67 protein-coding genes and 1 pseudogene (1 of these 68 running past the window's edge) are annotated in these 57,671 nt (G+C 35.8%); all 68 read left to right on the top strand.

Annotated elements, in window-relative coordinates:
- Positions 1–258: integrase core domain-containing protein (locus L877_RS0104950; protein WP_026835153.1), on the top strand; the 258-nt coding region annotated here is incomplete at its 5' end.
- A 312-nt stretch (positions 259–570) separates the two neighbouring features.
- On the top strand, positions 571–1,737 hold the full coding sequence (locus L877_RS0104955; RefSeq protein ID WP_026835154.1) for an iron-containing alcohol dehydrogenase: 1,167 nt from the start codon (positions 571–573) through the stop codon (positions 1,735–1,737).
- A 16-nt stretch (positions 1,738–1,753) separates the two neighbouring features.
- Positions 1,754–2,344, top strand: coding sequence for a hypothetical protein (locus L877_RS0104960; RefSeq protein ID WP_026835155.1), 591 nt, complete (start codon positions 1,754–1,756; stop codon positions 2,342–2,344).
- Positions 2,345–2,419: 75 nt separating this feature from the next.
- Positions 2,420–3,673, top strand: a complete 1,254-nt coding sequence (locus L877_RS14535) for a hypothetical protein (RefSeq protein ID WP_341349133.1) — start codon at positions 2,420–2,422, stop codon at positions 3,671–3,673.
- A 279-nt stretch (positions 3,674–3,952) separates the two neighbouring features.
- Complete coding sequence (locus L877_RS12215; protein ID WP_084554777.1) at positions 3,953–4,561, top strand: GNAT family N-acetyltransferase; 609 nt, start codon at positions 3,953–3,955, stop codon at positions 4,559–4,561.
- 7 nt (positions 4,562–4,568) lie between these two features.
- The gene (locus L877_RS13420; protein WP_051437688.1) at positions 4,569–6,266 is read left to right on the top strand and encodes an EAL domain-containing protein; all 1,698 of its coding nucleotides are present in this window, start codon (positions 4,569–4,571) and stop codon (positions 6,264–6,266) included.
- 20 nt (positions 6,267–6,286) lie between these two features.
- Positions 6,287–6,439 (top strand): hypothetical protein, encoded by a 153-nt coding sequence (locus L877_RS14070; RefSeq protein ID WP_156922986.1) that lies wholly within the window; start codon positions 6,287–6,289, stop codon positions 6,437–6,439.
- A 199-nt stretch (positions 6,440–6,638) separates the two neighbouring features.
- Positions 6,639–7,070 carry a GNAT family N-acetyltransferase gene (locus L877_RS13425; protein WP_051437689.1) on the top strand — a complete coding sequence of 144 codons (432 nt, stop codon included), beginning with the start codon at positions 6,639–6,641 and terminating at the stop codon, positions 7,068–7,070.
- A 217-nt stretch (positions 7,071–7,287) separates the two neighbouring features.
- The gene (locus L877_RS0104985) at positions 7,288–7,926 is read left to right on the top strand and encodes a GNAT family N-acetyltransferase (protein WP_026835156.1); all 639 of its coding nucleotides are present in this window, start codon (positions 7,288–7,290) and stop codon (positions 7,924–7,926) included.
- Entirely contained in the window at positions 7,856–8,506 is a 651-nt protein-coding gene (locus L877_RS0104990; protein ID WP_341349134.1) for a P-loop nucleotide/nucleoside kinase family protein, read from the top strand. Before L877_RS0104985 ends, L877_RS0104990 begins: the two co-directional genes overlap by 71 nt.
- A complete protein-coding gene (locus L877_RS12230; protein WP_051437690.1) occupies positions 8,482–8,766 on the top strand; it encodes a protein kinase family protein in 285 nt (94 codons plus the stop codon). The genes L877_RS0104990 and L877_RS12230 overlap by 25 nt, the downstream gene beginning before the upstream one ends.
- An 86-nt stretch (positions 8,767–8,852) precedes the next feature.
- A complete protein-coding gene (locus tag L877_RS14250; protein ID WP_207637230.1) occupies positions 8,853–8,990 on the top strand; it encodes a hypothetical protein in 138 nt (45 codons plus the stop codon).
- Positions 8,991–9,140: 150 nt separating this feature from the next.
- Positions 9,141–9,902, top strand: coding sequence for an EFR1 family ferrodoxin (locus L877_RS0105005; RefSeq protein WP_026835158.1), 762 nt, complete (start codon positions 9,141–9,143; stop codon positions 9,900–9,902).
- Positions 9,903–9,912: 10 nt separating this feature from the next.
- Entirely contained in the window at positions 9,913–10,383 is a 471-nt protein-coding gene (locus L877_RS0105010) for a hypothetical protein (RefSeq protein ID WP_026835159.1), read from the top strand.
- A 133-nt stretch (positions 10,384–10,516) separates the two neighbouring features.
- Positions 10,517–11,035, top strand: coding sequence for a hypothetical protein (locus L877_RS0105020; protein WP_026835160.1), 519 nt, complete (start codon positions 10,517–10,519; stop codon positions 11,033–11,035).
- Positions 11,036–11,238: 203 nt separating this feature from the next.
- On the top strand, positions 11,239–11,820 hold the full coding sequence (locus L877_RS0105025) for a DUF6434 domain-containing protein (RefSeq protein ID WP_026835161.1): 582 nt from the start codon (positions 11,239–11,241) through the stop codon (positions 11,818–11,820).
- Positions 11,821–11,867: 47 nt separating this feature from the next.
- Positions 11,868–12,089: a YdbC family protein gene (locus tag L877_RS0105030; RefSeq protein ID WP_034785125.1), complete on the top strand. Its 222-nt coding sequence runs from the start codon at positions 11,868–11,870 to the stop codon at positions 12,087–12,089.
- Positions 12,090–12,224: 135 nt separating this feature from the next.
- On the top strand, positions 12,225–13,145 hold the full coding sequence (locus tag L877_RS0105035; RefSeq protein ID WP_026835163.1) for an aldo/keto reductase: 921 nt from the start codon (positions 12,225–12,227) through the stop codon (positions 13,143–13,145).
- A 16-nt stretch (positions 13,146–13,161) separates the two neighbouring features.
- Positions 13,162–13,755 carry a Crp/Fnr family transcriptional regulator gene (locus tag L877_RS13430; protein ID WP_051437691.1) on the top strand — a complete coding sequence of 198 codons (594 nt, stop codon included), beginning with the start codon at positions 13,162–13,164 and terminating at the stop codon, positions 13,753–13,755.
- 11 nt (positions 13,756–13,766) lie between these two features.
- Complete coding sequence (locus L877_RS14540; protein WP_156922987.1) at positions 13,767–13,898, top strand: GNAT family N-acetyltransferase; 132 nt, start codon at positions 13,767–13,769, stop codon at positions 13,896–13,898.
- Positions 13,865–14,020, top strand: coding sequence for a GNAT family protein (locus L877_RS14255; protein WP_207637231.1), 156 nt, complete (start codon positions 13,865–13,867; stop codon positions 14,018–14,020). The genes L877_RS14540 and L877_RS14255 overlap by 34 nt, the downstream gene beginning before the upstream one ends.
- 131 nt (positions 14,021–14,151) lie before the next feature.
- Positions 14,152–14,802 carry a class I SAM-dependent methyltransferase gene (locus L877_RS0105050; protein ID WP_034785126.1) on the top strand — a complete coding sequence of 217 codons (651 nt, stop codon included), beginning with the start codon at positions 14,152–14,154 and terminating at the stop codon, positions 14,800–14,802.
- A 249-nt stretch (positions 14,803–15,051) separates the two neighbouring features.
- The gene (locus tag L877_RS12240) at positions 15,052–15,669 is read left to right on the top strand and encodes a class I SAM-dependent methyltransferase (RefSeq protein ID WP_051437692.1); all 618 of its coding nucleotides are present in this window, start codon (positions 15,052–15,054) and stop codon (positions 15,667–15,669) included.
- A 29-nt stretch (positions 15,670–15,698) separates the two neighbouring features.
- Positions 15,699–16,370 (top strand): CatA-like O-acetyltransferase, family 3, encoded by a 672-nt coding sequence (locus L877_RS0105060; protein ID WP_026835165.1) that lies wholly within the window; start codon positions 15,699–15,701, stop codon positions 16,368–16,370.
- Between the two features lie 92 nt (positions 16,371–16,462).
- Positions 16,463–16,939 carry a pyridoxamine 5'-phosphate oxidase family protein gene (locus L877_RS0105065; protein WP_026835166.1) on the top strand — a complete coding sequence of 159 codons (477 nt, stop codon included), beginning with the start codon at positions 16,463–16,465 and terminating at the stop codon, positions 16,937–16,939.
- 58 nt (positions 16,940–16,997) lie between these two features.
- Positions 16,998–17,564, top strand: coding sequence for a GrpB family protein (locus tag L877_RS0105070; RefSeq protein WP_026835167.1), 567 nt, complete (start codon positions 16,998–17,000; stop codon positions 17,562–17,564).
- Positions 17,565–17,568: 4 nt separating this feature from the next.
- Positions 17,569–17,646 (top strand): annotated as a pseudogene (locus L877_RS14375) (adenylate kinase); the annotation flags it as partial.
- Positions 17,647–17,733: 87 nt separating this feature from the next.
- Positions 17,734–18,417, top strand: coding sequence for a hypothetical protein (locus tag L877_RS0105075; RefSeq protein ID WP_156922988.1), 684 nt, complete (start codon positions 17,734–17,736; stop codon positions 18,415–18,417).
- 415 nt (positions 18,418–18,832) lie between these two features.
- Positions 18,833–19,987, top strand: a complete 1,155-nt coding sequence (locus tag L877_RS0105085; RefSeq protein ID WP_026835169.1) for a leucine-rich repeat domain-containing protein — start codon at positions 18,833–18,835, stop codon at positions 19,985–19,987.
- A 195-nt stretch (positions 19,988–20,182) separates the two neighbouring features.
- Positions 20,183–20,440, top strand: a complete 258-nt coding sequence (locus tag L877_RS0105090) for a type II toxin-antitoxin system Phd/YefM family antitoxin (protein ID WP_026835170.1) — start codon at positions 20,183–20,185, stop codon at positions 20,438–20,440.
- Complete coding sequence (locus L877_RS0105095; RefSeq protein WP_026835171.1) at positions 20,433–20,756, top strand: type II toxin-antitoxin system RelE/ParE family toxin; 324 nt, start codon at positions 20,433–20,435, stop codon at positions 20,754–20,756. Before L877_RS0105090 ends, L877_RS0105095 begins: the two co-directional genes overlap by 8 nt.
- Before the next feature lie 146 nt (positions 20,757–20,902).
- Positions 20,903–21,373 carry a hypothetical protein gene (locus L877_RS0105100; protein WP_026835172.1) on the top strand — a complete coding sequence of 157 codons (471 nt, stop codon included), beginning with the start codon at positions 20,903–20,905 and terminating at the stop codon, positions 21,371–21,373.
- 174 nt (positions 21,374–21,547) lie between these two features.
- Positions 21,548–22,066, top strand: coding sequence for a GNAT family N-acetyltransferase (locus L877_RS0105105; RefSeq protein WP_026835173.1), 519 nt, complete (start codon positions 21,548–21,550; stop codon positions 22,064–22,066).
- Between the two features lie 130 nt (positions 22,067–22,196).
- Positions 22,197–22,613, top strand: a complete 417-nt coding sequence (locus tag L877_RS0105110; protein WP_026835174.1) for a YjdF family protein — start codon at positions 22,197–22,199, stop codon at positions 22,611–22,613.
- Positions 22,614–22,783: 170 nt separating this feature from the next.
- Positions 22,784–23,533, top strand: a complete 750-nt coding sequence (locus L877_RS0105115; protein ID WP_026835175.1) for a PIN domain-containing protein — start codon at positions 22,784–22,786, stop codon at positions 23,531–23,533.
- A gap of 201 nt (positions 23,534–23,734) precedes the next feature.
- On the top strand, positions 23,735–24,931 hold the full coding sequence (locus L877_RS0105120) for an ATP-binding protein (protein ID WP_026835176.1): 1,197 nt from the start codon (positions 23,735–23,737) through the stop codon (positions 24,929–24,931).
- Between the two features lie 96 nt (positions 24,932–25,027).
- Entirely contained in the window at positions 25,028–25,867 is an 840-nt protein-coding gene (locus L877_RS0105125; RefSeq protein ID WP_242837120.1) for an alpha/beta fold hydrolase, read from the top strand.
- A 31-nt stretch (positions 25,868–25,898) separates the two neighbouring features.
- A complete protein-coding gene (locus L877_RS14380; protein ID WP_026835178.1) occupies positions 25,899–26,180 on the top strand; it encodes a class I SAM-dependent methyltransferase in 282 nt (93 codons plus the stop codon).
- Between the two features lie 20 nt (positions 26,181–26,200).
- Positions 26,201–26,338 carry a hypothetical protein gene (locus tag L877_RS14385; protein WP_242837121.1) on the top strand — a complete coding sequence of 46 codons (138 nt, stop codon included), beginning with the start codon at positions 26,201–26,203 and terminating at the stop codon, positions 26,336–26,338.
- A gap of 64 nt (positions 26,339–26,402) precedes the next feature.
- Positions 26,403–26,636, top strand: a complete 234-nt coding sequence (locus L877_RS0105140) for a hypothetical protein (protein WP_026835179.1) — start codon at positions 26,403–26,405, stop codon at positions 26,634–26,636.
- 140 nt (positions 26,637–26,776) lie between these two features.
- On the top strand, positions 26,777–27,712 hold the full coding sequence (locus tag L877_RS0105145; RefSeq protein WP_026835180.1) for a DUF6788 family protein: 936 nt from the start codon (positions 26,777–26,779) through the stop codon (positions 27,710–27,712).
- Positions 27,713–27,784: 72 nt separating this feature from the next.
- Positions 27,785–28,255: a hypothetical protein gene (locus tag L877_RS0105150; RefSeq protein ID WP_026835181.1), complete on the top strand. Its 471-nt coding sequence runs from the start codon at positions 27,785–27,787 to the stop codon at positions 28,253–28,255.
- Between the two features lie 6 nt (positions 28,256–28,261).
- The gene (locus L877_RS0105155; RefSeq protein ID WP_026835182.1) at positions 28,262–28,708 is read left to right on the top strand and encodes a GNAT family N-acetyltransferase; all 447 of its coding nucleotides are present in this window, start codon (positions 28,262–28,264) and stop codon (positions 28,706–28,708) included.
- Between the two features lie 156 nt (positions 28,709–28,864).
- On the top strand, positions 28,865–29,095 hold the full coding sequence (locus tag L877_RS0105160) for a hypothetical protein (RefSeq protein WP_207637232.1): 231 nt from the start codon (positions 28,865–28,867) through the stop codon (positions 29,093–29,095).
- A 198-nt stretch (positions 29,096–29,293) separates the two neighbouring features.
- Positions 29,294–30,214 carry a hypothetical protein gene (locus L877_RS0105170; RefSeq protein ID WP_207637233.1) on the top strand — a complete coding sequence of 307 codons (921 nt, stop codon included), beginning with the start codon at positions 29,294–29,296 and terminating at the stop codon, positions 30,212–30,214.
- A 106-nt stretch (positions 30,215–30,320) separates the two neighbouring features.
- Positions 30,321–30,923, top strand: coding sequence for a DUF6088 family protein (locus tag L877_RS0105175; protein ID WP_026835185.1), 603 nt, complete (start codon positions 30,321–30,323; stop codon positions 30,921–30,923).
- A gap of 242 nt (positions 30,924–31,165) precedes the next feature.
- Positions 31,166–32,101: a DUF1848 domain-containing protein gene (locus tag L877_RS0105180; protein WP_026835186.1), complete on the top strand. Its 936-nt coding sequence runs from the start codon at positions 31,166–31,168 to the stop codon at positions 32,099–32,101.
- Positions 32,098–32,220 carry a hypothetical protein gene (locus L877_RS14480; RefSeq protein WP_278244181.1) on the top strand — a complete coding sequence of 41 codons (123 nt, stop codon included), beginning with the start codon at positions 32,098–32,100 and terminating at the stop codon, positions 32,218–32,220. Before L877_RS0105180 ends, L877_RS14480 begins: the two co-directional genes overlap by 4 nt.
- A 78-nt stretch (positions 32,221–32,298) precedes the next feature.
- Positions 32,299–32,634, top strand: coding sequence for a RhuM family protein (gene rhuM / locus L877_RS12245; protein ID WP_084554780.1), 336 nt, complete (start codon positions 32,299–32,301; stop codon positions 32,632–32,634).
- Positions 32,532–32,885 (top strand): RhuM family protein, encoded by a 354-nt coding sequence (rhuM, locus tag L877_RS14570; protein WP_084554781.1) that lies wholly within the window; start codon positions 32,532–32,534, stop codon positions 32,883–32,885. Before rhuM (L877_RS12245) ends, rhuM (L877_RS14570) begins: the two co-directional genes overlap by 103 nt.
- Positions 32,886–33,106: 221 nt before the next feature.
- Positions 33,107–34,087 carry a helix-turn-helix transcriptional regulator gene (locus L877_RS0105200; protein ID WP_026835187.1) on the top strand — a complete coding sequence of 327 codons (981 nt, stop codon included), beginning with the start codon at positions 33,107–33,109 and terminating at the stop codon, positions 34,085–34,087.
- A gap of 80 nt (positions 34,088–34,167) precedes the next feature.
- On the top strand, positions 34,168–35,073 hold the full coding sequence (gene rhuM / locus L877_RS0105205; RefSeq protein ID WP_084554782.1) for a RhuM family protein: 906 nt from the start codon (positions 34,168–34,170) through the stop codon (positions 35,071–35,073).
- A complete protein-coding gene (locus L877_RS12250; RefSeq protein ID WP_034785130.1) occupies positions 35,051–35,299 on the top strand; it encodes a hypothetical protein in 249 nt (82 codons plus the stop codon). Before rhuM (L877_RS0105205) ends, L877_RS12250 begins: the two co-directional genes overlap by 23 nt.
- A 361-nt stretch (positions 35,300–35,660) precedes the next feature.
- Entirely contained in the window at positions 35,661–36,641 is a 981-nt protein-coding gene (locus tag L877_RS0105220; RefSeq protein WP_026835189.1) for a helix-turn-helix transcriptional regulator, read from the top strand.
- A gap of 26 nt (positions 36,642–36,667) precedes the next feature.
- Positions 36,668–38,428 (top strand): phosphoadenosine phosphosulfate reductase domain-containing protein, encoded by a 1,761-nt coding sequence (locus L877_RS0105225; protein ID WP_026835190.1) that lies wholly within the window; start codon positions 36,668–36,670, stop codon positions 38,426–38,428.
- A 1-nt stretch (position 38,429) separates the two neighbouring features.
- Positions 38,430–39,311 carry a DUF4007 family protein gene (locus tag L877_RS0105230; protein WP_026835191.1) on the top strand — a complete coding sequence of 294 codons (882 nt, stop codon included), beginning with the start codon at positions 38,430–38,432 and terminating at the stop codon, positions 39,309–39,311.
- Positions 39,312–39,326: 15 nt separating this feature from the next.
- The gene (locus tag L877_RS0105235; protein ID WP_026835192.1) at positions 39,327–42,881 is read left to right on the top strand and encodes a hypothetical protein; all 3,555 of its coding nucleotides are present in this window, start codon (positions 39,327–39,329) and stop codon (positions 42,879–42,881) included.
- Positions 42,882–42,886: 5 nt separating this feature from the next.
- The gene (locus L877_RS0105240; protein ID WP_026835193.1) at positions 42,887–44,023 is read left to right on the top strand and encodes an aminotransferase class V-fold PLP-dependent enzyme; all 1,137 of its coding nucleotides are present in this window, start codon (positions 42,887–42,889) and stop codon (positions 44,021–44,023) included.
- Positions 44,024–44,140: 117 nt separating this feature from the next.
- Complete coding sequence (locus tag L877_RS0105245) at positions 44,141–46,300, top strand: DEAD/DEAH box helicase family protein (RefSeq protein ID WP_026835194.1); 2,160 nt, start codon at positions 44,141–44,143, stop codon at positions 46,298–46,300.
- Entirely contained in the window at positions 46,290–46,463 is a 174-nt protein-coding gene (locus L877_RS14080) for a hypothetical protein (RefSeq protein WP_156922989.1), read from the top strand. The genes L877_RS0105245 and L877_RS14080 overlap by 11 nt, the downstream gene beginning before the upstream one ends.
- Entirely contained in the window at positions 46,453–48,543 is a 2,091-nt protein-coding gene (locus L877_RS0105255; RefSeq protein WP_026835195.1) for an AAA family ATPase, read from the top strand. Before L877_RS14080 ends, L877_RS0105255 begins: the two co-directional genes overlap by 11 nt.
- A gap of 10 nt (positions 48,544–48,553) precedes the next feature.
- Positions 48,554–49,084, top strand: coding sequence for a hypothetical protein (locus L877_RS0105260; RefSeq protein ID WP_026835196.1), 531 nt, complete (start codon positions 48,554–48,556; stop codon positions 49,082–49,084).
- 58 nt (positions 49,085–49,142) lie between these two features.
- On the top strand, positions 49,143–51,299 hold the full coding sequence (locus tag L877_RS0105265) for a DUF262 domain-containing protein (RefSeq protein WP_026835197.1): 2,157 nt from the start codon (positions 49,143–49,145) through the stop codon (positions 51,297–51,299).
- A 106-nt stretch (positions 51,300–51,405) separates the two neighbouring features.
- A complete protein-coding gene (locus L877_RS0105270; RefSeq protein ID WP_026835198.1) occupies positions 51,406–51,864 on the top strand; it encodes a YaiI/YqxD family protein in 459 nt (152 codons plus the stop codon).
- Positions 51,865–51,932: 68 nt separating this feature from the next.
- Positions 51,933–52,298, top strand: a complete 366-nt coding sequence (locus L877_RS0105275) for a dynamin family protein (RefSeq protein ID WP_026835199.1) — start codon at positions 51,933–51,935, stop codon at positions 52,296–52,298.
- 69 nt (positions 52,299–52,367) lie between these two features.
- Positions 52,368–52,556: a transposase gene (locus L877_RS12255; protein ID WP_242837122.1), complete on the top strand. Its 189-nt coding sequence runs from the start codon at positions 52,368–52,370 to the stop codon at positions 52,554–52,556.
- A gap of 231 nt (positions 52,557–52,787) precedes the next feature.
- Positions 52,788–53,822, top strand: coding sequence for an MBL fold metallo-hydrolase (locus tag L877_RS0105285; protein ID WP_026835200.1), 1,035 nt, complete (start codon positions 52,788–52,790; stop codon positions 53,820–53,822).
- Positions 53,812–57,671, top strand: the 5' portion of a protein-coding gene (locus tag L877_RS0105290; RefSeq protein ID WP_026835201.1) for a hypothetical protein. Its footprint extends 13 nt past the window's final position; the window shows 3,860 of its 3,873 coding nt (coding positions 1–3,860); the start codon lies at positions 53,812–53,814; its stop codon lies off the right edge, out of view. Before L877_RS0105285 ends, L877_RS0105290 begins: the two co-directional genes overlap by 11 nt.

The raw sequence follows: 57,671 nt of genomic DNA on the forward strand, positions 1-57,671 counted from the left end.
GTAGTTCAAAGTATGAATAGTGACGGTGGTCGCTGTCATGATAATGCTCGATGCGAGAGTATGTGGGCAAGGTTCAAAACGGAGCTTCTCTACGATAGATATGATACCAAATCTATGACTGTCAAAGAGTTAAAAACAGTTATCTGGAGGTACTTCATGTCCTATTGGAACAACCGAAGGATCTGCTCTGCTAACGGAGGACTCCCTCCTGCAGCTAAACGCAGGAAATACTATGATTCACAGCCCGTTGCGGCATAGTGATAAATTTTCCCAAAGAAATCTGCCAACCAATATTGACAATTTCATTTTGTTTAATGAAAAACTATCAGTACCTCAGGTAATATGTGTTGGTTTAATTGTTATCGGAATAGTAGGACTAAAATTATTAGCAAAGGAGTAAGCTTCTGGACATTTGCCCAGAAGCTCTTAATGTCTATTCAGTTTATGTGCAAAAACAGAAAAAACAAATCGCAATCTCGGTTGAATGAATACTTTAATAGTGATAAAATATAAAACATATGAAGATTTTATAGATGCAATATACTAAAAGAAAGTAAGGAGGAGGATATAATGTTAGGAAATTTTAGTTACAAGAATGCTACAAAGCTTTATTTTGGAGATGATTCCTTAAAGTTTTTAAATGATGAACTTCCAAAGTATGGAAAAAATGTTCAGCTCATTTACGGAGGCGGTTCTGTAAAGAAGAACGGTATCTATGATGCTGTTGTTGAGATTCTTAAGGCAAATGAAAAGAATATTATTGAATATGCCGGCGTGATGCCTAACCCTACAGTAGATAAGCTTCGTGAGGGTGTTAAGATTGCAAAGGAGAATAATGTTGACCTTCTTTTGGCTATTGGTGGAGGTTCATGCTGCGATTATGCTAAGGCGGTGTCGGTATCGGTTCACTGCGATGAGGACCCTTGGGAGAAGTATTATATTCGTTTTGAGGAGCCGACCTGTGAGATAGTTCCGGTGGGATGCATACTTACTATGGCAGGTACAGGCTCTGAAATGAATGCTGGTTCTGTAATTACCAATCACGAGACTCATCAGAAGATTGGACATGTATTTGGAGAAAATGTTATGCCAAAGTTTTCAATCCTGAATCCTAAATTTACTATGAGTCTTCCAAAGAGACAAATGGTTGCAGGTATTTATGACATTTTCAATCACATCTGTGAACAATATTTTTCGGGGGATGATGACAACACAAGTGATTACATTGCTGAAGCTTTGATGAAGTCTGTAATTCATTCATCACTTATCGCTGTCGAGAATCCGGAAGACTATGAGGCAAGATCCAATATCATGTGGACTGCAACATGGGCGCTTAATACGCTTATCTCCAGAGGAAAGAGCACTGACTGGATGGTGCACATGCTTGGACAGTCTGCAGGTGGATATACAGATGCAACACACGGAATGACGCTCTCAGCAGTTTCGCTGCCATATTACAGATATATTATGCCATACGGGCTTCAGAAGTTTAAGAGGTTTGCAACAGAGGTATGGGGAATTAATGCAGAAGGTAAATCGGATGAGGATGTGGCAAATGCTGGTCTTGCGGCAATGGAGGATTGGATGAAAAAACTCGGTGTTGCTATGAGTTTATCTGAGCTTGGCGCTACTGAGGATATGATTGAAGGTATTGCTGACGGAACATTTATCCTTGAAGGTGGTTATAAGGTTCTTACCAGAGATGAAGTTGTAAAGATTCTTAAGGAGAGTCTGTAAAGGAGGTAAAAAGCTGATGTCACAATTAAATCAGGAATCCCATGGTGCCGGGACAATGAACGAGCAACAGCTTGATCAGATAAGCCGCGCCTTATATAGCTACTGCAAAGTAATGAGTGAGCCTAAGATGGGACCGGCTCCCGCTGTGATTACTGTTCTTGTGGGGGTGATACCAGCTCTTCTCCTTACAGCTCTAGGGGAGAGCCTCTTGACGGCTGTGGTCGTAGGCGCCCCATTAATTGCTTTGTTTACTTTTCTTTTCTGGCTCGCCTACAGATATCGAGTGGGAGCCTCAAAAAAGCTCAACTCCTTTCTTGAAGAAGATGGCGGACGGATGATGTTCAGCGAGTTTGCCTCGGCACAGCGCTGTATGGGCGACCAATTTAGGCTTGGCAGACATTATCTGTTTATCAAAAGAGGAGCTGTGATCAGGATTAACAGCATTACCGATATAGTAAGGGTAGCTTGTCGTTCGGGTGTGGGGGTGAGCATTAAAGTAGAAGATGAGAGCGGAAAAATGACATTGCCGCTTTGCAGAGTGCATAGGTTTAATGACAGGGCAGAGATTGATGAGATACGTAGTGCAATTATGCAAAGGCAGGTATGAAATACAGGGAATAAGTGAGCGCAGTTTCTTGTCCTAACTGTCAAGAAGCAAAAGACGTTTTTGGGGAGAATAAGGATGACGAAAAAAAGAATTAAAACGATAATTGCATTCTCATTGCTTGTTATAGTCGTGACTGTTGGATTTTCTTTGTCGATACTGGACAGCAGGAAAGATGTTTGTCCTGATGAGAATACAAATATTCGACTTTACGGTGAATCGCACGGGGTAAAGGAATTTTACGATATCGAATTTGGATTATGGAAAGAGTATTACGATGAAGGTTATCGGGCACTTTTTGTTGAACTTCCGTATTTTACGGCAGAATTCCTTAATCTGTGGATGCAGGAAGACTCGGATGAGATCATAGATCAACTGTTTGAAGAAATTCAGGGAACTCAGAGCGGTAACGAGTATTATTATGAGTTTTTTCATGAGATAAAGGAGCAATGTCCGCAGACAGTGTTCTATGGAACGGATGTGGGTCATCAGTACGATACTACCGGGGCAAGATATCTGGAGTACCTTGATGTTAACGGCCTTGCGGAATCCGAGAATTATCGTCTTGCGAAGAGATGTATAGATCAGGGAATAGCATATCGGTCGGATGACTCTAACCATGATGGCATATCTGTCATAAGAGAATCATATATGGTATCCAACTTTACAGATGCATACTCCAGATGCGGAACCGATAAGATAATGGGTATTTATGGTTCCTATCATACCGATCTTGATAATCCCAATCTGATGGCAGGAAGACTGAAATCTTATTATGGAGATATATTAAGCAGTGTCAGGATTAGCACTTTGGTGTTTAGGGAGAACAGACCATACAGGCTCGGTTTTTGCATCACGGGATTTGTATTTCTGTTGATGCTATTTATCCCTAATATATACTGGGGAGTGAAAGCTAAACCGGAAGGATATGATGAGGCTGCCAAAAAAGAAAACAAGCTCTTGCTTTTATTTGAAAGGGCAGGGGAAGTGTCGGTAAGCTACTCGCTCCTGATATTCCCGGCACTTAACCCTTATATAAAACTGCTTCCTCAGAGAGTGTTCTATGAGGATAAGATCATTATGTGTTTCACCGCTTTTGTGCTTATGATTCTTTATGAGTGCTATTGGATCAAATATTTCAGAAGTGAGCGGACATTAAAGAATCAGTACAGTTCTTTTGCCGGATTCCCGGTGGCAGGAGCTACCCTTCCGGTAATTGCGGTTCTTTTCCTGGGACTGTATTCCATGAACCTTGTTGTGATTGTTTCCGGGGTTATCCTGGGAATCGGGCATATCGGAATACATTTGATGCACTATAAAGAAATCACGTGATAGTAAGAGAGGATTGTTGTAGATATGGACAAAAGTAGGCTGAGCAGGAAAAGGCTAGGAAAGAGAAAGCTAGGAAATCCAAAAAGAAGAATGCTAAGAAGAAAAAAACCAAGAAATTTTTAAAGCGAAAGCGTAAGAAAAAAAGAAGGTAAAAAGAATAATATATCTTTTTCTTGAATTTGTTATATGGTAAAATGAATATGATACATAGTTAAATTTCAGTTTTATGTACGATGGGGATTTGCTGAAGAAATAAGGCCTTAACTGAGGAGAAAAACAATGGTATATTACGAAGACGATAAACTGATCATCCGCGATATGGAAAGTGCGGATGCCCAAGTTTTTACAGATGAATTTACAGCCCAAGGTTGGCATCCGGATATTGCAGGATATTTGTCAAGATTGAAGGATCGTTCTGAGAATAAATGCATAGCTTTAACAGCAGTATATGAAAGATGTCCTGCTGGCTATGTGTATGTGTATATGTGTGCAAATGAGGGTTCGTTTAAGGATAAAGGCTGGCCTATCATTGTTGATTTTAATGTGCTGAAGAAGTATCAAAGAAGAGGTATTGGAAATCGATTGATGGATGCGGCTGAACAGGTTGCAAGCCAGTATGCGGACAATGTATGCCTTGGCGTTGGATTGTGTGACAGTTATGGTGCAGCACAGAGGATGTATGTCAAGCGTGGATACATTCCGGATGGCTCAGGAGTGTGGTATCAAGACAAGCAATGCGTTCAATATGAAACCCACAGAGGATTTGTGGAACCGGAAGATAAGGATGACTTCTTTGTGAATGGACAGGCTTCAAATCAGGTTCTGTGGGAGGATATTTTGTGTTTTAACTGGGAATGTATTATTGCCACAGCGCAGAGAGGAGAGTGACCTTGAAATGAATACTTACAAAAGAGGTTTGTTCCTGAAAGAGTTTGCTGAGATGATCGATTCAATGGTTGATTATGAGCACTTTTCAAGAGAAAGATTAGTAGACAATCTGTGCCGTATGGCTCGTTCGTTTCGCCTTACCAAAGTTGTTACGGAGTTTTATAAAAGCATTACAGATGAAAAAGACGGCAAAGGTGAAGTACTTTGTGATTTTGATGAGGGTCCGGCTGAAGTAGTAGTGATGAAAAAAGAAATCATAACTAAAATCGGCGCTATTGTGCGTATTACAGCCTATTCTTTGAAAGATATGGAAGACCTTGATGAAGAGGAAGAGCGATATCTTGCCATCGTTTTACGTTCATTAATGAGTTATGTCGGCCGTAACCGGCTGCAGACTGCTGTAGAAATCCTGGCATACCATGACGGAAATGGTTATCCTAATTTCGCGTATTATTTCCGTCATCTTGAAAAAATGAACAGACAGGGTGGCTTATATGGTTATACTGCTATTATGTACAACCTTAAACAGTTTTCTCTGATCAATCGCGACATAGGTTTAGAGCATGGTGACGTGGTGATGAGAGCTCATTTTGAGACTGTAAAAGCTTTGGTTGCGGATAGGGGCGCAGTATGCCGCGTCGGTGGTGATAATTTCGCAGCAATCTTTCCGACTGAACTTTTAGAGAGTGTTATTTCTTTTTTGGAGAATGCATCCATAGGATATGATCCTCAGATTTCAAGCACTGTAGAGGTATCTGCATACGTGGGAGTTTTTGTCATTCCGAAAGAATTCAGATTTGAGAGGCCGGGAAATATCGTTGAGATGATTATGCCTGCGTGCCAGGCCGCAAAAGCATCCGATAAGGGTGATGTGTATTATGCAAGCCTTAAGAATCTTGAGATGAAAGAGAATGTCTCGAGAGTACGCAGGCATTTTGAAGAGGCATTGGAAAAAGGCGAATTTAAGGCATACTATCAGCCCAAGGTAAATGTTGAAACCGGAAAAATCATCGGGGCAGAGGCTCTTTGCAGGTGGATCTGGGATGGAAAAACTATTCAGCCGATGGAATTCATTCCCATACTGGAGAGAAATACAGATATCTGCAGGCTTGATTTTTACATGCTTGATCTTGCATGCAAGGATATAAGAAGATGGCTGGATGAAGGGAAAAATGCGGTTAGAGTTTCAGTAAACTTTTCGAGAAAGCATTTGGTTAATCCGAAACTTCTTGATGATATTATAATTGTTCTGCAAAGAAATAATGTTCCGTATGAATATATCGAGATTGAGCTGACAGAGACTACATATGAAGGTGATTACCAAAAACTGAAAAATCTTGTTGAAGATTTCAGGAAGAATGGGATACATACCTCTATTGATGATTTTGGTGTCGGTTATTCTTCCTTAAACATCATAAGGGAGCTTCCGTGGAATGTAATGAAAATAGACAGAAGCCTTCTACCCATGAGCCATGCTGAAAAATATAACCCGGCAACGGTTGTCTACAAACACATAACAGCCATGGCTTCCGAGATGGGAATCGAGTGCCTTACGGAAGGCGTTGAGACTGTCGAGCAGCTTAATATTCTCAGAGAAAATTCCTGTATGTATGCTCAGGGCTACTATTTTGATAAACCGCTTCCGTTAGATGAATTTGAGAAAAGAATGGAGATCGGATTATACAGTGTAAAGGATGAAGAGTAAAATCCCATGGTGCCGGGACAATGAACGAGCAACAGCTTGATCAGATAAGTCGCGCCTTATATAGCTACTGCAATGTAATGAGTGAGCCTAAGATGGGACCGGCTCCCGCTGTGATTACTGTTCTTGTGGGGATGATACCAGCTCTTCTCCTTACAGCTCACCCCCTTTCTTGAAGAAGATGGCGGACGGATGATGTTCAGCGACTTTGCCTCGGCACAGCGCTGTATGGGCGACCAATTTAGGCTTTGCAGAGTGCATAGGTTTAATGACAGGGCAGAGATTGATGAGATACGTAGTGCAATTATGCAAAGGTAGGTATGAAATACAGGGAATAAGTGAGCATAATTGCTATTGTTACTTATGAGGATATTTATGAGAGTTGAATTATACGAGGATGGGAATTGGTTACTGTCGGGAGAGGCATTTTCAATCTATTCTTCCTGTATGTACCAGCCTACATATGGGGATTACAAGACACAAATGGAAGACTATTTATCTGATTCATCGATTAAAGTATTTGTATATGAAGATTTAGGCAGGAAAACAGGCATGATAGTCCTAAAACTTTTAGCAGATGCTGCAGAGATTATTGGAATAGCTGTATCTGCTAATTTCCGTTGTAAGGGAATTGGAAAACAACTGATACAACATGTAATGGAATCGGAAAATCTAAAAAGTATCATTGCTCAAACGGATGGGGATTCGATTGATTTCTATCGTAAATGTGGATTTTCAGAGAAAAAAAGTATTATTGAATATCCTGATGGGGAAGTAGTTCGATATAATTGCGTTCTGGTTAAATAGATACATTATACGAAGGATATGGCAACAACCGCATAATAAATTCAGGTTTGTTGATGTATTATCTTCTAGCATAATGTAGTTAAGAAACACAGCAGTATGCTAAATAAATCTTTTACTTGGGTTTAAGGTGTGCTACAATAAAAATGGTAGTAATTTATTGGTGATAACAAATCGCGGTTTGTAGGGATAATATGACTTTAGAATTGGGGTGTTGGTAATGAATAAAGTTGAATATAAAAAATATGACAGCTCGTACGAAGAAGAGGTATTAAAGGTTTTCGTTGAGTCTTTTGTTAATTATCCTCTTTTTTGGGGAGTTTTCGAAGACCGCTTTAAGTCTGATGAAAAACTTCGCAGTTTCCATGAGCGTCTTATGAAGGGAATATTTAAAGCAACTATTCGTAAAGATGAATGCTATATAGGTTGCTTGGACAGAAAGGTTGTGTCTATTGTAATAATTGAGAAGCCATCAGATAAACCCGTTGGCTTTTGGGATTATGCCGTAAGCGGAATGGCAGGTATTATAGCGCGAGTTGGTATTAAGGATACCCTTGAATTTATGGATATGTCAGATAAAACTGAAATAGTTGTAAAAAAAATTTCGGATCCCCGCTGGCATTTGTATTTCCTGTCAGTTGCCCCTGAATACCAGAATCAGGGTATCGGATCTAGTGCGATACAGGATTTTCTTATACCTATGGTAAAAGAAAATGGTGGAAACTTAATTACCGTAACTACCAATGCTAAGAAAAATGTGGAATTTTATACTAAAAACGGATTCTCACTTGTTAAAGAAGAAACCCTTGAATGTAAGGGAAAATCTGTTGGAAACTGGACTTTCAGAATGGATATATAAAGATGAAACACATTATTGCTGTTCATCATCAGACGGAGGTATTATGATAATAATTCTTACAGGTGCATCCCATACGGGAAAGACACTACTTTCTCAGCGGATGATGGAAAAATATAAAATCCCATATATTTCGATAGATCATCTAAAGATGGGGCTGATTAGAAGCGGGAATACATCGCTGACACCGAACGATGATGAGGAGATGACGATATATATCTGGCCAATAGTCAGGGAGATGATTAAGACTGCCATAGAGAATAAGCAAAGTTTAATAGTTGAAGGCTGCTATATTCCATATGAATGGCGCAAGGATTTCAGCGAAGAGTATCTGAAAAATATAAGATTTATCTGCCTGGTAATGACGGATAAATATATTGACGCACATTTTGATGAGATAAGAAATCATGCTTCGGATATTGAGGAAAGACTCGATGATTCGGACTTAACCATTGACTGGATTAAGGCAGAAAATAAAAGGTTTGCGGACGGCTTCAAAGCGGTGGGTGAGGAGACTAATTTGATTGATACCAACTACGAGCAGACATTGGAGAAAGTATGTTTTTTGAAGACTGTGTGCTGAAGATATTGGATAGCAGACTTTATGATGATGAACCAAGTATCCGGGTGATGAACTGGCTTGAGGGGAAAATCCCTGCTCCTAAGGCTTTAGCTTTTGAAAAGAATGAGAATTATCAGTATCTTTTGATGAGCAGAATACCCGGAGAAATGTCATGCAGTGAGTTCTATCTGGAACATCCGAAGAAGTTGGTAAATATACTGGCAGAGGCTCTGAAAATGCTTTGGAGCGTAGATATTTCTGATTGCCCTAAATATTTATAGAGGATGGAAAAATTAGCGGATTCATAGATGTAGGAGGAACCGGTGTTGGGGATAAATGGAATGATATCGCATTATGTTATCGTAGTTTGAAGCATAACTTTGATGGAACATATGGTGGAAAGGTCTATCCTGACTTTGATCCCGATATGCTTTTTGAAGCACTCGGCATAGAACCGAATTGGGAGAAGATAAACTATTTTATTCTGTTGGATGAGCTTTTCTAAGTTTTATCGGATAATGTTTGAGTCTTAACCGTATTGCCTAAAATGAGATGATATTAGGCGGAAAAATTGCCTAATAGGTAAGAAAAGATGCATTTGTTTGATTTTGTATACAGAAATCTCGGTAGACATTTGCTTACGGGGGTGTAAAAAATGGTTGGTATTTATTTTAGTGGGACGGGCAATTCAAAATATGCGGCGGAGTTATTCTGTAAAGAGTATGACAAAGAATCCGTTGCATATTCTATAGAGGATAGAGAAGCATTAGCTGCAGTAGCAGATGCGGATCTTATCATATTTGCATATCCGGTTCAGTTTAGTACAGTTCCGAAGATCATGCGAGATTATATTTCAGATCACAATGAGCTGTGGAAGAACAAGAAGGTTTTCGTAATCGCAACGATGGGGCTTTTCAGCGGTGATGGCTCAGGGATGCTCGGACGTCTTTTGCAATGCTATGGCGCTGAAGTAATAGGTGGACTCCATCTTAAGATGCCGGACAGTATAGCAGATGAGAAGGCATTAAAGCGTCCACTTGAAAAGAACAGAGAACTTGTAAAACAGGCGGATCAGAAGATAAAAGAATCTGTAAAGCGGTTAAAAGCCGGCGATCCAACACAGGAAGGTATAGGTGCTTTGTACAGGTTGGCCGGTTTCTTGGGACAGAGAGCATATTTTGGCCATAAGACTAGGGGATATTCTTCAAAGCTTAAGGTTGATACTGATAAATGTATTGGATGCGGACTATGTGAAAAGCTGTGCCCGATGAAGAACATTGCCATCAAGGATCAAAAAGCAGTATCAAGTGACCGATGTACTATGTGTTATCGCTGTGTCAATAAATGTCCTGGACAGGCACTTACTCTTCTTGGAAAAAGGGTTGTAGAACAGTGTGGGATTGAGAAGTATATATAAGGAGAGTTCAATGAGAAAAATAATTGGTACTGTTTTTATAATATTTTTGATTATGATTGTTCTATCCCATGTAGTAATATGTTTTGTCAACAATCATATTGCAAAGGGGATGGAGCGTCAATTGCTTGAATGCCCGATTCCGCCCAATAGTGAGATGCTTGATTCTGCTTCTATTGCGGGGAAAATGCAAGGTAACGGAAATGGTATGCAATGGTTCGGAATTATACTTATCAAGAGTGAAATGAACGAGGATGAGTTGTCAAAATGGTATAATAGCCGTGTGAATACAGAAGGAGCAGATGAAGAAATCTATGTCATAAAACAGGAAGCGCCTGAAATATTCGAGTACGGAAATTATCGCTTTAAGAATTATTCTGGTGAAGACCATTGCTATCAGATTCAGTTCTTCAAAAATATTCCTGTTGGATTTGAAACATCAATATGGGAAGTGTTTTTAAACAATGACCTGCGTGGGCATTGATAAATGTGTGTTTGAGGAGGAAAACTATGATGCATGTATTTGATAGTTTTGATGATAAGGATTTGATTTCGGAATTATTGAATGGTATGTATGCTGAACTTCCGGAAAAGAAACTAAAGTGAAAGGAAATATTATGAAAAAAGAAGGAATAATCAGAATTATTGTAATTACTATTATATTTATAATTTTTTCTTATTTTTCGGTTGGATATACATATGATATTTTTAATTCTGGAGTGGAACAACTTAGAGAATTACATACCGATGCAGATAGTATTAATAATATAAATATTGATGGAACTGATTTCACACCGGTATTTAGGTTAATGGGATTTGGTGTGAATGGTTTTTTAGATATAATAGAAATTATGATTTATTGTATATTTGCTTTTATTATAATGATGGTTAGTTTAATCCTATCTATTTTGCTTAGATTTATTGGGCTGAAAAAGGCAAAAATTGTATCTGAAAAAGAGAAAATTGCAACCAAGTGGATTTTCCTTGGTTTTATAATTGTATCTATCCTAACGGGACTTATACTTACAAGATTTACCGTTATAATACCTCTTTTGGTCTATACCTCTATATGGGTGGCTATAAGTTGGTTTATGTATGTGAGACAATTAATGAAATTTACAAATATACCTGAATGATGTAAAAGTATATGATTGCGTATTTCATGGTGATTTAATAATGCAAAGTTAAAATTGCAAGTTTTATAAATATTGAAATGGACGAGTATAAGAAAAATCAAGGATAGATTGGTAGTTTGTTCTTTTTTGTGAAAGAACTCGATAAATTCAAGTTTGTCGGGATGAACGATAGAACATAATACCAGAAAATATTGGAGGACAGTATGCCTGAAAGACCTACACTAACATTGGGATTAAAGAGACAAGATTTTCTTGAATATTATTACCTAAAGGAAGAACTTGTAAAGTTCTGCCACGATAACGGGTTGCCTGCTTCCGGTGGAAAACAAGAGCTTACTGAAAGGATTGCATACTATCTTGATACGGGAAAAATCAAGAATTCATCGGGGACAGCATCTACTAAAAGAAAGGCAAAGATAACCACTATAACAGAGGCCAGTAAAATTGAAGAGAACATTATTTGTTCGGAGGTTCATAGAGCCTTTTTTAAGAGCAAAATAGGGGAGTCATTTTCTTTCAATGTCACATTTCAAAAATGGCTCAAAGCGAATTCCGGGAAAACATATGGTGATGCCATTGATGCTTATTATGAGATCAAAAGAACAGCAAAGCAGGGGCAGACCGTTATTGGAAAACAGTTTGAGTATAATACCTATATCAGGGATTTCTTTGCAGATAACAAAGGCGCTTCGCTGGATGATGCTATAAGATGCTGGAAGTATAAGAAAAGCCTCAAAGGTCAAAACAAATATGAGAGATCTGATCTTAAAGCGTTGGAACAGTAAACCGGAATATAACGTAACTTAAAAAATCGAAATTTGTGGAGGACGATATGAAACTCAAATTCGAAATATATAAACACATTGGAGATATATCACAGTCAAACAACGGATGGACAAAAGAACTGAACTATGTCAGTTGGGATGATAGAGAACCTGTCTATGACATTCGCACCTTGTCATCTGATCATACTGAATATGGAAAAGGTGTGACAATTACCCAAGGTGAAATGAAAAGGCTCCAGGAATTGATTAAAGATAGGGTAGTATTTTAAGCAAATTCCAGTTTGTCGAGATAAACGATAGAACATAATACCGTAAGAAAAAAACTTCATGAATTAACATACATCAATGCAAGAGTTATCGATAAATGATATCTTGTCTTCATAAGAAATGAAGGAGGTATATTGATGATGAAAGATGTGATGATAGGTACATGGGCATGGGGCCCGGGAAATAATGGCTCCAAAATGGTATTCGGACAGAATTATGATGAAAAAATTTTGAAGGATACCTTCGAGGAATCTGTAAGACTCGGGTTTACCAAATGGGATACGGCCGCCGTGTATGGTATGGGCTCCTGTGAAAAGCTTCTTGGGAAGTTCATAAAAGGGGGTGATGATATATTTCTCTCAACAAAGTATTTTCCTAACAAGAAGTTTAGAACAGGTGATCTGGAGAAATCCTTCGAGGAAAGTATGACGAGGCTCGGTCTTAACTTTGCTGATCTTTACTGGATACATAAACCGATTAATCTTAAAGAAAATCTGAAGGATGCCATACCTCTTCTGAAGGATGGACGCATCAAGTCTATCGGAATATCCAACGTATCCTTGCAGGATATAAAGATGGCAGAAGATGTTCTATCTAAAGAAGGTTTTAAACTCGGGGCTGTTCAGAATCATTTCAGTCTGCTTAGGAACGACCAGCAGCCGATCATCGATTACTGCAATAGTAAAGGTATAACATATTATGCATATATGGTTCTTGAACAGGGTGCGCTTGCGGGAAGATATAATGCCAATCATCATTTCCCTACATTTTCAATGAGGAATCTGGCTTTTCCGAAGAGAAAGTTTAAGAAAATAGAAGAGCTTCTGGGATTAATGAATCAGATAGCTTTGAAGTATGGTATAGATAAGTCGCAGGTCCCGATTTTGTGGGCTATTGCTAAAGGCGCTGTTCCGATAGTCGGTATAACAAAGAAAAAATATGCAGAGCTTCTTGCCAATGCATTAAGAGTTAGTCTTGAGCCTGCTGAAATCGATAAGCTTACTTCGGCAGCTGCAGAAACGGGAATAAGGCAGCAAGGGGTATGGGAACCACAATAATTAAGGAAGGTTTACAATGGATAAAGATTACATAGTTGAACAATTGATGAAGCTTTCCGTTGAGTATAACATACCGGCAGAAAAGGAAGTCCTCGGTGAACTGATCGCTATGTCCAGTTTTAGAGTTATCAACAAAGGAGCTTTAATTGCGTCTGTCGGTGATGATACCGAGTATGGTGGCTTAATGCTTAGCGGTCTGGCACGTTCATATTATATTGATAGCGACGGAAATGATATAACCAGAGGGTTTGCTATAGAAGGATCGCTCTTAATGGATGAAGGGTTCTTTGGATACGAAGAGCGTATGTGCATGTGGGAGGCTTTGGAAGACTCCACCGTTATGCTCTGTGCGACATCCAAAGTGAGGGAACTGATTCATAGTAATGCAGCATTCAAGGATTTATGGATACTTATTCTTGAGAGCTCAGTGCGTTATAAATTATATAGGGAGAACGGCTTTTTGGTCGAGAATGCTACTGAGAGATATATCCATTTCAAAAAGTTATTTCCAAATGTATATAGCCGTGCTCCGCAAAAACATATTGCGACATATCTGGGCATTACCCCTGAATCTCTAAGCAGAATCAAAAGTGCTATGAAGGATGACTAGATAAAGGTACAATGTATGTTCTTGAAGAAGATGGAATCAAAGGGGTATGTGTTGTCATCGATGCGGGTTATAATGTTCTTGAAATCAAAAATATAGCAATTTTGCCGCAGTGCCATGGAAAAGGATATGGAAGGCTCTTGTAGAAAAGGCTGAAGAATGGGCTAACGAGAATGACATAGCTCTTATGAGACTGAATTCGGGAGCATCCAGAAGCGGTGCTCATGAGTTCTACAGACATCTCGGTTATGCATCCGAGAAGAACTAGCTGAGATTTGTAAAAAGATTATAATGAATATGCAGATGCACCATCTGATAACTGATTGGATGGTACATTTTAAACGAATATATACCAGTTTTATAGACGATGACAAATCGCAGTTTATGGAGGTATGAAAGATGCTTGAAAAAATGGGTGAATTTTTTGATGCCAGATTAAGTGGGTACGAAGAACATCAATTAACCTGTATTGATTCCGCAAAGGAATTCTATCCGTATACAGCAAGCTGCCTGCCACAAATTGCCGGCACACGCCTTCTTGATTTGGGCTGCGGTACAGGGTTGGAACTTGGTTACTATTTTGAACTGGTGCCTTCGGCAGAGGTTACGGGCATCGACCTTGCACCGGGTATGCTTGAGGCACTGCGCAACAAATTTCCTGATAAGAATATGACTTTGATTTTGGGCTCGTATTTTGATGTGCCGTTTGGCGAGAATTCTTTTGATGCAGCGGTGTCTGTGGAATCTCTTCACCATTTTATAGGGGAGGAGAAAATACGACTGTATGAGAAACTCCTAAAAGCGCTGAAACCCGGAGGAAGCTTCATCCTTACGGATTATTTTGCAAAGTCCGATGAAGAAGAGTGTTTTCGCCGTGCAGAGCTGCTTCGCTTGAAAAAAGAACAAAACATAGCGGACGATACTTTTTATCATTACGATACTCCATTAACAGTTGAACACGAAATAGAAGCCTTAAATAAAGCGGGTTTTTCATCTGTTTCAGTTTTAAACAGCTGGGGACCGACTTCTGTGCTGAAAGCAATCGAATAAATTCAGGTTTGTCGATGCATTATCTTCCAGCATAATGTAGTTAAGAAACACAGCAGTATGCTAAATAAATCTTTTACTTGGGTTTAAGGTGTGCTACAATAAAAATGGTAGTAATTTATTGGTGATAACAAATCGGGATTTGGTGAAGAAAAGTGAATTTTTTGACGTATGGTGATAAAAAAAGCAGTCGATACTATTCTGTTATAGAAAAGCAGATATACGATGAGACATTAATAGGAGAATGATGTTATGAGTAAATTTGCAGAATACATAGGAAGCCAGTTTGGAAATCCACATGGCTTTGTCGGAAGAATCTGTTGTGTCATTATGAATGTAATAAACAAATCAATGTATAAAAAGACAGTTGATTTAATTGACGCTAAATCTGATGACAAAGTTATGGATATTGGGTACGGGAATGGTTATCTCTTGAAGTACTTATACAAAAAAACAAAATCTGACTTGTATGGAATTGATATTTCTTCGGATATGCTAAAACGGGCTACAGAGAGAAATAAAACGGCAGCGAAGCAGGGGAAATTGCATTTGCAGATAGGAGATTGTTGTGATTTACCTTACGATGATGATTTCTTTTTTGCAGTTTCATCAATAAATACTGTATATTTTTGGAGAGATGCTGTAAAAGGTCTTTCAGAGATTTACAGAGTATTAAAGGCAGGAGGTTCATTTTACAATGTTGTTTATACGAAAGAATTTCTTGATGATTTAGCATATACAAAAAAAGGTTTCAAGAAGTTTGAGCCTGAACAATTGGTAGCCATTGGGAAACAAGCTGGTTTTGATAATATTCAGGTTAAGGATATTGCAAAAGGAAAAAGTTTTGTAGTGATATATTCAAAGAATTAAACAAAATCAGATTTGTAGAGGTAATAAAAATGAACTATAAGATAATTGATAAAGAAAAATATTATAGAAAAGGAGTGTTTCGCCACTTCTCGGAAGATTGTAAATGCTCTACATCAATGACGGCAAGAATAGACGTTACTAAACTTGTTGCATGTTCTAAGAAAAATGGCACAAAGTTTTACATCAACTTTTTGTATATTCTTTCAAAAGTTTTGAACTCACGTGAAGATTACAGAATGGGATATCTTTGGCAGACGGATGAACTGATTTGTTATGACGTGATAAATCCTACGCAGTATGTTTTTCATGAAGATACGGAAACCTGTACTCCGGTATATACAGAGTATTTTGAGGAATATAAAAAGTTTTACACTGGTGCTTTAAATGATGTTGAGGAAGCGAAGAAGACTCGTGAATATGGTTTAGATATGGCAAATCATCCAAACTGGTTTGATGCATCTTATATATCATGGCTTTCATATGACTCGCTTAATATTGAATTGCCTGATGGACATTTATTCTTTTCTCCTATTATCAATTGGGGGAAATACAGAGAGGAAAACGGTAGACTCGTTATGCCTGTAACTGTTCGACTTAATCACGCAATTGCAGATGGATATTTGGTTGCTAATGTATTTCGTCTTTTGGAGAAGGAAATCAATTCTTTTGTTGAAAAAATAATTAAAGAAAACTTAGTATGATAACTTCTAGGATATGTGAATCGATGTGGATTTCATATTATGGAGTTTTACAATAATTACATTTTGGATAACGAAAGATTTCGGAGGTAAATATGTTTAGAGAAATGGCAAGGAAAAAACAGCTGATATCTGAAGAGGAATGTATAGAATTATTGAAAAAAGAACCAAGAGGTGTATTGTCAGTACTTGGAGATGATGATTATCCATATGGAATGCCTCTAAATCACTATTATTGCGAAGAAGATGGGAAGATATATTTCCATGGTGGTAAATCTGGTCATAAGATTGATTCAATAAAAAAACATAATAAGGCATCTTTCTGTGTATACGATCAGGGCTTTCGTAATGATGGAGAATGGGCATTGAATATTCGTAGTGTAATAGTATTTGGCAAAATAGAAATCATAGAAGATATGGAAAAAATTCTTCATATATCACGATTGCTAAGTTATAAGTTTACAAAGGATGAAAAATATATAGAACATGAAATTGTTAATGCAGGTCCAAGAACATTTATGTTTGCGCTTGTACCTGAATATATGACCGGTAAAAAAGTGAAAGAAGCTTAGATAGGATTATTACAGTTTTATAGACGATGACAAATCGGGATTTATGGAGGCCTTTGGCATGGGAAAAGATTTATCTAAAATGACATTGGAAGAGTTATGGGCATTGTTTCCCATCTTTCTTGTGCCGCACGATGATCGGTGGAAAGATAGCTTCAATGAGATCAGGCAAACGCTGACCGGTCTTTTAGCTGCTCAGCCTGTTGTGCGGATCAGTCATATCGGAAGCACCGCCATTCAAGGAATATGGGCTAAAAATATTGTTGATGTGATGATTGAGATTCCTCAAAGCGCTGACATGAAAGATATAGCACAACTATTGGAACAGAGCGGTTTTACCGTCATGTACGCCGAGGCAAACCGGATTTCACTTAATAAGGGATATACTGAAAACGGATTTGCGGATAAAGTATATCATATCCATCTGCGGTACGTCGGGGACAATGATGAACTGTACTTCCGTGATTATTTGAACGAGCATCCTGCCGTGGCAAAAGAATATGAAACCTTGAAGCTCCGGCTTTGGAAACAATATGAGCATGACCGGGATGCATATACAGATGCGAAGACGGATTTCATCTCCAAATGGACGGCAGAAGCACGAAAGGAATATGGAGACCGATACTGACATATATCCGTATCTGTCGATTGCTCACCTGAAAATGGGTCTGATCCGCAGCGGTAATACAGAATTGACGCCGGAGGATGATTGATGCAAACAATAAAAGGGCTTCTGGACCGACAATCGGTATTTGGAGGTAAACCATTATGACCACAGCAGAAAGGACGAGATGAAAATGGACTTAATCTGGAATGAGATTGTAACAGAAGAAGATATTTCAAACCTTAACAATTTATACGGATATTTTGAAGATTCTGTCATTGTCAGCATGAATTATATAAGTGGTAATAGTATCAATGATGAATTTGTTGGGGATTTTCATGGCAACAATGATCTTAGAATTATGTTTCAGAGATTAGACAGTAATCCATTTTCAATTGAATTGTGGTTTGCGCATACAAAACAAATTAAATTTTTGTTTGTCAATCCTTCCGATAAATGCCAGATGGATATTATGAAGGCTAAAGTTTGTAGAAATAATAATTCTATTTTCTGGACCATGTGGGATGAGTTCAATCCATATAATGAAGAACATCAAAAATTGAACGATGTTGTATTTGTTGAGTCTGAATGCCTGAAGTGGAGAGTAATAAAGGCTAATATGATAAAAACATTGATTTATTTTCCGCCGGAGTATAAAAATCTGGCACTAAAAATAAGAGAAAATTATATTGAACATCATCACGGCGAAGTTGATCTCGTTTCTGAAACAGATCAGAATAATATTGAATATGCCAGAAAAGAGAAATATGACGAGGCTATATTTATAGAGAATATTGATTCGGTTGTTATTCATGACATCAAATCGGGTTACACGAATAGATGTTCAATTTCGGATGTATGTTATCACGGAAGATAATTTAATATGAATTATGGTGTTATCGAGCAAGAAACATTTTACAGGGAGCAAGATATAGGGCAAGATACAGGGCAAGATAGGGAACAAGATCAAATAGGTTCAAAATCGTTAGTTCAAGTAATACAATAGGGAGCTTTGCAAGCAGAGGGATTGTTGCGAATGCAGCATCATCAGGAACTAATATATTTAAATGGTATGTAGTTAACTGTAAACGTTCTAAAAAGAGCTTTATTATGAGTCAGGCGCTTTTCTGGTCTGTGGCAGAAGGATATAACTCTGAATAACCAATTTTCTGCCTATAAATTGACACTTTTTAATGATATCCTTGATAAGTCGAAGGAAAATGGGGTATCATTTAAAGAGAAAAAATTGAAGCCAATCTTTTCCTTTACGAAAGAAAAGGAGGAAAATAATAATGAAGAAAAAAGCAATAATTACGACATTACTATTATTATCATTAACACTTGGGTTGGGAACACAGAGTTATTCAAAGAAAGTTACCAATACAACAGAAAGAGTTAAGATAGGAGACAATGTTTATAGATATAGAATAGAATATGATGATAAATCGTATTTGACAGTAGTAACCGGTAAAGGAGCGGTAACAGAAGACATCGAACCATGGGGAGATTTAATAATTGAAACGGGAGTTACCGAAATCCCTGACAATGCAGTTTCAAGATCTGGAATAGAAAAAATAACACTTCCAAGCACTTTGAAAAAGATAGGGAAAAATGCATTTAAATCATGTTATAATCTAAAGAAGATTGAGATTCCATCAAGTGTAAGTGAGATAAATGGTCCGATATTTGATAATTGCTGTGATTTAAAGAAAATAGTGAATAAGTCTTCAGTGACAATTAAAGCTCCTAGGAAAAAGGGAGTAAATTATATGGGATATACCTACTATGTTGATGGAAAGCCAGCAAAAGAGGTTAAACCAGGAAAAACCATGATTGGTAAGCCTAAAGCTTTCAAACTCAAATTGAATTTGGATGGAGGTAAGATTAAAGGAAAGAAGACAAAAACATATAAGTTTGGAACCAATATAACGCTTCCAAAAGTAAAGAAAAAAGGGTATGAATTTATTGGCTGGAGTGAGAAGAAGAATCATTCTAATGGAGTGAGCAAACTCTGGAGAGACGGAAACTACTATGGAGGAACTCAAAAGAGATATGCTCAATTTGCCAAGGTTAAGATTACAGGAGGTAAGAAATCAATCAAGGTTAAGTGTACTAATTATAGTGCAAGAAACTTTATTGTATACTATGCAACCAAGAAAGATAGGTCTGATGAAGTTTCATATAGCATACAGAACTTCAATAATAAAGTATACGGAATCAAATCAGATGATCCTAAGAATACAAGAGTAGTTCTGAAGGGAAAGTACAAATACTTCAAGAAAAACCCTCATAAATCAGTGGTTGAGGCATGCCTTCCTGGTATGAAATCAAACAAGAAGTATTATGTTAGACTAAAGTACTGGGATAGTTACGATGGAACATCAGATGATGATACAAATTACGGATACAGCAATGATTTTGGTAAGAAGGCAGTGAAAGTAAAATAATGAAATTTATCATAAAAGAGTGCAAGATTGCACTCTTTTATGCATTCTAGGGATGATGATAAGCTTCAGGAGATGGTTGAGAGCATTAAGAAGCCTAAAAAAACGTGCTTATGATTGAAATGGAAGAAGCTATGTGGTATAATTTAAATTGTAAATGGCACAATTTTATCTAAATTATGATAGAGGAGTGATAATATGATTCAGATTAGACCAGTTTCAGATTTAAGGAATAAATTTACAGATATCGAAAACATAGTGAAAAGTGGAGAGCCAGTATATCTTACTAAGAATGGATATGGCTCCATGGTAGTGCTCAGTATTGACGCATACTCACGCTTAACTGATAATACTGAACAAGCATTGGACATTGCAGATAGATTTGCTGAAGAAACAGATGAAAGATATTCTCATGATGAAGTTTTCTCTAAGCTGAGAGGTGCAATAAATGGATGATCAATATGATTTGAGATACTTGCCACTTTTTTATCAAGACATGCATGAGACAGTAACTTATATTAGTGATGAATTACTAAATCCTAATGCGGCAAATGATTTGATTGATGAGGTAGAAAATGCAATATTAGAGCGTTTACCATTTTGTGAAAGCTTTGAGCAATACCATTCAATTAAAGAGCGTAAATATCCATATTATAGGATATATGTAAAGAAATATGTCATCTTTTATGTAGTTATATCGGAAGGCAATCATAAGATAATGGAAGTCAGACGATTACTTCATGCATATCAGGATAGAGATAGTATTATCTAAAGGATGTGTTTGATTTTTTTAGCTGTGTTTCCGCCAAACTTCTGCTGATTTAAAGAAACCATTCAAACCGGAACATTTTCGATGAATGCTGGGAGTTCGTCATTTCTTGGTTAAAAACTAATACAAACGAATTGGATGGAGTACGAATGAAAAAGAAAATTGGTACTGTTTTTATAATATTTTTGATTTTGATTGTTCTATCCCATGTAGTAATATATGTTGTCAACAATCATATTGCAAAAGGGATGGAGCGACAATTGCTTGATTGCCCCCTTCCGCCAAATAGTGAGATGCTTGATTCTGCTTCTATTGCGGGGAAAATGCAAGGTAACGGAAATGGGATGCAATGGTTCGGTATCATACTTATTAAGAGTGAAATGAACGAGGATGAATTGTCAAAATGGTATAATAGCCGTGTGAATACAGAAGGAGCAGATGAAGAAATCTATGTCATAAAACAGGAAGCGCCTGAAATATTCGAGTACGGAAATTATCGCTTTAAGAATTATTCCGGTGAAGACCATTGCTATCAGATTCAGTTCTTCAAAAATATTCCTATTGGATTTGAAACATCAATATGGGAAGAGTTTTTAAACAATGACCTGCGTGGTCATTGATAAATGTGTGTTTAGGAGAAAAACTATGATGAGCTATTTTTAAAGAGTACACCGGCATTGGATAGACTTCTTGCAGAGTCTGAACTTCCGGAAAAGAAACCAAAGAAAGTAAAATGAAACGGATAAATCGATGTTTTACGAGGTGAATATAAGAAATCATAGAGGAGATGGAAAATGACAGACAAATTAAGGGTTAGAGAGGTTCGGATAAGCGATGCGAGTGATCTTTCTGAAATCTATTCGTACTACGTTCATGATACTGCTGTGTCATTCGAGTATGAAGCGCCATCAGCGGATGAGTTTATTAAGAGGATAGAGTATACCACAGAAAAGTATCCGTATCTGGTTTGTGAGAAGGATGGTTTGGTGGTAGGATATGCATATGCCGGAGCTTATAGTGCGAGAGAAGCATACAGGTGGACTGTAAGCACCTCGATTTATGTAGATAGAGATCACCGAAGAGAAGGGATAGGCTCGTTATTATATGCATCATTAGAACATGAACTGAAAAAGCAAGGAATCGTCAATCTTCTTGCAGGTGTAGCATTTAACGATAAAGAAGATGAATATCTTTCTCATGATAGCTATAGATTTCATCTTAAGGAAGGATATTCTGAGGTTGCACATATGAAATCTGTCGGCAAGAAGTTTGACAGGTGGTACGATCTGCTGTGGTTCCAGAAGAAGATATAAACGCAATGCGCATTGCAGAGTGTGCTAGAGCCGGTAGGTAGCCCGGCCGTCTCATTGTTTTAATGAGGTAAGTAACCTGCCCCTCCGGGTTGTCCATTCTTTGCCTGTAAAAGTTTAAGGAGGGAACGATATGGACAAGATGAGTGGAAAGCTCACGATATTTTTTGAGAATCCTTTTTGGATAGGAGTTTTTGAAGAGGTGTATGATGGAAAAATGTCAGCTTGTAAGGTGACATTTGGCTCGGAACCTAAGGATTACGACATCAAAGACTTCATTCTCAAACATTATTTTGAGCTTAAATTCAGTCCGGCTGTAAATGTGGAACTGAAACTTAAATCTGAAAATCCGAAGCGAAGGCAACGGAATGCTAGGAAGGAAATGCAGGGGCATGGTATTGGAACTAAGTCCCAACAGGCATTACAAAAGCAACGTGAGGAAATGAAGGTGGAACGCAGACAGATTACGAAAGAGATGCGAGAAGCCAAAAAACAAGAACAGTTCGAGCTTAAGCAGCAAAAAAAGAAGGAGAAACACAAAGGTCATTAAGTGATTCTCAAAGAGCGGCAGGAATAGAGATATTCTTTGCTGCTCTTTTTGTGTTATGGGCTTTTGGACAATTTGTCCAGAAGTCTGTTTGGGTAAAATGTAAAGCTTTTTGCCAAAATCAATGGTGCCTTGTAAAGAAATGTGTTAAGATATTATTGAGGTGATGGTAAATGGCAGAGCAGAATGTCGAATTTGATGAAAACAATGATGATATTTCCCTTGCGGATAATCAAACAAGAGTGTTTTTGGTTGATTATGAAAATGTAAAAACTCAAGGGTTGAATGGAATTGTGAAACTCACAGAGAATGATACGGTTTGCATCTTCTATAGCGAGAATGCAGATAGTATGACTTTTGGACTTCATAGAAGACTAATGGAGACAAAGGCTAATGTTCAGTATCAAAAGGTTGAGGTAGGAAATAAGAATGCATTGGATTTTCAGTTATCGTCATACTTGGGGTATGTGATATCACAGAACAAATCTAATGGTGTTACAGATTGTTTATACTACATAGTAACAAAAGACCAGGGATTCTTATGTTTGAAGAATTATTGGCATAGAAGGCATGCAAATGTTTATCAGGTGGAAGATGTTACCGGGAATCGTGAAGTGACCTCTGAAAAGAAAGAAACTGCAACAACCGAGAAGAAGGAAACAACAAAGAAGCAGGAAACAACAAAGAAGCAGGAAGTAAAGCCGAAGGAAACAAAGGCTGCTCCTAAAGATCCGATGGTAGCAAAGGTGGAAGCTTTGTTAAAGGATAAGGAAGATGTAGAGTTTGCGGTTAAATGTATTAATCACTATAAGACTAAGTCTGGTGTAAACAATGGTTTGACAAAACATTACAAGGATAGTAAGAAAGCTAGCGAAGTGTACAATGCAATCAAGCCATTGATAGCGGATAAAAAGGGGAAATAGTGATAATACGTACGAGTGGATGACAATAATATTTTGAGTTTATATGTCGCAATACGCTTTTGTAAAGTGGATTGCGACATTGTTTCAGTTTACCTCATTGGCGCCTTTCTTTGTTTGGAAACCTCATATTTGTTTCGCAAATTTTAGATTTGATTAATTTTGCGAAATGAGTTATAATTTATTAGAGGCGGTGATGTTGAAATGAAACTAATAAAAAGAGATCACTATCTAAATAGTCTTTTGGCAGTAAAGAATGTCCCTGACATAAAGGTAATAACAGGGGTACGAAGAAGTGGTAAATCTAAATTGATGGATGCTTTCATAGATTTGATATCTGCTGATGATAAGTCTAATATTGTCAGAATCAAACTGAACTTAAAAAAATTTGAGAAGCTTTTGGATGCGGATAGACTTTATGAATACATAGAGCAGCAGTATGTTGAAGATAAGATAAATTATCTTTTCGTTGATGAAATTCAGCTATGTGATGGCTTTGAACGTGTAATCAATAGTATTTACGAAGAAGAAATCTATGATATTTATCTTACCGGATCAAATGCATTTCTTTTGTCAAGTGATTTAGCTACATTGTTTGGTGGAAGGGTATATGAGATAAGTTTATATCCATTTTCGTTTGATGAATACCTTTTGTACTACCCTTCAAAAGATATAGATGAAGCCTTTGATTGTTATGTAAAAAAAGGTGGGATGGCTGGATCATATCTTTATAGGACGGAAGAAGATGCTAGAAAATATGTTAATGGCATCTATAGGACCACTATTGCAAAGGACATCGTAAAAAAATTTAAGATAGAAAATGAAGATCTTTTGATAATGATTGGAAACTATCTTATGGATAACGTTGGCAATCAGACTTCGATAAGGAATGTGGCGACCAAACTAACCTCGGGTACCTACAAAACCAATGATAAGACAGTAGGGGCATATATGAGTTATTTTTGTAAGTCATTTCTTTTTTATCCAATCCAGCGTTATGACATAAAGGGAAAACGGTATTTAGAATCAAATAAAAAGTATTATCTATCTGATTTGGCTTTTCGTTTTTCTGAGATAGGAACAAAAAATGCTGATTATGGACATCTATATGAAAATATAGTTGCAATAGAGCTTTTAAGACGAGGATATGAAGTATATGTAGGCAAATTATATGAAAAAGAAGTGGATTTTGTTGCAATCAAAGAAGGAGAAAAAATCTATATTCAGGTATCTGATGACATATCCAGAGAAGATACATTTAAGCGTGAGGTTTCACCACTTTTAAGTATTAATGATGCTTTTCCGAAGGTATTGATAGCTAGAACCAAACATGAGGAAAGTCAGTACGAAGGAATAAGGATTTTGGATATTGCGAGATGGCTTTCTGTTTCGCAAAAATAAAAATAGTTTAAATATGCGAAATCACAGCTAAGGAATTATTTAGGCATGGTACGAAACCGGAACAATTGTGGATGTGAGTTTTGAGGTGACAAGGAGATGATTGAACAAACTATGGAACATGGATTACGACACAACGGGGAATATGTGATTATTAACGATCATAAGATTCATATTTACCGGGCTGGGAATAAAAATGCTCCGAAACTTTTGTTTATGTCTGGCTCAGGCACAGTGGCGCCGGTATATGATTTCAAAGTATTATATCAGAAGCTGCTGAGCGACTTTGAGGTAATTGTAATTGAGAAATTTGGATATGGATATTCGGATTTATACAATGCCTCAACCGATGTTGATTCATTGATTTCTTATCATAGAGAAGCCTTAGACAAAGCAGGGATAGACGGACCATTTATTCTTTTGCCTCATTCATTGTCTGGGCTTGAGGCAATACGATGGAAACAAACATATCCAGAGGAAATTAAAGCTATTGTAGGACTTGATATGGCAGTTCCTGCGCAGTATTTAAGTTGGGGACAGGAAGAACTTGATAAAAAAACAAAGCTAATAATTAAAATGCAGAAGCTTCATAAGAAAGGTCTGTTATTTTGGTATCCACTGAATAAACGTGGATTGAGTAAAGATGATATTAGTCAGCTAAAGCTTCTTTGGAAGAGAAATGGAATGAACGATTGTTATATCGATGAAGCAAGAAATGTTTTGGACAATGCTAAGCTCGTCGATAAAACCGGCGAAGTAGATTGTCCAATTTTGATGTTTGTATCTGATGGTAAGCAAGTATCGGCGAATTGGATTCAGTATCAGAACGAGTTTGCCAAACGTAATAATGCAAAGATTATTCAACTAAACTGTGGACACTATGTGCATTATTATGAGAGTGATTGCATCAGTGATGAAATCAAGAAGTTCATTAAATAATTTTAATGCGAAAGATTAAAGGAGGAGAAAAATGTTTTGGGACAAGATTTCACCAGTATATGATTTGTTCGAAAAGGTATATAATGGAAAAGTTTACATGGAGACAGGCAATAAAGTTGCAGAATTAATTGATCCGTCTGATATCGTATTGGAGTGCGCTTGTGGAACGGGAGCAATTAGCATTCCCCTAGCAAAGAAATGTAAGAAATTAATTGCAACGGACTATTCAACGGGTATGCTTCGACGGGCCTCAAGGAAATGTCGAAAATATTCCAATATAGTATTCAAGAAAACAGATATAAAACAGGGGTAGTTGCTGTAAAGTTTATAACAATGCTTGGAGCAGATTTCAAAAGACAATTTGATTTGGATACGTACAAAAAGTTTTTCGAAGATATGGGATATGAGAATGTAGAGTATTGTGTGGTTGGCGGTAGAATGCCTTGTGCAATAGCAATTCTTTCCAAGTAAGAAAAGCTAGAAATTTGGAGATCAAGACAGGAACGGATTTTGGATTTAAAAGGGGCGATAGTGTATGAGTATGTTCAGAAAACCACGGTACGATCATAGTCTTAGCGAAAATATTCCGTTTGACCCTGACAAACAGATAGCTATACTCAAATGTAGCATCTGTAACGGTGAGCAGGTAGCAGGGTTTAAGAGCAAGGAAAATGGTCACTTCACCGAGGTAATGCTAATAAGAAGCGATGAGGATTTGGTAAAGTTCAAGGAATTATATGAAATAGAAGAGATAAAAAAAGAATACTAGGAAATCTCTTGCAAAAGTGATTTAGGGTGAAATTTTGTGATGATTTGCGAAAAAATCACCCTAAAATCAAGAAGTGATTGCAATTTGGGGTGAATTAGTATAGAATTAATATAAGAAATTCACCCTAAAAGGAGACTCATATGAGTAATATTGAAGAGATACAGAAATTGTTAAATGAAAAGGCTGATGTACAGGCCAAGATTAGCGTTTCAACCTTTGATGGAAGTATTGAGGTTAAGACCGTAAATAATCAAAAGTATATTTATGTCAGAAAACGAGAGGCTGGAAAGTACAAATCAACTTACGTAGATAAATATTCTGAAGAATTGTATGCGATGGCTGTTAATCAGTCAATGCAGATAAGAGCTGCAAAAAAGCAGTTAAGAAAGATTGAAAAAGAGCTTGCTGAGCTTGGGTATGAAGAGAATGAGCTATCGTCAAGAGTAAGATTGAATATTGACTTTGCAAGAGCAAATGTAAAAAGTCTGATTTATGATCAGGCAGTACTAGAGGGTGTTTCAACTACGTTCCCTCAAACAGAAACTATTCTTGAAAATGGAATAGTAAATGGCGTTAAAGCGAGTGATGTTCAAAAGATTTTGAATCTGAAGCATTCATGGGAATTTATTGTGGATCCTGATGTTGTGGCTTCTGCTTGCAATTTTTATCTTTTAAGCCATATTGCAAGACTGGTTAATGAGGGATTTTATGAAAATGGGGGTTATGTTAGAAGCATACCTGTTACCATTGGAGGCTCAAGTTATGTGCCACCAATTCCCAATGAGATAGATGTTAAAGAAAACATAGATCGCATAATTCAATCCAAACTTGATGATATTGATAAAGCGATAGAATTGACTCTCTATTGTATGAAGACACAAATTTTTATTGATGGAAACAAGAGAGCTTCCATCATCTTCGCCAATCACTTTATGATACAAAATGGGCTTGGCTTACTGGTGGTTCCAGAGAATATTGTTCCAGAGTTTAAGACTCTTTTGATTGAATATTATGAGGGAAGAGATGAAACGACAATTAAGCAGTTTTTGAAAGAAAAATGTTGGCGTCAGTTTTAACTTGGTTTAATATATGGTAAAATGGTTGTGATGTAAAGTTATACTACAGATTTTTTTAAGGAGGATTTAGTTATGGGATACGTTGAATGGAAATGTCCTAAATGCGGAAAAAATAATAGAGAGGGATGTAATGCATGGGTATATGGCAGCCCTATCAGAAACTGTAAAGGTTGCAATTCTGAATATTTTGATAACAGATGGAGAGAGATTGCTGCAGAGGGTGTAGAGCCTGCAACAAAGAATCCTAAGTTGTATTTGGGTGCATCATTAGTGTTTTTAGTATTAACAATTGCATGTATTATTTGGCTTCTTGCAGATATAAAGGCCAGTGGAAGATACCCTATTAAACTTGTAGGATGTGTATTTGTTGGAGCTCTTGGAACGATTGGATGTTTTGTTGTATTTTTAAGAATAGTGCTTGGATATGAAGAAAAACAAAACAAGAAGTACTATGATGAATCATTACAGCGACTTAAAAACAAGGAATACGTGCAAAAACTGATATCATATGGATATAATGTCCCTGAACAATTCAGGAGGTAAAAGGATATGGATATTGTGAGGGCAGGTAATACTGATCTTCAGGAAATTTTAAAACTTCAGTACTTGGCTTATCAAAGTGAGGCGGCTCTATTTGGAAGTAAAGACATACCTCCACTTAAAGAGACACTATCCGAAATTGAAGCTGAATTCGAAAAAGGGATAATCCTAAAACTGGTTGATGATAACGGAAAGATCATAGGCTCGATACGTGCCAAATCTGATGAGACGACAGTTTATATCGGTAAGCTTATGGTAGATCCTGAACAGCAGAAAAAAGGATATGGAAAAAAATTGCTTCGCGAGATAGAAAACTATTATTTGAATAAGCGCTTTGAACTTTTTACGAGTACAAGAAGCACGGATAACATTAGGCTTTATGAGAAGATGGGATATAAGAAGTTCAAAGAAGAAAAGGTTACAGATGAACTCGTATTTGTCTACCTAGAAAAGTAATAGCGCAATATATCTGAATAGAATTGGCTAAAAATATAGAAGTGATGCAATAAAGATAACCCAAGATACGCCAGTAAAAAAGCATAAGGACGTTTTTAAGGGGATGAAAATGTGATCAATGCAAACGCGAATGATTTTTTGGATTATGTATATTCGATGCAAGAGGCAATTCATATATATAATCAAAAAAAATATTGTATACAAGGGTGGAATAAGGATGGTATGGTTTATCTAGATTTGCAAGAATGGGAGCCAACTCCTAAAACTATATGGCAATATAAAGCTAGCAATATTCTTGAATGTCGAAATGAATATCTTAAGACCCCTCTATATGATGGAAAAACATTTTGGGAAGCAGAAAAAGATATGGAATGGGTAGATGATTAATAAAAAAACTTAAGTGCTACCAACACCTAAGGGACACAATTTACCACAAGTCTATAAAAAGGTTTGTGGTTTTTTAAATTTGATAACAAGACATAGAAGCTATTGGTCCAGTGGACCAATGAGATTTGAGAAGGGAGAGGGCGATGGAGATATATCAGTTGAGGAAGAAGATGGGGAGAAGAGCGTAGGTTGAGGTGAGTGTCAAAAATCTTCTCATACAGAACTAACTATGATAAGATTATATTAATAGAATTGTTTACAAAATCTGAGGAGGAGTGGATGTTAATGATTGAGAAATATGTAAAAGATATAAGAAATGCGTTGGAGAATAAATCGTATTATTCAGCATTGGCATTAGCTTTGACTTTGCCAGATGTATGCGGAGTGGCTGAATACCCTAATAAAAAGAATGTGTCTGAAAGATATATTAGTTGGTATGATAAGTATATTGGCGACAACTTGACAGCTCCTAATCAACTTATATATGATTCATTTAATCAGCCTCCATATCTGAGTGGAGAAATGGTTTATAATCTGAGGAATTTATATCTCCATCAGGGTTCTCTCAATGTGGATGTAAATAAGATGAAGGAGGATGTGAACAAAGTAGATATGCTTATTACTACAGTAGGAGATGGTCCGATGATCCCTGAAATGTCATTGGATGTTGGATTAGGAACTGAGCCTCTTGTAAAGTTTAGAGTGTTGCTAGTTAATGTTTCTCATATATGTGGTTTGTTGTGTGATGGAGCACTTGAGTATTACAAAAGAAATTCTGACAAATTTAAGTTTGCTGGTAACGTTATTCATTTAGATCACGTAAGTGAGAAAGAGAGTCCATCAGTTGAAATACCAAAAGATTATGATTTTATAGGTGATATATTAACAAAGAAATTTAAAGTTGTTACAGGTCAGGATATTAAATTAGAAGATAATTTGACAGAAAAATACCGTAGAAGATTTGAGAAGATATTAATTGATAGTGGGGTAGTTGTTCAAGATAATCAAGGCGAAAAGACAACTGATTCGAAAAAATCTACATATTCTAATGGAACAACTTGGAGAGATAGTCCTGATGGGGATGGAGAACTGGATGAATACGGAAGCGACAATTATTAATGATATTATTATAAAGTCAATGGAGATATATATTCATTGGCTTTTTTCTTGATTTTCCGTCAGAAAAATTATATAATATATCTGACGAAAGGAGATGTTAGTTAGTATGAGGGAAAAGTATCAAAGAGAAATTCAAGATAAGATAGAAAGTTTTGAAGCAGGATATGTTTTTTCAGCAGTTGATTTTATAGAGATAGCAGGCACAGATCCGACAAATAAGGCATTATCAAGACTTAATGAATTGGGAACAATTCGAAGAATAATGCAGGGATTATACTATAAGCCAGTTTATAGTAATCTGTTGGATGAATATAGTTCTCCTGATATAGGTAAGTTGGCGGAAGCTTTGGCTCGTAAATATAATTGGACGATAGCTCCAGCAGGAGAAACTGCTTTAAATTTTTTGCACATGTCTACGCAAGTACCTAATTCATGGTGCTATATTAGTGACGGGCCTTATAGAAAATATGAGATTGAGTTACATGAGATAGAATTCAAACACTGCGCGAATAAAGAAATCTCCGGAAGGAGCTATTTAACCATTTCTGTTATTCAGGCAATAAAATATATTGGTAAAGGCAAGATACAGAAAGAAGATATTGATAGACTGTCTAGTAATTTGTCTGATGCTGATAAGGGTATAATCTTAGAAGAGGCCAAAACAACTACTTCTTGGATATATCAGACTATAAGGGAGGTTTGTGCGTAGTGAAGAAGATTATTCAATTGGATAAAGCTGATAGAGAAGTTTTTTCCATACTTCAAATCAAAATGAAGTATTGTTGAAGTGACTTTGAAGTGACTTTGAAGTTGACTTTGAAGTGACTTTGAAGTTGACTTTGAAGTAACTTTGAAGTATAGGTGGACATATGGTCTGCTTCAGTGTAGTGAGCCATTCTGATGAAAACTATGAGAACGAAGAGATGGTCAGGAATATAAGGAAGTGATTTCATGATTATAAATACAGGAATGCGCACGGACATACCGGCGTTTTACCATAAATGGCTGATAAACAGAATAAAAGAAGGTTTTGTTCTAGTGCGTAATCCCTACAACCCGTCTCAGGTGACTAGGTACAGCCTGTCCCCAGAGGTTGTGGATCTGATTGCATTTTGTACGAAGAATCCGGCACCGATGTTGCCACATATGGATGTATTAAAGCCTTACGGACAATACTGGTTCGTTACCATTACGCCATATGGAAAAGATATCGAGCCTAACGTGCCAGATAAGCAGAAAGTGATGGAAGATTTTAAGAGACTTTCTGATACCGTCAGTGAAGACTGTGTCGGTTGGAGATATGATCCGATTTTTGTGGATGCAAAATATTCCGTGGAATGGCATATAGGACAGTTTGAGCAGATGGCTGGAATACTTTCAGGATATACGAAGACATGTGTGATCAGCTTCATCGATATCTATAAGAAGGTGGAGAGGAACTTCCCGGATGCCAGGGAGGTTTTTAAGAAGGACAGAGTGACAATCGGGAAAGCCTTTATCGAGATTGCCAAACAGCATGATATGACTATTAGACCATGTGCTGAGGGAGATGATCTTGCACCATATGGTGCAGATTGCTCCGGATGCATGACAGTAAAGACTTTTGAGACCGCACTCCATGAAAGGCTGGATGTTCCAAGGCGAAGTCAGAATCAGAGGAATAATGAATGTGCTTGCCTCCTAGGCACAGATATCGGAGCATATGATACCTGTGGACATCTTTGCAGGTACTGTTATGCTAATACGAGTGCGGTACTTGTGAAGAGGAACATGAAGATGCACGATCCGAATTCTCCGTTTCTAATTGGAAATAGTCAGCCGGGGGATGTGATCCATGAGGCGGAGCAGAAAAGCTGGCTGGATATGCAGATGAGGTTGGAGATATGATGGATATGGGAGAACTAGGAAGTACTGGTGTCGGGGATAAATGGAACGATATCGCACTATGTTATAATAGAAACATTTTAAAGTCTTTGGAAAATTTCGAGTATAGGGTTGCAACCTAATTGGAACGGAAATTTACGCTTGTGGACATTGTGTAAGACCAGCAATATGGGTTTCCAAAGTGGTTGAAACAGAAACAAATGGAGAAATTGTTTGAAGTCTCTCACGCTACTGTCAGTGAACATATTAATAATATTCTTTCATCAGGGGAATTGGATGAAACTTCTATCGGTTTTTTCGATAAATGTTCCGGAGGTCGTAAACCAAAGTCTGTAGGATATCGTGTCAACTCAAAGCGAGGCATTGCCTTCAGACGCTGGGCTAATTCGGTCTTGAGAAAGTACATCATTGATGGTTACGCTATAAATGAAAAATGGTTGGAAGCCTTGCAGAAAACGGTAGATATACAAATTTGGATGAAACTTCTGTCGGTTTTTCCGACAAAAGTTCCGGAGGTCGTAAACCAAAGTCTGTAGGATATCGTGTCAACTCAAAGCGAGGCATTGCCTTCAGACGCTGGGCTAATTCGGTCTTGAGAAAGTATATCATTGATGGTTGCACTAGTTATGAATATCCTCGAGTTGTAAAATCACTCGCCCAAACAGAGTTGGGTGTAGATGAGTTGAATTGTAATAACATATTTGCACATTGCACTTTTAGCTTTCTGTGTCTGTTAAAACCGACAGAGATTCTTGGAAAATGTCTTTTTTTGGCGTGGGTGTTGTGATATAATATAAATTAGGATTTTTCTATACAAAACTAGGCGTTTTTCGTTGATAAAAGCCTAGTGTAGAAAAACACGGACTTGGAAGATATTTGCTGGTGTCAATAGACGTTTGGAGCGCTTTGATAGGAGCAAATGGACATAAGGAGGAATTAACTAAGGCAAAAGTCTTGGGTGGCGAAGCACACATATATGCAGATTTGTAGTATATGCGGAGGTATTTGGTGGCGAAACGAGCAAATCAAAAGGTAAAGGTCTTGTACCTTTACAAAATCATGAGAGAGAAGACGGATAAGGAACACGGCCTGTCTCTTGCAATGATTCAGGAAGAACTAAAAAAATATAATATTGAAGCCGATAGGCGAGTTCTCTATGAGGATTTTGATGCACTTAGGGATTTTGGCGCTGACATCAAAAAAGTGGGAAATGGTCCGCAAACCAGATACTACATGGTCAATAGCCGCTTCGAACTTGCAGAGCTGAAACTTCTTATCGATGCAGTGCAGGCATCAAGGTTTCTAACCACTAAGAAAACAGAAGCCCTAATCAGTAAGCTCGCAAAAGCTAATGACAACTATGATGCGTCACTCCTAAAACGCCAGGTCTATGTGGCAGATCGAATCAAAAACATGAATGATAGCATATATGACACAACGGATGTGATTCATACAGCTATCAATGATAATAAGATGATTACATTCCAATACTTCTCTTGGAATGTAAAGAAAGAAATGGAACTAAGACACGATGGCGCTTACTATGAAGTAAGCCCTTGGGCTTTGTTCTGGGATAATGATAAGTACTACATGGTTGCATATGATTTCAATGATAGAAAAATCAAGCACTACCGCGTAGATAAGATGCTTAACGTTTCATTGACAGACAAGAAACGAAAAGGTGTAAAAGCCTTTGAAAAACTTAACAAAAGCACTTACACACAGAAACACTTTGGAATGTTCGGTGGTGAAGAAGTTACAGTAACTTTGGAATGTAATAATGATATGGCTAATGTCATCATTGATAGGTTTGGTAGGAACATTGATATTAAGCTGATTGATGATGAAAAGTTCAGAGTGGATGTAGATGTTGTGATGAGTGATAAGTTCCTGGCGTGGGTGATAGCGATGGGGGGAGAAGTTAAGGTTGTGGCGCCTGAAGGGGCTGTGGAGAAGATGAGAGAGTTGGGGAAACTCTTAAACTTATAGAAGGAGAATGCAAATCTATAACAAATTGAGATTTGTAGGGGTAATGAAGAACAACAATTATTAGCGGAGATATTGTGAAAATGAGTAATGAGAACAACAAATCAGAAATAATAATTTATAACACAGAAGATGGTAAATGCAAAGTGGATGTTAGGCTTGAAGAGGATACAGTATGGCTGACTCAGGAGCAAATGTCAGAATTATTTCAAAAAGCTAAATCTACAATCAATGAGCATATTCAAAATATCTATGCTGATGGGGAATTGATGCGTGAGAACACATTGAGAAAATTCGGAAATTCCGAATTTTCTACCAAACCAACCAATTATTATAATTTGGATATGATTATATCTGTTGGGTATAGGGTGAAATCACAAAGGGGTGTTCAATTTAGAATATGGGCAAGTTCGATTCTTAAGGAATATCTCAAAAAGGGTTTTGTAATGGATGATGAACGTCTAAAGAATCTTGGGGGTGGTGGATACTTTAAGGAGTTGCTTGAAAGAATTAGAGATATTCGTGCTTCTGAAAAAGTATTCTATCGACAAGTCTTGGAGATATATGCAACCAGTATCGACTATGACCCTAAAGTTGAAGAATCCATAATATTCTTTAAAAAGGTTCAGAACAAGATTCATTATGCAGTTTCAGGTGAGACTGCAGCAGAAGTAATTTATAGCAGGGCAGACGCTGAAAAAGAGCTGCGTGCTATGGGGCAACTAGTTTCAGGGTATTTGGATTTTGCAGAACGTCAGGCCGAAAGGGAGATACCAATGACAATGTCTGATTGGTCTAAACATTTGGATGGTATATTAACATCAACAGGCGAGCAGTTGCTGGTTGGTAATGGAACAATTTCACATGCACAGGCAATGCAAAAAGCTGAGAATGAGTATAAAAAGTATAAACAAAAAACTCTTAGTGATGTAGAGAAGGATTATCTCAACAGCATTGAAGAAATCAGTGCTAAATGTTTTAAAAAGTAGATATAAGCAGAATGAGAATGAAATTGACGAGAAATTATGTAGAAAGATTTGTAGGGATGCTTATCCATCTTTGGAAGAGAAAGCAGCCAATCTATTGTATTTCATGATAAAGGATTATCCATATAGTGATGGTGCACTTGTAGCATTAACTCTTATGATTGCTGAATCTCGACCAGATGAAAAGGATATTATGGTCGCATTAGTTATGAATATCCTCGAGTTGTAAAATCACTCGCCCAAACAGAGTTGGGCGTAGATGGGTTGAATTGTAATAACATATTTGCACATTGCACTTTTGGCTTTATGTGTCTGTTAAAACCGACAGAGATTCTTGAAAAATATCTTTTTTTGGCGTGGGTGTTGTGATATAATATAAGTTAGGATTTTTCTATACAAATCCAAGCGATTTTCGGTAGGAAAAGCCTAGTGTAGAAAAGCACGGACTTGGAAGATATTTGCTGGTGTCAATAGACGTTTGGAGCGCTTTGATGGGAGCAAATGGATATGAGGAGGAATTAACTAAGGCAAAAGTCTTGGGTGGCGAAGCACACATATATGCAGATATGTAGTATATGCGGAGGTATTTGGTGGCAAAACGAGCAAATCAAAAGGTAAAGGTCTTGTACCTTTACAAAATCATGAGAGAGAAGACGGACAAGGAGCACGGGCTGTCTCTTGCAATGATTCAGGAAGAACTAAAAAAATATAATATTGAAGCCGATAGGCGAGTTCTCTATGAGGATTTTGACGCACTTAGGAATTTTGGTGCCGACATCAAAAAAGTGGGAAATGGTCCGCAAACCAGATACTACATGGTCAATAGCCGCTTCGAACTTGCAGAGCTAAAGCTTCTTATCGATGCAGTGCAGGCATCAAGGTTTCTAACTACAAAGAAAACAGAAGCCTTAATCAGTAAGCTTGCAAAAGCAAATGATAACTATGATGCGTCACTCCTAAAACGCCAGGTCTATGTGGCAGATCGAATCAAAAACATGAATGATAGCATCTATGACACAACAGATGTGATTCATACAGCTATCAATGATAATAAGATGATTATGTTCCAATACTTCTCTTGGAATGTGAAAAAAGAAATGGAACTGAGACATGATGGTGCATACTATGAAGTAAGCCCATGGGCTTTGTTCTGGGATAATGATAAGTACTACATGGTTGCTTATGATTTCAACGATAGAAAAATTAAGCACTACCGCGTAGACAAGATGCTTAATGTCTCCCTGACAGACAAGAAGCGTAAAGGTGTAAAAGCCTTCGAAAAAATCAACAAAAGCACTTACACACAGAAACACTTTGGAATGTTTGGTGGAGATGAGGTTACAGTAACCTTGGAGTGCAGTAATGATATGGCGAATGTTATCATCGATAGGTTTGGCAGGAATATTGATATCAAACTGGTTGATAAAGAGAAGTTCAGGGTGGATGTAGATGTTGTGATGAGTGATAAGTTCCTGGCGTGGGTGATTGCGCTGGGGGGAGAAGTTAAGGTTGTGGCGCCGGAGAGTGCGGTTGATAGGATGAGAGAGATGTTTAAGGCATCTATTAAATAATAAGAATTTTAGAAAGAAATAGTAATATGATAGAATATAAATGTCCAAAACATAATTGCATAACAAGAAATGGCGTATGCACTGAGTTTGATATTGATCCAGACACAGGGAAAAAGGTGCAATGTACTGTGGCTCCTGTTATGTCTTCGTCTGTGTATTGGTGTGAGGAATGTGGAGTGCCTATTTTTTATCCAAAGTGTAATATATGCGGTAAGGATGCTTCGTATATTGCTACTGATATTAGGCCAGTGTTCCCTGAAGAAAAATTGTTGCTCGCTGTATTGTTAAAAAAGGATAATCCACTATGCTTTGAGGATTGTTCTGTATGGAACACTGCTAACTATTACATTGTTGATGGAGATAAGATTAAGGTTTCAATCAAAGATTATAATAGTATGTTTTTAGAAGATGTAGCGAAGGTTAGAGAGAGAGTAGAAGAGTATTCTGGGAAACTTGATTACAGCAAGTTCGAAAGTATTATCAATAAGTTTATAGATGCTAACTCTCAACGATATGATGAAATAACAACTGAAGCAATTAGTTACATACAAGGATATACGGATAAATATACCTATGAGGATATGTTTGTGTCCTTTAGTGGTGGTAAGGATTCAACGGTAGTGTCAAGTTTAGTTGAGGATTCGTTTCCGGGAAAGAATGTTGTGAGAATATTTGGAGATACTACGCTTGAGTTCCCACTTACATACGAATATAGGAAGAGGTATGCCAAAGAACATAGAGGAATATTCAATATTGTAAGAGCAAAGAATCATGAAAAGAATTTTGAAGAGTTGTGTAAGCAGATTGGACCTCCAAGTAGAGTTATGAGGTGGTGTTGTACTGTTTTTAAAACAGGGGCAATTACTAAAACATTAGAATCTGTTTTTAAGGATAGGACTAATATATTATCATTTCAAGGGATTAGGAGGAGTGAATCTGCAAGTAGAAGTAAGTATGAAAGAGAGAGTGAAAGCCCTAAAATTACAAAACAGACAGTCGCATTACCGATTGTAGATTGGTTAGATTTTGACGTATGGCTTTATATCCTTACAAAGAAGATAGATTTTAATGAAGCGTATAGACTAGGATATTCTAGAGTAGGATGTTGGTGCTGCCCTAATAATGGAGGGTGGTCGGAATTCTTATCTAAAGTATATATGCCTGAACAGTATGAGAATTGGCGAAATCTGCTAATAGATTTTGCTAAGAGTATAGGCAAGCCGGATGCAGAAGATTATGTGGATGGAGGCTTTTGGAAGGCGAGACAAGGAGGAAATGGTTTAGAGATAGCTCAAAAGTCTATAGTGACATTTGAACCTTGTGCTACTGAGGACAACGCTTTTAATTATGATCTGCAGCGTCCTATTACTGATGAATTATATGAATTGTTTAAGCCTTTTGGATATATCAATAAAGACTTGGGTAATAAACGTTTGGGTGAAGTATATGTTATGAATAAAAAGGGGGAGGTTGTCTTAGTTCTTAAAGGAAGAATAGGTCAGACTAAACTCAAAGTTATGATAAAGAAGATTAACATTGCTAAAGCAAGGTCACTATCTGTTGCAGAAGGCAAAATACAGTGTCAGTTAACTAAGTATCAGATGTGTCTAGGGTGCAAAGCATGTGAGAGTGTTTGCAAACATGGAGCAATTTCAATTCACGAAGACAGTAATGGTAATATAGAGTATAAAATTGATGATGAAAAGTGCGTACGCTGCGCAGAGTGTGTTTCTCATTTTAATGCAGGATGTTATATGCGAAAAGTATTAACGATTAGGAGAAGTTGATATGGCTACTACAAAGTACAAAATTTCAGGTCATGAAAAGTTTGCTTTTCGTGATGGATGGTTAGAAAAAGGTATTGATTTGCTTATAAATAATGAGTCAAACCTTGATGAAGAAAAGTATTTAGATGCGAGTGAGTTTAATAAAATAGAAGCTGCTGATAAGCTTGGAGTTGGATCTAACATGGTCAAATCTATCCGATATTGGATGAATGCGTGTGGATTAATTGAAAGAAATGGTAATAAGTATGTTTTGAGTAAACTCGCCAAGATATTTCACGAAAAAGATAGGTATTTTGAAGATCCTTTTACCTGGTGGGTTATTCATTCTAATCTTGTTAACAACAAAAACGATGCGATTGTTTGGTATTTGTTTTTTAATAAGATAAAAGTAGATTCCTATACAAAGGAAGAGATAGTTCAAGAGCTAAAAAAAGAACTAGATGCTCTGATGGGTAGTGGTTATAGTGATAAATCATTAAAGGATTCGGTGGATGTCCTCATAAAAATGTACACTAAAGATATTAAGAGAAAAGATGACCCAGAAGATAAAAATATATGTCCACTCGCTTATTTAAATCTAATCAAAAGGGATGAGAAGGGATACGCTAACCAACAAGTTGGTATAAATGATATAAATAGTGAGCTGGTTTTGTATGAGCTATCAAGGATGTTTAATGGTGAGAAAACATTAAGTATCGATAGGATTCTATCAGGAGAATGTGGAATTAACAATATTTATCATATTAACAGAATGGTGTTAAATCAACTTCTTGATGAATTAGAGTCAAAGGAATATATAAGAATAAATAGAACTGCGGGATTGGACGTTGTATATGATGAGAATATTCCGTCTACAGAAGAAATAGTAAAGAATCATTATTGATAAGGTGGTCAAAAGATGGCTTTAGTAAAAAGTATAAAAGAAATAGTTAATATAAATGAGAATTACAGAAATTCAATTAATCTGTATTTGGATTTGAACAAGGAAGAGAAAATTGAGAGTTATTTACCAACTTCCTCTTCTTTGAGTGTCCTAAATGATTATGTTGAAGCTATTGATAAGAATGTAAGGCATTCAACAGTACTTATTGGACCCTATGGAAAGGGAAAATCAATACTTCTTTTGGTAATGATGGCATTAATTAGTATGGATAATAATGACACTGTTAAATCATTGATAAAAAGAATAAAAGAGGTAGATTCGAATGTAGCTAAAACTATTGAAAGAGTAAGAAAAAATGGTAAATATTTGCCAATAATCGTAATGGGTAGTCAGGATGATTTGAATCAAACATTCATGGTTGCACTTAATGATGCACTTAAAAGAGAAGGTGTGCAAGATATAATGCCTGAGACATACTATAGTTGCGCCTTAGACTCGATTGAAAAGTGGAAAAAGGGCTATAAGGAGACATATAATCAATTTATAGAGTTTCTTAAGATTAAAAAGTTGAGCCCTAGATCCTTTGCTAACATGCTCAAAAAGTGTGATAAGGATGCATTAGACATGTTTCGAGATATTTATCCTAAACTTACATCGGGATCTGATTTTAACCCATTAGTTGGCGGTGATGTAATTGCCATGTATAAAAGCGTTACAGATTCTCTCAAAGAAGAGTATGGATATGCGGGTGTATACATTATATTTGACGAATTCAGTAAGTATATTGAAAGTCAAGATAAGGAACTTGCCGGAAACAATATGAAAGTAATCCAGGATTTATGTGAGTTGGCTAATGATTCAGATAAGAGCAATATGTACTTTACTTTGGTTGCGCATAAGTCTATCAAAGAATACGGCAATCATTTATCGAAGGAGATTATAAATGCATATACCGGGATAGAAGGTCGTATTTCGGAAGTTTATTTTACTACATCAGCCAAGAACAGTTACGAGCTTATTCAAAATGCTATTAATTGCGATACCAATAAGCTTGATAGTTTGCCTGTTGCAAAGACATGGTTTTCTGAGGATAAAATTATTGATATGTCAAGATTGGCTCCATTTTCAAGCTTTACTGAAGATGACTTTGAAAGGATTGTATATAAAGGGTGCTATCCGTTGACGCCGATTGCCACCTATTCATTGTTGAATATAAGCGAAAAAGTAGCTCAGAACGAAAGAACTTTGTTTACATTTATTTCAAATGATGAAGTAAGTAGTCTAAGACGATTTATTACTAATCAACAAGATGGTCAGTGGTATGTTTCGCCTGATGTGGTTTATGATTATTTCAAAAATATTTTTAAGAAAGATATTGATAATGAGTATGTTCACAATGAGTGGATTAATGCTGATTTTGCTTTAAAAAAAGCAGAAAATGAGGATCAAAAGAAGATTCTTAAGCTTATTGCGTTGATTAATATCATTAATAACCCGGATGAATTATCTGCTACGGCGGATGTCTTAACAAAGTATTCAATGGCCTTAGAAGCAAGTGAGGCATTAGAACAGCTAGAACGAAACAAGATTATATATAAAAAAGCATCAACCGGAAGTTATACTTTTAAAACAAGAGCTGGGATTGAATTAAAGAAAGAGCTTAAAGTAAGAAGGAAGAACTCTGCTAATACTGTAGAGATTTTTGAAAATATCAGTGAAATGCAATATGTATTTCCTAAACAATACAACTATGATTATTGTATGACAAGATATTTTAGAAGTGTTTATATGGATGTTGCTGAGTTCATGGGTATGAACGACGTCAGTGTTATTTTTAACAATGGATTGTACCAAGACGGAATGATAGTCTATCTATATAGGACTAACAGTGATATTAATAATGAAACTGTTCTTGAAAAGATTAAGGAAGTCAGGACTCATAATATTGTTTTTGTTATTGCAAGTGTTACCCTTAAGGAAGGAACTCTTAAATCAATTATTAATTATGAGGCACTTCAAAGTATAAAGAGTGATTCACTCTTTATGAAAGAAAATGAAGTTTTGAATAATGAGCTAGAGCTGATGATTGATGATGTTAAAGCTGACATACTATCGTTTATTTCAAGAGCTTTTGGAGCACGTTCTAAAGCACATGTTGTCTATTACAATGGAATAGAATGGATTATCGATAATAAGATAAAGACTGAAAAGGCTGTCGATGTTGTGTGCAAGCGTTTGTATAGCAAGACCTTGATAATCAAAAATGAGATGATTAACAAGCAATTCGTTACAACATCACCTATAAAGAAGGCGAGAAAAACTATTATTGCTAAATTGTTGAATCATGAGTCGTGTGAGGAGTATTTAAAGGGTACTGCACCGGAAGCAACGATTTACAGGGCGGTTTTAGAAAATACAGGAACAACTAAAAACTCAGCACAATCAGATATTGTGGAAAGGTTTGATGAATTCATAGAGTCTTGTGTTGATCAAAAGAAAAAGCTATCTGGACTCGTTGATATATACTGTGGTGAGCAATATGGAATGAGGATGGGAGTATTCCCAATTATATTAGCGTACAAACTATCTAAAAGACCAGAAGATATTATAATATATCATAATGATAAGGAGATAAAGCTTGATGAAAATTCTGTTGTAGATATGGCAGAAAAATCACGTGAATATTCGATTTTTATTTCCAGGTCAGATAACGAAAAGGAAAACTATTTGACTGATCTTTCAGAATTGTTTGATGTAAAAAATGGACTTAATCTGTCTGGAAATAGAATAACCAATATCCTTACCTGTATGCAAAGATGGTATAGGTCATTACCTCAGGTTACTAAGAATATAAAGAAACCAATTATAGGGTTTGATAATCAAGAAACAGTGGCATTTTTACCTAAGCTGCGAGATTATTTGCAAGCCTTTGAGACTAATCCGTATGAATTATTGTTAGATAAATTGCCGAGCATGATAGGTAAAGGCGATTTTTCAAAAACTGTGGATTGCTTGAGAGAATTAAAGAATAGTTTAGATAAGTATTATAACTTGTTAGAAAAACATGTTATCGAAAGGACACGTGAAGTTTTTAGCAAAGATAGCAAAGAAACTATGATTCATGCACTAAAAGACTGGTATGAGAAACAGAGTTATAATGCTAAACATAGTATTCATAGCTCATCGTCCACAGAAATGATGAATTATATTAATGGAATCAATAATTACAATGAACCTAAGGTTGTTCAAAATCTATCGAAGATAGTGTCTGGAGCATATATCGATGTTTGGAACGATGAAACGTTTGAAGAATATGACACAAAGCTTCGTGATATAAAGAAAGAGATTGAATCTATAGGAGATGAGAATAATGGCGAGGAGTCCAGAATTGTATTTGAAGATTCGGACGGTAATGAGATCGATTCAATACTATATCGTCCGACAGAAGATGGTTCTGTGTTCAAAAGTATTCTAGAAGATCATCTTGAAGATTTTGAAGATTTAGATGTCAATACCAAGGTAGCTGTGTTGGTAGAAATGATTAATAAAGTTACAAAGCGAGAGAGATGAATACTATGATTTATTTAGATAATGCTGCAACTACATATCCCAAGCCTGATAGCGTGTATCAAGTGATGGATGATGCAAACAGAAACTTGGCTGTGAATTCAGGAAGAGGCTCATACAAGGTGGCTAGAGAAGCAACCGAGTTAATAAGTGATGTGAGGAGCAAGTTACTTGAACTAGTGCATGGAGTAAATGGCGAAAAGGCCGTTATCACGACATCGGCAACTAATTCGCTACAAATAATTCTTCATGGAATTAGATTCGAAAAGGGCGATGTTGTATATGTATCACCTTACGAGCACAATGCTGTTGCGAGAAATCTAGAGGTGCTTCGAAAATATAAAGGAATAGAAATTGAAGAAATACCATTAGTAGAAGAGTCGTTAGATATAGATTTAGATAAGTTTAAGTATATGATGACAAGAAAGCCGGCTAAATGTGTTTGCTGTACTCATGTTAGTAATGTAACAGGATATATTCTTCCGGTAAAGGAGATTTTTGAAATGTCTCACGGATGTGGGGCAGTTAACATATTAGATGCATCACAATCCTTTGGATTGCTTGAAATAGATGCTAAATCATCTAATGCTGATTTTATAGTTTTCGCAGGGCACAAAACGTTGTATGGACCTTTTGGAGCATCAGGGTTTATTGATGTGAATGGTATAGAATTAGAAAGTGTTTTAGCCGGTGGGACAGGTAGTAATTCAACCAATCTTGATATGCCGCAGGAAAGCCCGAATCGATATGAGGCAGGAAGTACAAATATTATTGCTTTAGCTGGGCTGAATGAAGCATTGAGAGTATTAGATCAAGCTGGAAACTATAGTCACGAAAAGGAGTTAACTAATTATCTTGTTGACAAACTTAGAGATATAGATGGCGTTACTTTGTATCTTCCTGATGATGTTGAAAAGCATATAGGTGTAGTTTCGTTTAATGTTGAAGGTTATACATCAGAAGAGGTGGGGATGATACTAGATGAGGATTATGATATTGCAGTTAGAACAGGATATCATTGTGCACCTTATATTCATAAATATATTAAGGATAAGGACACTTTAGGAACTGTAAGGATCGGATTAGGTTTGTTTAATACTAAATATGAAATAGATGTTTTGGTTGAAGCTGTAAGAGAGATATAAAGTGTTTAGTTAATAGTAGGATAAATAATGTGGCTATAAAGTAATGATCAAAGGTACTGATTAGATTAAAAAAAGAGATGGGATATGTCTACTTTGTTGAAGGAGTGAGCAGAAGAGTTGAGTTTTCGTGATTTAGATATTAAAATAAGATACCGTTCGGGTATTCACGATTTTCCAAAGGATTTTCTGATTCCCGTTTTATCGAAAAGTAAGATATATAAGAGAGGAACTGGTTATTTTAGCACATCTGCCTTAGTGCAGTTGTCTATTGGTTTGTTTAATATGGCAAAAAAAGGTGGTTTGATACAATTAGTGTGCTCACCTAATCTTGATGCTGAAGATATTAAAGCGATACAATTAGGATATAAAACAAGAGATGAGGTTATCGAAAAAGCAATAGTTAAAGGTATAAGTGATCCGGTTAATTATTTTGAAGAAGAAAGGTTGAATTTGATAGCTACGTTAATTGCTGAAGGTACGCTTGATATAAAAATTGCATTCATGGAGGACGAAAACGGATTTAGATTATATCATGAAAAAATGGCCGTGTTTGTTGATGAATATGGAAATAAAATCAGTTATGCAGGATCTCCGAATGAATCACAGAATGGATTGGAAGGTAATTTCGAATCTATATACACTTTTTGTAGTTGGAAAGACGCTAGCCAAATAGAAGCCGTTTGTACAGCAGAATCTGATTTTGACGACATGTGGGACAATAGGACAACTAAACTACACGTGGTTGATTTCCCTAAAATTGCAGTAGACAAATTGATGATTTATAAAAAAGACCGAGGTATAGACTGGGAAGTTGATAATAAACAGTTTAGATTTGATGAGTTACTAGTAAAACCACCTAAGTTTTTTAAACCAGATGGTGTGGAATTACATAAGTACCAAGAACTGGCTGTGAAAAAATGGATAAAAAATGATTATCAAGGTATTTTTGATATGTGTACCGGTTCCGGAAAGACATATACGGCTTTAGCAGCAACAGTGGAATTTTCGAGGCGATATAATGAGAGAATAGCGGTTATAATAGTTTGTCCGTACATACATTTAGTGAGTCAATGGGAAGAAGATGTTGTGAATTGGTGCCGTGTACCAATAATTATTGCTCACTCAAAGGCGTCATGCGATTGGAAGCTTGAAATGCGAAAGGCGTATAAAAGGTTCAAACGTGACAATTCACCTTTCGTATGTATAACAACTAATGACACTTTTTCTGGTGATGAAATGCAAAACTTTATTACTCGGTTTGATAAAGAAAAGCCTGTGTTGATAATTGTTGATGAGGCGCATAACTTTGGATCTAATCAGATGATTAGTGTTATGCCTTGGAATATAGTTAATAGAATCGCGTTATCTGCAACTATTAACAGGTATATGGATAAGAGTGGTACAAATAAGATTGTAGAGTTTTTTGGGGAGAAATGTGTTGAATATTCATTAGAACAAGCTATAAAAGACGGAAAGCTTGTTCATTATGAATATTATCCTATTCCAATTGCGCTATCAGAGCAAGAATTGGGAAAGTATAGGGAGTTGTCACGAAAACTAAAAAAGTATATTGTTATACAAAATGGGAAAATGAGGATATCTGATGCTGGAAAGCCGGTAATATATGAAAGAACAAGATTATTGGCAGGAGCTGAAAATAAGATTCCTTTGTTAATGGAATTATTTGAAGATTATAAAAATGATAATAATATTCTAGTGTATTGTGGTGCAACAGGAATTGAAGAAGAAGAGAGCGGAACGACAATTAGACAAATAGATCTGGTAACCCAAAAGCTTCAAGTAGAGTTTGGTATGTCAGTCAAGCGTTTTACAGCAGAAGAAAACTTGAAGGATAGAGAGAATATAAAAAAATATTTTGCTCAGGGCCAGTATCAGGTAATAACTGCTATAAAATGCCTTGATGAAGGTGTAAATATTCCTGGGATTAAAACAGCTTTTATTATGAGTAGCTCGAGAAATCCCAAAGAATTTGTACAAAGAAGAGGAAGATTATTAAGGAAAAGTAATAATAAAAATAAGGCTGTTATATATGATTTTATAACGCTTCCTCGGGAACTTGATGATGTAATACCAAGTGACTTTGACGAAGACAGAACGATTATAATTGGGGAAGTTGCGAGAATGTTAGAGTTTGGTCGTCTTGCAGATAATCCTCAAAATACAGACTTATTGGTTAATCAGATAATGGAATCATATGATAGTTATTTTGATGCAGAAAATGAAATAGAAAAAATGGAGGAATACTATGGAGAATAATAAAATTGATAAGGACTTGCTTAGAATTATGTTTCATTCTATAAGAAAGGCTGAAGATGAAAATATAAAGACACAAAAGAATGATAATAAGAGAATGGTTAAAATTATCGGTGATTTTATTGATAGAAAAGTCAGAGAGGAGATTAGAAACGATGAAAATTAGAAGTATCAAATTGCACAATTTTATGCGTTATAAAGGTGATAACGAGTTAATGTTCTCTACTGATGATGAAAAGAATGTTACAGTAGTGTTGGGGGACAATACTTTTGGTAAGACAACTTTAGCGCAAGCTTTTAGGTGGGGGTTATATGAGAACCTTAATGATACAAATTATGGGAAAAAGAAAGATATTGTATTACTTAATAATGAAGTAGCGGCTTCGATGAATAAATCGGTAATGGAGAAAGTTTTTGTAGAAATAGTTGTAATAAATGAGGAACAAGAAATCAAATTTGTTAGAACGGCCAACTATATAAGAAAGAACAGCGATTCATCAGATATTTCCGTGAAACAAATAGGTAATGTAGATTTAACAATGCAAGTAAAAGATAGTAATGGGGTTTGGGGGGACGTGATTCCAAATTGTGGGAAGACTGTACAAGTAGAAATAGATGGAAAGAAACATACAAAAAAATATTCCAATGGGTGCGTTCAAGATGCGATTGACAATATGTTTCCACAGAGTCTTTCGAATTATTTCTTCTTTGATGGAGAAAGGTGGAATGATTTAAAGAGTAAAACAAATGATATAAAAGACTCAATATATACAATATTAGGCGTTAGTGGTCTTATTGAAATGATGAATCATTTACGAGATGGAAGAATTAGCGTTGAAAAGAATTTTCGTGGAAATCTTAAAGGGGTTTCTGGTGAGTACTCAAGGTTAGAAAGAGAGATAAAGAGCCTTAATGATGATATCGCCGAATATGAGGAAAAGATTGAAAAAGCGGATGAGTCAATTGAAACGGAAGAACGCATTATTTCCTCTACTCAAAAAACTCTCAATGATAATAGAAAAATAGAGGATGATCAGAAAGAATATAGAAATCTAGAATCAGATATAAATCGATTCGAAAAGGTGAAAAATGAGAATTATGCAGAAATGGTAAAGATTTTATCAAAATCTGCCCAGTTTTTTGCGGCTTCGCTTTTAGAAGATTATGAAGAATTGCTATCTAGGGTTGATTTGGAGGGGAGAGATATTCCTGGTGTTACTGTTGATACAATTGATTATTTGATTGAGCATCAAGAATGTTTATGTGGAACAAGAATAGAGCCGGATTCGAAAGAGTATGATCATATGATCCGGCTGAGAAAACAAGTGCCTCCAGAGATGCTTGGTGGGGCTGCTGGAAAGTTAAAAGAGAACCTTCTAAATTGGAGGAGTATTACATCTGATTATATTGAAGAGATTGAGAAAAAAGCGGAATTATTTGATATGGCACAGGACACGATAGATGAAAAAGAGGCTGATAAGGCAAGACTTGAAAAAACGATGGATAGGAAAACTAATTTAGGTCCTGTGAGGGAACAGAATAAACAGGCTAGTATTAGATTGAATACGCTCAGAAACAATAAAGTGAATATGGAATTAAAGAAAAAAAACGCAATAGAGAGCAAAGAATCAAAAGAAAAGCAATTGGATGCATTAGCGATACATGACAAACGCAATGCTCAGGTTTATAGATGTTTAGAGTATTTAGATGCATTATATAAGAATGCAAGTATTAGAGTGAATAAAAGAAAAAATGATACATTAAATGATTTGAATGACATTATTGAAGAAAACTTTCAAAGAATGTTTAACGATCATGAAAAATATGCAAAGCTAGGTGAGGATTATAAAGTACATGTATATTACAAGGAATTAAATGGAATTGAGGATTGTGAAGAATTATACCTTTCAAATGGAGAGACTATTGCTATTAATTTTGTGTTTATCGTATCGATTCTTGAATTAGCCAATAAATATAGAGAAGCTGAAAAGGAAGACGAAGACTATGGTATGGAAAACGCAATATTAGGTTTGCCGCTAGTTCTAGATGGACCTTTTTCTGCTTTGAGTGGAGAAAATACTAGTCTAATTTCAAGCAGATTACCTCAATTTGCAGAGCAGGTTATTATATTTATGCTTGATAAAGATTGGGAACCGTCTGGTCTAGATCAATTTACATTGCCGGAATATTGTTATCGAGTTTGTAAAGATGAAACATCAAATAGTTCATCATTAGAGCATGAGTAGGAGGAAAAAGATGACTAAAAAGAAAGAATATAAAACATATGAATATTTTAAAGTCGATGAAGTGTTTTTTTGGGGGAAACATAAGGATTATGTTGATAAGCTTTGGACTAAAAATAAAATACAAGAATCATATTTTGCTAGGTTAGTTGATTTATATGCTGTGGCAGCAATTATAGGGCTGAAATTAAAGAAAAGAAGCCCGGAAGTGAAAGATGATACTGATAACAAAAGAACTGTACAGATGCAGCAGCTGAATAATAACTATCAGACTTTATTGCCAATTATGAGAATGGTGTTAATACTTGACGATTCACGGAATCTAAGTTTTGAAGAAAAACTAGAGAGTGCTTTTAGAATTCCAGAGGATGAAAAAACGTACAAGGAAAACATGGAATTGTTTAATTCATATGCTAGGGGAGGGATCGAATTTTTGTATGAAAAATTGGTGCTTAGAACTCCGGATATTGATGAAGATTATTCTGATTATAGGATTGCGAATATGGTTTCGCTGATAAGTAATCCAATAATAGAAGAGATTTAAGTAGTGTAATGATTGATGAAATGATAACGTGCGAATTGCTTTTTAGGAGGCTTAGGATATGGAAGATATGAACCGCTCAGATTTTTGTGAAATTATTAACAAAATTAGTCAGAAAAGGATTGTTTTACCTGATTTTCAAAGAGAATTTGTATGGAAGTCAGAAGAACAACAATGTAAACTAGTAGCGTCCGTATTGGCTCGTATGCCAATTGGGAGTGTTTTATTGCTGAAGTCCAAACCGGATGAATATGCCACAAAAATTATTGGCTGCAGAAATAGTTTGGATGTCTCTGAAATTCAAGGAGAAGTTGAGTTTTTACTTGATGGACAACAAAGAATAACAGTGCTCAGTAACGTCTTCTCAAGCATAATTCACGAGTTGTGTCCCAAAGTATCTGAACTAAACTCGCCTTCTTTAAAAAGAAGATTCTTTTTGAGAATACCTAAATGGACACGTTGTAGAGATGAGAAAGATTTATTTGGTGTGCAATACATGCAATTCAAATACAAGAGTAAGAAAGATCCAGATTTTCTTTCAGGAGAGGTATATCCATTTGTGGAGTGTCTTGGATTTAAAGTGGACGATCAAACACCATATAACCCTAAAAGTAATTTGTCTGTTGATTTAGATAATTTTTGTTTGAACTATGATAATGGATATCTAATTCCTCTTTTTTTACTTGCACCTTCAGAGTGTGGTAATCAAGATCAAGCGATGCTTAGGTATGAGGCTATTATCCAAAAAATATCAAAATCAATATATGATGAGATTATCAATTATTTCGAGGGGTTGCCAGATGACGCTAGAAAGATTAATTTTGTTAGTGAACTAGTAACTGACGAAGTGGATAAGGAAGAGATTAAAAACAATTTGGGATTATTTAGTGATTATATGGATAATAAAAAAAATTTGTGGAGGATGAGTATAGATGCATTTTTGAAAGCGTGTGTAGAAGATATGGCATTAAATAGGATTGTGGTTAGTGCAGATCAAAGAGCAAGAGCAATTGACATATATGAGAATTTAAATAGAGGCGGAGTGAGCTTGAATACATTTGATTTAATAATGGCTCGAGTTGCTAAAGTAAGTACAGAGAATTTTTATCAAAGAATAATTAATAATATAAAAAGGGATAAGGTATACGAATTAGATGTAGTCCCAGAATGTATAAAAAAGACAGAATTATCGCAGATGATAATTAATAAAACATACAACGCGTCTCTAAACACAAATTGTTATATTGAAAGTAAGAATGAAATAGCATCTAAATATATTGACGTTTTTTTAGATGTTCTCTCGTTGTACTGTCATAATAAGGACACAAATCCTAGCCTTTATAAAATAGATAACATAAAAAGGGATGAGATATTGGCGATTGAACCCGAAGATATAGATAAGTATTGTGAAAAAATATGTGATGCTATAGATAGAGCGTTGTTCTTTTTTCAGGTTAGATGTGGTATAAGAAGCATTACTGAGATAAACTATTCCTTGATAATTGTCTTGGTAGCATCTGTTTTTTTAGTTGATAGTTGGTATGATGACCATAAAACACATGATAAGCTTGAGGCTTGGTATTGGTCAGTGTTATTTTCTGGCGAATATGATAAAGATCAAAATACAAAGATGATAACAAATCTTCAAAACATCATAAGAACGTTTAGAAAAGAAATTGATTTGAAGTGGATATCATCAATATCTGATTTAATATTGAGAGGCCAGAATTTCTCAGACAAAGAGTTTATTTTGATGGAAAAGGTTGCAGACGAGAGATATCCTAAAGATATTATACGGAGCTTTGTATGTCAGTATTACTTATCAAAGACTTATGAGGATATGTTTGATCCGAGCAAGAAAATTAGCGTTTTTTGTAAGGAATCTGATACATTGGAGGCACATCATATTATTCCTTTGGGAACAGTAAAGAAAATTGGAGAATCAACAAGTGAGTTGAGAAAGAATCGTAAACATATCTGTAACTCACCAATGAACTTTGTATTAATTACAAGAGATTCAAATAAAGAAATATCAGATGATAGTTTAGTTGAGTATGCTAAGAAACTTTGCCCTCAAGCCCGTGCTGCTCTACATATTTCAAAGTATAATAAAGCTATTGAGGGAGAAGATTGCAAGGAAATCAAAGAAATACTTGAAGATAGGTTTGATTATTTGCTTGGAGATTTGCAACATCACGTAAATGAGTTGTTGAGTTAGGTATGAAATTGAAATGTTGTATATATGGCTATTCTTTAGTATAAGGACGTACATCTTTTAGATGATAAACTGAATTTTTTTAAGACTGTAACTAGATGGAGAACAGATGACAATATACGTAGATGCTGATGCCTGCCCTGTAACCAAGATAGTAGAGCAGGTTGCAAAACAATATAATATTCCTGTAACTCTTCTCTGTGATACCAATCATGTATTGAGTTCAGATTACAGTGAGGTGAAGGTAATCGGAGCTGGTGCAGATGCGGTTGATTTTGCTTTGATTAGTATGCTTGAAAAGGATGCTAATGATATTGTGGTTACTCAGGACTATGGCGTAGCTGCAATGGCTCTTGGGAAGAATGCATTTGCAATACATCAATCCGGAAAATGGTATACCAATGACAATATAGATATGATGCTTATGGAGCGTCATTTGTCTAAGAAAGCTAGAAGAAGTAATTCTAAGAATCATCTGAAAGGTCCGAAGAGGCGTACAGAGGTTGATGACATGCGTTTTAAGGATGGCTTTGAGAAGTTGGTAAAAATGGCACTTGAGAGTTGGTAGGAAGAGGATAAGAGAGTTGAGATTACTTTATTGTGTAGATATATTTCACAGTAAAGGCGGAAAAGTGAGTGTTTGAAAAATTAAATTTCAGTATGAACAAAGTTTATCCGACGCTTGTCGTTTCTACACTGAGTAGCGGAAAATCAACTTTGATTAATGCATTGGTTGGTTCAGAACTTTTGCCGAGCATGAACAGAGCCTACACTGCTCGCGCGGTAGCTATGCTAGATAACGATAAGAAAGCACAATTTGAGATACATGCGGTAGATAAAGACGGAAATTATTCGCACATTGATAAGGCTATAAAAAGGGCGGTTGTGGATTTTAATAAATCGAATGATGTTTCGGAGATGATTATTGAGGGAAAAATAAAAGGTATTCGTAATAGTAAAAAATCTTTACTACTTATAGATTATAATTGTCTCATAAATTAAGGCACTGATAGCGACATTTCTTAATGAATCTGATATACTATAACCAAACAAAGAAAGAAGGTAATTATTATGTCAAAATCAAGAAGAAATTTCAGTGCTGAATTTAAAACCAGTCTCGTACTCCAGTTACTCAAAGGTGAAAAGAAACTCAACGTTCTAGCCGTTGAAAACAATATTCAACCTAATCTTCTCCGTAACTGGAAAAAAGAATTCCTTGCCAATGCGTCTCTTGCCTTTGATAAACAAGCGAGAAGATAATCTTCGAGAAAAGCTTGCAGAAGAGTATAATAGTCATTACAGATGAAGTTGATGAACTAATAACTCATAATATTTTCTATACGGCTATTACAAGAGCTCAAAAGAAGTTAAAAATATATTGGACTTCGAAAGTAGAGAAAAAAGTACTTTCGACAATAAAATCTAAGGATATCAATAAAGATATTAATATTTTGAAGCAGTATGGACTATAAAAAGAGGTGGATATTGTAAGTGAAGTTAAAAATGTTACCAGCACTAGCTGGTGATTGTCTTGAAATCAAATTTGATGGTTGTACTCCGGGGATGGTAATTATCGATGGAGGAATGGGAAAAGAATGCAGATACATCTTGAAAAATGATGTTTGTGATTGGAAAGACAAGAATGGACCGGTAGACTTAGCTATTTTGACGCATATGGATAATGATCATATTAGCGGCTTCTTATCGCTTATTAAGGATGAGAAAATTAATGATGAATATTTATCCGAGATGTGGTTTAACTACGGAGAGAAAATAGAAAGATCTGTGTCGAATGAGAAGAAGCGATCATATGTCGAGGATAATTCGTGCCTTACTTCGTGTAAGCAAGGAAAAGAACTTTATGAGTATTTAAAGATTAAGAATATACCACTGGTGGCTCCGATTATTTCAGGGATGAAGAAACAGGCTGATCAATGGTGTTTGGAAGTAATATCACCAAGCGAAGAGTGCCTGGATGAATTTGTATCTTCTGATGAGTATCAAGTTATAGAAGATGAAGTCGCTGACTTGCAAACAGCTGCAAGAAAAAATGATTATGGTTATTCTGTAGAGGATTTATTAAAGAGAACTTTTGATGAATCTTCAGTAACTAAGGCTAATGCGAGTAGTGTTGCCGTTTTGGTCTCAGATAATGATAATAGTATTTTATGTTTGGGTGATGCAAAATCATCTGAAGTTGAGCGCGAATTAAGAAGAAGAGGATATTGCGAGAATAACCCCTTACATGTAGATTTTGTCAAGGTCTCACATCATGGAAGTTCTCATAGCACTAGCGGTTCATTGATTAGAATTCTGGATTGCAGGAATTATTTGATTTCAACTAATTGGAAGGGATTGCCTACGAAGGAATGCCTGGCGCGTATAGTAGAAAATACGCGAGAACAGGTGACTTTTTATTGTAATTATGAACCATATACTGAGATATTCTTTAGCGAAGAATATCAAAAATACGGTATGAAGTTTAAAAATATAGGAAACATGGAGATTGATGTAAGTGGAGAATAGATATAATGTATTAAATAATTACTCAGTTAAGATATCGTACCATGATAATGTTGGGTCCGGAGTAATTTTTAAGGTCGGAGAAAAAAACATTTTGCTAACAGCATGCCATGTTTTAGAAGGAGATTTTAATGCGCTGGATTTGTATGTTGAAAGAACAAGTAATGGCGTTGAGAAGAAGCTTGACATAAAAGTTATTAATAGCATTTTGGATGAATGTAATGATGTGGCTGTATTATTGATAGAGTCCGATGAATTGATTTGTAATCTTAAATTATATAAGCCTAACATAGGCCAAAACATAAAAATGCGTGGATATCCATGTATTCTTCAGAATGCTAAGGATATTCATACATTAACACTTACTGGAAGGGTAAATGAAACTAGTTGCGGTAAACTATGTATTACTATTAATGAAAAATTAGGTTCTTTCGCTTCAGAAGAAAAAGAAATGTTAGATGGTTTCTCTGGAAGCGGTTTTTTCTTACAAAGTGGTAAAACTGTACAATTATGTGGTGTTGAAACCAATGTTTTAACAAGAGATGTTGCTTACAATGCAGTATGTGGTTCAAATGTTGAGGTTATAATTTCTGTTCTAGAAAAGCTAGGGGTAGATGAAGATTTAATTGTTAATGAATCTGCATCTTTCGTTGTTAAACAGTCTGAACTATATATGCAATATATTGCTCCACTTGATGATTTTGGTAAAAGTAGTACTTCTTTAGAAAAGTTACAGGGAGAATATCGTGAGGGAATTGCAGCTCGGCCTGAGCATATTAGAAACGATTTAGATGTTCGAAGAGATCAATGGATTAATCTGATTGAAGAAAAGTATGAAGAGTCGGCTATTGTTGTAATTCGAGGAGCTTCAGGACAGGGAAAAACTAGTCTCGCTTACCGTTATTTGTTGGAACATTTTGACGAAAGACAAATATTATGTGTGTCTAAAATAACAAGTGAAAGTTCTATTTGGACAATTCTTCGGTTTTTAAAAAACGAGGTAGAGAATCTCGAATATATTCTATATTATGATGTACAGCCTGGAGATGAATATTGGGCTATATTTTTGAGAGCTTTTTATACTCATTCACTTAATGCATCATTGCTAGTTACAGTACGAGAAGATGATTACAATTTAAATAAAGTGAGTCATGGAAGTGTCCGTTATGAAGAAGTTCCACTTGAACTAAATGAAAATGAAGCAAGAGATATTTATTCACGATATGATCAACACAAATTTCGTTTGTTTGATGATTTGTGGAATGATTTTGGTAATGGAGGTCCTTTACTAGAATTCATCTACTTACTCAATCACTCAGTAACTTTGGAAGAAAAGATTAATGAACAAATTACGAATATTAGTACAGATGTTGAAGAACGAGAGTGGTTTAATGTATTGGCTATAATTGCTATAGCGGGACAGTATGATTTAGCTATAAGATTGGATAAATTATATGCCAATATCGAATTAAAAAATGCTAGTAAGCTGCTTCAACAATTTGAAAAGGAATTCTTTATTAAGATATTAGATAATCGAGAAAGGGTAAAATGTCTCCATTCGGTAAGAGCGCGTTTGATTTTAAAATCATTAGAAGGAAAGTTTGGGTTTGATTATCTTGATTCATTGTTAAGCACTTTGTCTGTAATTGATGTAAGTACAATATATTTGCTACTTGAATATTTTGATAAGAGTGGAACAAGCGCTGAAATTATAGATAAGTTATCAGCGATATCTTTTAATTGTTTAGACGCGGTTGCAGATGTTTTGCGAGGCATACTTTGGCTTTCTGTTAAAGACTATATTGTGGAAAATAAAGAGATTATTGATGAAGGGGATCGATTATTTGCTGATAATTATGTTATGTTCGCATTAGGCGATATTACCGGCTTCATTGATACTAATAATGTTCGACATGATTTATTTGAAATATTAGATAAACAAACTCCTGGGATTGCTGATTCAGTTCAAGGTTTAGTAGAAAGACAGCCCCAAAGATATTTAAATTACGAATATGCTAAACGATTTCTAGAAAAAATTTCGAATTTTATTGTAGATTATGTAAGAGGTTATCCCGTAAATGGAAGCTGTTTAGGGTATTTATTATTTTGGTCTAGTAAACTTAATGTAGCATTACATATTGATTCAAATATCATTTTTGATAATTCAAAGGATTATGCAGGAATAACTTTAGCAATAAAAGGTCTTATGAATATCGGAAATGTATCAAAAGCTAATGAATTAAAAAGTATATATGAAAAGGATATACTATGTGATGCAAATGTAGTTTCGTTGTATGAAAAGGATAATGAAATCTATGCAGAAGCTGTTCCCAATTATTATCCTGCTTCTAAGGAGAACAGTGAATTAAAAAATGCTGCATATAATGAAAAATGTATGCATGTGGTTAATACACTGTCTTTTCTTTATCCTAACAAGGAAAGATATAATGTTTCATTGTTAGGAACTCGAATAGCTGGAATTAATTTACCTGATAAGGAAAAACATATTCCTAGAGAAAAACTGCATGATAAATGGATTACAGAAATAAATGGCTTCTGCCTTAGACTTTGTGCATACAAAAATGCTCCGGAAGATTGGAAAGAAGTTTTCAATAATATTAATGCGCATAGAAATACGATTACAGAATTTTTTGAAGAATTATTAAAGCAACTAGGTAGAATCTATAAGGGGAAGTCTTTTGAAAGTTCCAAACTTGACAGACTTATTTTAATTTTACAAAAAGAAAAGGAGTTCAGTATTCCAAAGAGTGCTTTAGATAAATTTGGAATTGGTAAAGCCTTAAACGAAAGCGAGAAAATGGATAATAGTAATAAAAAAGATTTAAAGCAAGCGGACAAACAATCTAGCGATTTACCAATTGAAAAAGAATGTCAGAAGTTTTTTAGTGGAATATCAAATTATATAAATGGGCTACACAATATGCTTTTAGGAATAATTCAAAATAAACAACCTGAAGAATATTGTCGTCTACAATTATATAATATTGTTTCTTCATATGAGGTATACCATAATTTTTGTAATGTAAATAATCATTTTTTCAAAGGATATAAGTGTGAGGTTGATATAGGAAAAGAGCGAATTACACTTGAAAAAATGGTTGCTGTGACGCATTGGATTTATTTGAATGGATATCATCAAGAAAATAATATTATTTATAATGCGTATGAAGTACTGAAAAAGAAAAAGCGTGCTATTGATTCTTTTTTTGAAAAAGGAATAGGAGATTATCCAGAGGTTAGAGAACATGCTTTGTTTGACGATGACGTAATTGTTTTTACAGACTGGGAAAACTATGATTTACTAGTTGTAAAAATATATCATAAAGTGCAAGAATTAGCTGGACCTAGCGAATTGATATCACCGGCAAGAGCGTATTTATTTAATAGGATCAATTGCGTTAGAATTGTTTTGTCCAAGAATAGTTACAAAGACTATTTAACGATTAGAATACCAATCAATAGTTTTACGTTAGCAAAAAACATCGAGCAGTTGCAACAATATATTCTCGGAGCGGAGAAAAATTATTCTTTTATACCTTTAAAAGATTTACGAGATGGTGCAATTGCTAGTGCAATACTAATTTGTGACCAAGCTGTTCAAATTGAGGAAGCGCTAATTGTTTCATCGCAATATACCGTGAAGGAGAGCATTGCTTCTATAAACAAAATGTTTAGTGCAGAACTTGAGGATGTTGCAAAAAATATCCTGGAATTTGACGAGTGTAAAGATTTATATTTAGACATTAAGAAAATAGCCACATTAAACATATTTACACTTGATAAAGTTGAATGTCGAAGCAATTATAATATTTTAGAAGCGTTTGTTTCTAA

Origin of the sequence: Eubacterium xylanophilum ATCC 35991 (genome assembly GCF_000518685.1) — a bacterium.
In the GTDB taxonomy this organism is placed as follows: Bacteria; Bacillota; Clostridia; order Lachnospirales; family Lachnospiraceae; genus Eubacterium_F; species Eubacterium_F xylanophilum.

Coding starts and splice junctions, on each gene's coding strand:
- L877_RS0104955 (WP_026835154.1), top strand. CDS start 571: ATGTTAGGAAATTTTAGTTACAAGAATGCTACAAAGCTTTATTTTGGA.
- L877_RS0104960 (WP_026835155.1), top strand. CDS start 1,754: ATGTCACAATTAAATCAGGAATCCCATGGTGCCGGGACAATGAACGAG.
- L877_RS14535 (WP_341349133.1), top strand. CDS start 2,420: ATGACGAAAAAAAGAATTAAAACGATAATTGCATTCTCATTGCTTGTT.
- L877_RS12215 (WP_084554777.1), top strand. CDS start 3,953: ATGGTATATTACGAAGACGATAAACTGATCATCCGCGATATGGAAAGT.
- L877_RS13420 (WP_051437688.1), top strand. CDS start 4,569: ATGAATACTTACAAAAGAGGTTTGTTCCTGAAAGAGTTTGCTGAGATG.
- L877_RS14070 (WP_156922986.1), top strand. CDS start 6,287: ATGAACGAGCAACAGCTTGATCAGATAAGTCGCGCCTTATATAGCTAC.
- L877_RS13425 (WP_051437689.1), top strand. CDS start 6,639: ATGAGAGTTGAATTATACGAGGATGGGAATTGGTTACTGTCGGGAGAG.
- L877_RS0104985 (WP_026835156.1), top strand. CDS start 7,288: ATGAATAAAGTTGAATATAAAAAATATGACAGCTCGTACGAAGAAGAG.
- L877_RS12230 (WP_051437690.1), top strand. CDS start 8,482: ATGTTTTTTGAAGACTGTGTGCTGAAGATATTGGATAGCAGACTTTAT.
- L877_RS0105005 (WP_026835158.1), top strand. CDS start 9,141: ATGGTTGGTATTTATTTTAGTGGGACGGGCAATTCAAAATATGCGGCG.
- L877_RS0105010 (WP_026835159.1), top strand. CDS start 9,913: ATGAGAAAAATAATTGGTACTGTTTTTATAATATTTTTGATTATGATT.
- L877_RS0105020 (WP_026835160.1), top strand. CDS start 10,517: ATGAAAAAAGAAGGAATAATCAGAATTATTGTAATTACTATTATATTT.
- L877_RS0105025 (WP_026835161.1), top strand. CDS start 11,239: ATGCCTGAAAGACCTACACTAACATTGGGATTAAAGAGACAAGATTTT.
- L877_RS0105030 (WP_034785125.1), top strand. CDS start 11,868: ATGAAACTCAAATTCGAAATATATAAACACATTGGAGATATATCACAG.
- L877_RS0105035 (WP_026835163.1), top strand. CDS start 12,225: ATGATGAAAGATGTGATGATAGGTACATGGGCATGGGGCCCGGGAAAT.
- L877_RS13430 (WP_051437691.1), top strand. CDS start 13,162: ATGGATAAAGATTACATAGTTGAACAATTGATGAAGCTTTCCGTTGAG.
- L877_RS14540 (WP_156922987.1), top strand. CDS start 13,767: ATGTATGTTCTTGAAGAAGATGGAATCAAAGGGGTATGTGTTGTCATC.
- L877_RS0105050 (WP_034785126.1), top strand. CDS start 14,152: ATGCTTGAAAAAATGGGTGAATTTTTTGATGCCAGATTAAGTGGGTAC.
- L877_RS12240 (WP_051437692.1), top strand. CDS start 15,052: ATGAGTAAATTTGCAGAATACATAGGAAGCCAGTTTGGAAATCCACAT.
- L877_RS0105060 (WP_026835165.1), top strand. CDS start 15,699: ATGAACTATAAGATAATTGATAAAGAAAAATATTATAGAAAAGGAGTG.
- L877_RS0105065 (WP_026835166.1), top strand. CDS start 16,463: ATGTTTAGAGAAATGGCAAGGAAAAAACAGCTGATATCTGAAGAGGAA.
- L877_RS0105070 (WP_026835167.1), top strand. CDS start 16,998: ATGGGAAAAGATTTATCTAAAATGACATTGGAAGAGTTATGGGCATTG.
- L877_RS0105075 (WP_156922988.1), top strand. CDS start 17,734: ATGGACTTAATCTGGAATGAGATTGTAACAGAAGAAGATATTTCAAAC.
- L877_RS0105085 (WP_026835169.1), top strand. CDS start 18,833: ATGAAGAAAAAAGCAATAATTACGACATTACTATTATTATCATTAACA.
- L877_RS0105090 (WP_026835170.1), top strand. CDS start 20,183: ATGATTCAGATTAGACCAGTTTCAGATTTAAGGAATAAATTTACAGAT.
- L877_RS0105095 (WP_026835171.1), top strand. CDS start 20,433: ATGGATGATCAATATGATTTGAGATACTTGCCACTTTTTTATCAAGAC.
- L877_RS0105100 (WP_026835172.1), top strand. CDS start 20,903: ATGAAAAAGAAAATTGGTACTGTTTTTATAATATTTTTGATTTTGATT.
- L877_RS0105105 (WP_026835173.1), top strand. CDS start 21,548: ATGACAGACAAATTAAGGGTTAGAGAGGTTCGGATAAGCGATGCGAGT.
- L877_RS0105110 (WP_026835174.1), top strand. CDS start 22,197: ATGGACAAGATGAGTGGAAAGCTCACGATATTTTTTGAGAATCCTTTT.
- L877_RS0105115 (WP_026835175.1), top strand. CDS start 22,784: ATGGCAGAGCAGAATGTCGAATTTGATGAAAACAATGATGATATTTCC.
- L877_RS0105120 (WP_026835176.1), top strand. CDS start 23,735: ATGAAACTAATAAAAAGAGATCACTATCTAAATAGTCTTTTGGCAGTA.
- L877_RS0105125 (WP_242837120.1), top strand. CDS start 25,028: ATGATTGAACAAACTATGGAACATGGATTACGACACAACGGGGAATAT.
- L877_RS14380 (WP_026835178.1), top strand. CDS start 25,899: ATGTTTTGGGACAAGATTTCACCAGTATATGATTTGTTCGAAAAGGTA.
- L877_RS14385 (WP_242837121.1), top strand. CDS start 26,201: ATGCTTGGAGCAGATTTCAAAAGACAATTTGATTTGGATACGTACAAA.
- L877_RS0105140 (WP_026835179.1), top strand. CDS start 26,403: ATGAGTATGTTCAGAAAACCACGGTACGATCATAGTCTTAGCGAAAAT.
- L877_RS0105145 (WP_026835180.1), top strand. CDS start 26,777: ATGAGTAATATTGAAGAGATACAGAAATTGTTAAATGAAAAGGCTGAT.
- L877_RS0105150 (WP_026835181.1), top strand. CDS start 27,785: ATGGGATACGTTGAATGGAAATGTCCTAAATGCGGAAAAAATAATAGA.
- L877_RS0105155 (WP_026835182.1), top strand. CDS start 28,262: ATGGATATTGTGAGGGCAGGTAATACTGATCTTCAGGAAATTTTAAAA.
- L877_RS0105160 (WP_207637232.1), top strand. CDS start 28,865: ATGCAAGAGGCAATTCATATATATAATCAAAAAAAATATTGTATACAA.
- L877_RS0105175 (WP_026835185.1), top strand. CDS start 30,321: ATGAGGGAAAAGTATCAAAGAGAAATTCAAGATAAGATAGAAAGTTTT.
- L877_RS0105180 (WP_026835186.1), top strand. CDS start 31,166: ATGATTATAAATACAGGAATGCGCACGGACATACCGGCGTTTTACCAT.
- L877_RS14480 (WP_278244181.1), top strand. CDS start 32,098: ATGATGGATATGGGAGAACTAGGAAGTACTGGTGTCGGGGATAAATGG.
- rhuM (WP_084554780.1), top strand. CDS start 32,299: ATGGAGAAATTGTTTGAAGTCTCTCACGCTACTGTCAGTGAACATATT.
- rhuM (WP_084554781.1), top strand. CDS start 32,532: ATGGTTGGAAGCCTTGCAGAAAACGGTAGATATACAAATTTGGATGAA.
- rhuM (WP_084554782.1), top strand. CDS start 34,168: ATGAGTAATGAGAACAACAAATCAGAAATAATAATTTATAACACAGAA.
- L877_RS0105225 (WP_026835190.1), top strand. CDS start 36,668: ATGATAGAATATAAATGTCCAAAACATAATTGCATAACAAGAAATGGC.
- L877_RS0105230 (WP_026835191.1), top strand. CDS start 38,430: ATGGCTACTACAAAGTACAAAATTTCAGGTCATGAAAAGTTTGCTTTT.
- L877_RS0105235 (WP_026835192.1), top strand. CDS start 39,327: ATGGCTTTAGTAAAAAGTATAAAAGAAATAGTTAATATAAATGAGAAT.
- L877_RS0105240 (WP_026835193.1), top strand. CDS start 42,887: ATGATTTATTTAGATAATGCTGCAACTACATATCCCAAGCCTGATAGC.
- L877_RS14080 (WP_156922989.1), top strand. CDS start 46,290: ATGGAGAATAATAAAATTGATAAGGACTTGCTTAGAATTATGTTTCAT.
- L877_RS0105255 (WP_026835195.1), top strand. CDS start 46,453: ATGAAAATTAGAAGTATCAAATTGCACAATTTTATGCGTTATAAAGGT.
- L877_RS0105260 (WP_026835196.1), top strand. CDS start 48,554: ATGACTAAAAAGAAAGAATATAAAACATATGAATATTTTAAAGTCGAT.
- L877_RS0105265 (WP_026835197.1), top strand. CDS start 49,143: ATGGAAGATATGAACCGCTCAGATTTTTGTGAAATTATTAACAAAATT.
- L877_RS0105270 (WP_026835198.1), top strand. CDS start 51,406: ATGACAATATACGTAGATGCTGATGCCTGCCCTGTAACCAAGATAGTA.
- L877_RS12255 (WP_242837122.1), top strand. CDS start 52,368: ATGTCAAAATCAAGAAGAAATTTCAGTGCTGAATTTAAAACCAGTCTC.